General features: G+C 53.2%; 50 protein-coding genes, 1 other RNA gene and 2 pseudogenes (1 of these 53 running past the window's edge). 42 read left to right on the plus strand and 11 right to left on the minus strand.

Features of this window, described 5'->3' with window-relative positions; all coding sequences use genetic code 11:
- The first annotated feature begins 335 nt into the window (after positions 1 to 335).
- Positions 336 to 1,319 (plus strand): transglutaminase domain-containing protein, encoded by a 984-nt coding sequence (locus FCS97_RS15680; protein WP_171035346.1) that lies wholly within the window; start codon positions 336 to 338, stop codon positions 1,317 to 1,319.
- A gap of 1 nt (position 1,320) precedes the next feature.
- On the opposite strand, the gene FCS97_RS15685 is transcribed toward FCS97_RS15680, so the two are convergent.
- A complete protein-coding gene (locus FCS97_RS15685) occupies positions 1,321 to 2,502 on the minus strand; it encodes a M20 aminoacylase family protein (RefSeq protein WP_138519387.1) in 1,182 nt (393 codons plus the stop codon).
- A gap of 105 nt (positions 2,503 to 2,607) precedes the next feature.
- Between FCS97_RS15685 and FCS97_RS15690 the strand changes: the two genes are divergently transcribed.
- Entirely contained in the window at positions 2,608 to 3,699 is a 1,092-nt protein-coding gene (locus FCS97_RS15690; protein WP_138519388.1) for an aminopeptidase, read from the plus strand.
- Here FCS97_RS15690 and FCS97_RS15695 read toward each other — a convergent pair.
- On the minus strand, positions 3,694 to 4,497 hold the full coding sequence (locus FCS97_RS15695) for a class II glutamine amidotransferase (RefSeq protein WP_138519389.1): 804 nt from the start codon (positions 4,495 to 4,497) through the stop codon (positions 3,694 to 3,696). The two genes, FCS97_RS15690 and FCS97_RS15695, sit on opposite strands and share 6 nt — an antisense overlap.
- A gap of 52 nt (positions 4,498 to 4,549) precedes the next feature.
- Between FCS97_RS15695 and FCS97_RS15700 the strand changes: the two genes are divergently transcribed.
- The 21 genes and pseudogenes from FCS97_RS15700 (at position 4,550) to lpxC (ending at position 27,192) form a co-directional block, all read left to right on the plus strand.
- Complete coding sequence (locus FCS97_RS15700; RefSeq protein ID WP_138519390.1) at positions 4,550 to 5,896, plus strand: glycerate kinase type-2 family protein; 1,347 nt, start codon at positions 4,550 to 4,552, stop codon at positions 5,894 to 5,896.
- Between the two features lie 62 nt (positions 5,897 to 5,958).
- On the plus strand, positions 5,959 to 7,080 hold the full coding sequence (gene pyrC / locus FCS97_RS15705; protein ID WP_138519391.1) for a dihydroorotase: 1,122 nt from the start codon (positions 5,959 to 5,961) through the stop codon (positions 7,078 to 7,080).
- Positions 7,081 to 7,229: 149 nt separating this feature from the next.
- A pseudogene (locus FCS97_RS16845) lies at positions 7,230 to 7,826 on the plus strand (DUF3025 domain-containing protein); the annotation flags it as partial.
- A gap of 83 nt (positions 7,827 to 7,909) precedes the next feature.
- Positions 7,910 to 8,312, plus strand: an RNA gene (gene rnpB / locus FCS97_RS15715) — RNase P RNA component class A.
- 228 nt (positions 8,313 to 8,540) lie between these two features.
- Entirely contained in the window at positions 8,541 to 8,969 is a 429-nt protein-coding gene (gene mraZ / locus FCS97_RS15720) for a division/cell wall cluster transcriptional repressor MraZ (RefSeq protein WP_138519392.1), read from the plus strand.
- Positions 8,970 to 8,971: 2 nt separating this feature from the next.
- The gene (rsmH, locus tag FCS97_RS15725) at positions 8,972 to 9,943 is read left to right on the plus strand and encodes a 16S rRNA (cytosine(1402)-N(4))-methyltransferase RsmH (RefSeq protein ID WP_138519393.1); all 972 of its coding nucleotides are present in this window, start codon (positions 8,972 to 8,974) and stop codon (positions 9,941 to 9,943) included.
- Positions 9,931 to 10,212, plus strand: a complete 282-nt coding sequence (gene ftsL, locus FCS97_RS15730; protein ID WP_138519394.1) for a cell division protein FtsL — start codon at positions 9,931 to 9,933, stop codon at positions 10,210 to 10,212. The genes rsmH and ftsL overlap by 13 nt, the downstream gene beginning before the upstream one ends.
- 34 nt (positions 10,213 to 10,246) lie before the next feature.
- Positions 10,247 to 11,965 carry a peptidoglycan D,D-transpeptidase FtsI family protein gene (locus FCS97_RS15735; protein WP_246066407.1) on the plus strand — a complete coding sequence of 573 codons (1,719 nt, stop codon included), beginning with the start codon at positions 10,247 to 10,249 and terminating at the stop codon, positions 11,963 to 11,965.
- Complete coding sequence (locus FCS97_RS15740; protein ID WP_138519396.1) at positions 11,962 to 13,458, plus strand: UDP-N-acetylmuramoyl-L-alanyl-D-glutamate--2,6-diaminopimelate ligase; 1,497 nt, start codon at positions 11,962 to 11,964, stop codon at positions 13,456 to 13,458. Before FCS97_RS15735 ends, FCS97_RS15740 begins: the two co-directional genes overlap by 4 nt.
- Positions 13,451 to 14,845, plus strand: a complete 1,395-nt coding sequence (locus tag FCS97_RS15745; RefSeq protein WP_138519397.1) for a UDP-N-acetylmuramoyl-tripeptide--D-alanyl-D-alanine ligase — start codon at positions 13,451 to 13,453, stop codon at positions 14,843 to 14,845. Before FCS97_RS15740 ends, FCS97_RS15745 begins: the two co-directional genes overlap by 8 nt.
- The gene (gene mraY, locus FCS97_RS15750) at positions 14,835 to 15,989 is read left to right on the plus strand and encodes a phospho-N-acetylmuramoyl-pentapeptide-transferase (RefSeq protein WP_008250398.1); all 1,155 of its coding nucleotides are present in this window, start codon (positions 14,835 to 14,837) and stop codon (positions 15,987 to 15,989) included. Before FCS97_RS15745 ends, mraY begins: the two co-directional genes overlap by 11 nt.
- Before the next feature lie 16 nt (positions 15,990 to 16,005).
- Entirely contained in the window at positions 16,006 to 17,481 is a 1,476-nt protein-coding gene (gene murD / locus FCS97_RS15755) for a UDP-N-acetylmuramoyl-L-alanine--D-glutamate ligase (protein ID WP_138519398.1), read from the plus strand.
- Positions 17,482 to 17,510: 29 nt separating this feature from the next.
- Positions 17,511 to 18,731 (plus strand): putative lipid II flippase FtsW, encoded by a 1,221-nt coding sequence (gene ftsW, locus FCS97_RS15760; protein ID WP_425460753.1) that lies wholly within the window; start codon positions 17,511 to 17,513, stop codon positions 18,729 to 18,731.
- Complete coding sequence (gene murG, locus FCS97_RS15765; protein WP_138519400.1) at positions 18,728 to 19,801, plus strand: undecaprenyldiphospho-muramoylpentapeptide beta-N-acetylglucosaminyltransferase; 1,074 nt, start codon at positions 18,728 to 18,730, stop codon at positions 19,799 to 19,801. Before ftsW ends, murG begins: the two co-directional genes overlap by 4 nt.
- The gene (gene murC / locus FCS97_RS15770; protein WP_138519401.1) at positions 19,798 to 21,198 is read left to right on the plus strand and encodes a UDP-N-acetylmuramate--L-alanine ligase; all 1,401 of its coding nucleotides are present in this window, start codon (positions 19,798 to 19,800) and stop codon (positions 21,196 to 21,198) included. Before murG ends, murC begins: the two co-directional genes overlap by 4 nt.
- Entirely contained in the window at positions 21,195 to 22,166 is a 972-nt protein-coding gene (locus FCS97_RS15775) for a D-alanine--D-alanine ligase (RefSeq protein WP_138519402.1), read from the plus strand. Before murC ends, FCS97_RS15775 begins: the two co-directional genes overlap by 4 nt.
- On the plus strand, positions 22,167 to 22,946 hold the full coding sequence (locus tag FCS97_RS15780) for a cell division protein FtsQ/DivIB (RefSeq protein ID WP_138519403.1): 780 nt from the start codon (positions 22,167 to 22,169) through the stop codon (positions 22,944 to 22,946).
- A 25-nt stretch (positions 22,947 to 22,971) separates the two neighbouring features.
- Complete coding sequence (gene ftsA / locus FCS97_RS15785; protein WP_138519404.1) at positions 22,972 to 24,204, plus strand: cell division protein FtsA; 1,233 nt, start codon at positions 22,972 to 22,974, stop codon at positions 24,202 to 24,204.
- A 64-nt stretch (positions 24,205 to 24,268) separates the two neighbouring features.
- Complete coding sequence (ftsZ, locus tag FCS97_RS15790) at positions 24,269 to 25,438, plus strand: cell division protein FtsZ (protein WP_138519405.1); 1,170 nt, start codon at positions 24,269 to 24,271, stop codon at positions 25,436 to 25,438.
- A gap of 183 nt (positions 25,439 to 25,621) precedes the next feature.
- Positions 25,622 to 26,125: a peroxiredoxin gene (locus FCS97_RS15795; protein WP_138519406.1), complete on the plus strand. Its 504-nt coding sequence runs from the start codon at positions 25,622 to 25,624 to the stop codon at positions 26,123 to 26,125.
- Between the two features lie 146 nt (positions 26,126 to 26,271).
- Positions 26,272 to 27,192, plus strand: coding sequence for a UDP-3-O-acyl-N-acetylglucosamine deacetylase (lpxC, locus tag FCS97_RS15800; protein ID WP_138519407.1), 921 nt, complete (start codon positions 26,272 to 26,274; stop codon positions 27,190 to 27,192).
- A 65-nt stretch (positions 27,193 to 27,257) separates the two neighbouring features.
- On the opposite strand, the gene FCS97_RS15805 is transcribed toward lpxC, so the two are convergent.
- Positions 27,258 to 27,707, minus strand: a complete 450-nt coding sequence (locus FCS97_RS15805) for a hypothetical protein (protein ID WP_138519408.1) — start codon at positions 27,705 to 27,707, stop codon at positions 27,258 to 27,260.
- A 70-nt stretch (positions 27,708 to 27,777) separates the two neighbouring features.
- Here FCS97_RS15805 and FCS97_RS15810 point away from each other — a divergent pair, with 70 nt between their 5' ends.
- The 5 genes from FCS97_RS15810 (at position 27,778) to FCS97_RS15830 (ending at position 34,740) form a co-directional block, all read left to right on the plus strand.
- Entirely contained in the window at positions 27,778 to 28,755 is a 978-nt protein-coding gene (locus FCS97_RS15810) for a M23 family metallopeptidase (RefSeq protein WP_138519409.1), read from the plus strand.
- Between the two features lie 100 nt (positions 28,756 to 28,855).
- On the plus strand, positions 28,856 to 31,615 hold the full coding sequence (gene secA, locus FCS97_RS15815) for a preprotein translocase subunit SecA (protein ID WP_138519410.1): 2,760 nt from the start codon (positions 28,856 to 28,858) through the stop codon (positions 31,613 to 31,615).
- 48 nt (positions 31,616 to 31,663) lie between these two features.
- Positions 31,664 to 32,893: a bifunctional glutamate N-acetyltransferase/amino-acid acetyltransferase ArgJ gene (gene argJ, locus FCS97_RS15820; protein WP_138519463.1), complete on the plus strand. Its 1,230-nt coding sequence runs from the start codon at positions 31,664 to 31,666 to the stop codon at positions 32,891 to 32,893.
- A gap of 12 nt (positions 32,894 to 32,905) precedes the next feature.
- A complete protein-coding gene (locus FCS97_RS15825) occupies positions 32,906 to 33,772 on the plus strand; it encodes an ATP-binding protein (RefSeq protein ID WP_138519411.1) in 867 nt (288 codons plus the stop codon).
- Positions 33,773 to 33,777: 5 nt separating this feature from the next.
- Positions 33,778 to 34,740: a Nudix family hydrolase gene (locus FCS97_RS15830; RefSeq protein WP_171035347.1), complete on the plus strand. Its 963-nt coding sequence runs from the start codon at positions 33,778 to 33,780 to the stop codon at positions 34,738 to 34,740.
- A 10-nt stretch (positions 34,741 to 34,750) separates the two neighbouring features.
- Here the strand turns inward: FCS97_RS15830 and zapD are convergent, their stop codons facing one another.
- The 6 genes from zapD to FCS97_RS15860 all read right to left on the minus strand — a co-directional run bounded on the left by zapD (position 34,751) and on the right by FCS97_RS15860 (position 41,159).
- Complete coding sequence (gene zapD / locus FCS97_RS15835) at positions 34,751 to 35,512, minus strand: cell division protein ZapD (protein WP_425460754.1); 762 nt, start codon at positions 35,510 to 35,512, stop codon at positions 34,751 to 34,753.
- 120 nt (positions 35,513 to 35,632) lie between these two features.
- Entirely contained in the window at positions 35,633 to 36,259 is a 627-nt protein-coding gene (gene coaE, locus FCS97_RS15840) for a dephospho-CoA kinase (RefSeq protein WP_138519414.1), read from the minus strand.
- A 7-nt stretch (positions 36,260 to 36,266) separates the two neighbouring features.
- Complete coding sequence (locus FCS97_RS15845) at positions 36,267 to 37,106, minus strand: prepilin peptidase (RefSeq protein WP_138519415.1); 840 nt, start codon at positions 37,104 to 37,106, stop codon at positions 36,267 to 36,269.
- Positions 37,103 to 38,341: a type II secretion system F family protein gene (locus FCS97_RS15850; protein WP_138519416.1), complete on the minus strand. Its 1,239-nt coding sequence runs from the start codon at positions 38,339 to 38,341 to the stop codon at positions 37,103 to 37,105. Before FCS97_RS15850 ends, FCS97_RS15845 begins: the two co-directional genes overlap by 4 nt.
- A 20-nt stretch (positions 38,342 to 38,361) precedes the next feature.
- Entirely contained in the window at positions 38,362 to 40,059 is a 1,698-nt protein-coding gene (pilB, locus tag FCS97_RS15855; protein WP_138519417.1) for a type IV-A pilus assembly ATPase PilB, read from the minus strand.
- A gap of 107 nt (positions 40,060 to 40,166) precedes the next feature.
- A complete protein-coding gene (locus FCS97_RS15860; protein WP_138519418.1) occupies positions 40,167 to 41,159 on the minus strand; it encodes a polyprenyl synthetase family protein in 993 nt (330 codons plus the stop codon).
- A 214-nt stretch (positions 41,160 to 41,373) separates the two neighbouring features.
- Here FCS97_RS15860 and rplU point away from each other — a divergent pair, with 214 nt between their 5' ends.
- The 7 genes from rplU to FCS97_RS15895 all read left to right on the plus strand — a co-directional run bounded on the left by rplU (position 41,374) and on the right by FCS97_RS15895 (position 46,487).
- Positions 41,374 to 41,685, plus strand: coding sequence for a 50S ribosomal protein L21 (gene rplU, locus FCS97_RS15865; protein ID WP_130558484.1), 312 nt, complete (start codon positions 41,374 to 41,376; stop codon positions 41,683 to 41,685).
- 16 nt (positions 41,686 to 41,701) lie between these two features.
- Positions 41,702 to 41,962 (plus strand): 50S ribosomal protein L27, encoded by a 261-nt coding sequence (rpmA, locus tag FCS97_RS15870; protein ID WP_105027263.1) that lies wholly within the window; start codon positions 41,702 to 41,704, stop codon positions 41,960 to 41,962.
- A 120-nt stretch (positions 41,963 to 42,082) separates the two neighbouring features.
- Positions 42,083 to 43,198 (plus strand): Obg family GTPase CgtA, encoded by a 1,116-nt coding sequence (cgtA, locus tag FCS97_RS15875; protein WP_138519419.1) that lies wholly within the window; start codon positions 42,083 to 42,085, stop codon positions 43,196 to 43,198.
- A 5-nt stretch (positions 43,199 to 43,203) separates the two neighbouring features.
- Entirely contained in the window at positions 43,204 to 44,325 is a 1,122-nt protein-coding gene (gene proB / locus FCS97_RS15880; protein WP_138519420.1) for a glutamate 5-kinase, read from the plus strand.
- Positions 44,326 to 44,356: 31 nt separating this feature from the next.
- Complete coding sequence (locus FCS97_RS15885) at positions 44,357 to 45,214, plus strand: alpha/beta fold hydrolase (RefSeq protein ID WP_138519421.1); 858 nt, start codon at positions 44,357 to 44,359, stop codon at positions 45,212 to 45,214.
- Positions 45,215 to 45,297: 83 nt separating this feature from the next.
- Complete coding sequence (locus FCS97_RS15890) at positions 45,298 to 45,858, plus strand: pesticin C-terminus-like muramidase (protein WP_138519422.1); 561 nt, start codon at positions 45,298 to 45,300, stop codon at positions 45,856 to 45,858.
- A complete protein-coding gene (locus FCS97_RS15895; protein ID WP_138519423.1) occupies positions 45,855 to 46,487 on the plus strand; it encodes a hypothetical protein in 633 nt (210 codons plus the stop codon). Before FCS97_RS15890 ends, FCS97_RS15895 begins: the two co-directional genes overlap by 4 nt.
- 31 nt (positions 46,488 to 46,518) lie before the next feature.
- Here FCS97_RS15895 and FCS97_RS15900 read toward each other — a convergent pair whose 3' ends face one another.
- Positions 46,519 to 47,079 (minus strand): RNA pyrophosphohydrolase, encoded by a 561-nt coding sequence (locus FCS97_RS15900; RefSeq protein WP_138519424.1) that lies wholly within the window; start codon positions 47,077 to 47,079, stop codon positions 46,519 to 46,521.
- A gap of 140 nt (positions 47,080 to 47,219) precedes the next feature.
- Here FCS97_RS15900 and FCS97_RS15905 point away from each other — a divergent pair, with 140 nt between their 5' ends.
- Together FCS97_RS15905 and FCS97_RS15910 are read left to right on the plus strand one after the other, a co-directional pair.
- Positions 47,220 to 48,980 carry a proline--tRNA ligase gene (locus tag FCS97_RS15905; protein ID WP_138519425.1) on the plus strand — a complete coding sequence of 587 codons (1,761 nt, stop codon included), beginning with the start codon at positions 47,220 to 47,222 and terminating at the stop codon, positions 48,978 to 48,980.
- Between the two features lie 43 nt (positions 48,981 to 49,023).
- Complete coding sequence (locus FCS97_RS15910) at positions 49,024 to 49,635, plus strand: transglycosylase SLT domain-containing protein (RefSeq protein ID WP_246066403.1); 612 nt, start codon at positions 49,024 to 49,026, stop codon at positions 49,633 to 49,635.
- Between the two features lie 532 nt (positions 49,636 to 50,167).
- On the opposite strand, the gene ffh is transcribed toward FCS97_RS15910, so the two are convergent.
- Complete coding sequence (gene ffh / locus FCS97_RS15915; protein ID WP_138519426.1) at positions 50,168 to 51,565, minus strand: signal recognition particle protein; 1,398 nt, start codon at positions 51,563 to 51,565, stop codon at positions 50,168 to 50,170.
- A gap of 47 nt (positions 51,566 to 51,612) precedes the next feature.
- On the opposite strand from ffh, the gene FCS97_RS15920 reads away from it, so the two are divergent.
- The 5 genes and pseudogenes from FCS97_RS15920 to FCS97_RS15940 form a co-directional block, all read left to right on the plus strand.
- Positions 51,613 to 52,452, plus strand: a complete 840-nt coding sequence (locus FCS97_RS15920) for a cytochrome C assembly family protein (RefSeq protein ID WP_138519427.1) — start codon at positions 51,613 to 51,615, stop codon at positions 52,450 to 52,452.
- Entirely contained in the window at positions 52,452 to 52,709 is a 258-nt protein-coding gene (locus FCS97_RS15925; RefSeq protein ID WP_138519428.1) for a PP0621 family protein, read from the plus strand. The genes FCS97_RS15920 and FCS97_RS15925 overlap by 1 nt, the downstream gene beginning before the upstream one ends.
- A gap of 17 nt (positions 52,710 to 52,726) precedes the next feature.
- Positions 52,727 to 53,290: a 1,6-anhydro-N-acetylmuramyl-L-alanine amidase AmpD gene (ampD, locus tag FCS97_RS15930; protein ID WP_138519429.1), complete on the plus strand. Its 564-nt coding sequence runs from the start codon at positions 52,727 to 52,729 to the stop codon at positions 53,288 to 53,290.
- Positions 53,291 to 53,609: 319 nt separating this feature from the next.
- Positions 53,610 to 56,441: pseudogene (locus tag FCS97_RS15935) on the plus strand (ribonucleoside-diphosphate reductase subunit alpha); the annotation flags it as partial.
- Between the two features lie 114 nt (positions 56,442 to 56,555).
- A protein-coding gene (locus FCS97_RS15940; protein ID WP_138519431.1) for a ribonucleotide-diphosphate reductase subunit beta crosses the window boundary here: on the plus strand, positions 56,556 to 57,671 show its 5' portion. It continues 90 nt past the right edge of the window; the window shows 1,116 of its 1,206 coding nt (coding positions 1–1,116); its start codon is at positions 56,556 to 56,558; its stop codon lies beyond the right edge, outside the window.

Below are 57,671 nucleotides of genomic sequence, written 5' to 3' on the forward strand. Positions count from 1 at the left end.
CCCATCCCGAACAGGACCGTGAAACGCCTTAGCGCCGATGATAGTGTGCATTCGCATGTGAAAGTAGGACATCGTCAGGCTCTCCAATTCCAAAAAACCCCGCTCCCAAAAGGACGCGGGGTTTTTTTATTGCCTGAAAGCATTCATTCAAGTCACCGCAGTCCATGAAGCTTTAAGCCAGCTTTAATCCAGTTTCCCCAGAACGAACCTGCATGTCAGTAAGGTATTGCGGTGTTGTGTCCGTTTGTATTTATTCCTATATCTTTCCAACTTTCCGTGTATTTCATTTGGAATTGAAGTTGAAGTGTCTTTTAGTTTGTTGGTCTAGGTGTGTTGTGGGTGTTCTGCTTGGCTGCTTCTCTATTGCGGTACACGCACTTGAGGAAAGTTCTTCTCACAAGCGGTTGAGTGTTCATTTTCATCAGACACTGGCCAAGCCCATACCGCAACTGGAATCTAAATTGGAAGCGTTGCTTTCGATTGCGTCCAATGATGAGGAGAAGGCTTGGCTGATCTACAGGTGGGTGACGCATCATTTTAAGCACGATGCCCGCTTGGCCCGTCAAGTGGGTGATCCTGAGCGACATTCCCTTGAAGCTCTCCATCGATTGGGGGGTGGTAGCTGTGCGGTTTACGCCAACGTCACGCATCGCTTGATGGAAATGGCTGGCCTGCAGGTCAAAACCATATACGGTCTGGTAAAGGGTGGGCCTGCAACCGCGGTACGCCATGGGAAAGCTGTTAATCATGTCTGGAATGCGGTCAATATCAACGGAGTCTGGAAGGTGGTTGATTCCACTTGGGGGGCCGGTTTCGTAGGTCAACAGGGGTTTAAGTCAGAGCACAGCGATCTGTTCTTTCTTCTTTCTCCTGAGAGAGCCGTACTTAGTCATTATGACCAAGCTGATGAACTGGGTTATCAGCGGGCATTGGCTGTCAATCAAACCCTGTTTTCAAAGTTACCTGAGAATGCCTTGTATGCGGCCGCTGTCGGGCTGGATCCCAAGTCGATACTTGATGCGGCTCGCAGGAGTTCTAATTTCAGTTTGGTCTTGACCTTTGATTTACCCCCCAACGCCTTGCGAGTGGTGTCGGCACCCGCGAATGGTGTGCTTGAACGCAGAGTGCAGCGTTTTGTTATTGACTCGTCGCTATTTGAAGAATTGATGGTTGTTCAGGGAAAATCATGGGTGCCTTTAAAAAAAGAAGGCAAAGTCCATTCGGTATCTTTGGTTCCGAAGCTGGGCGAGTTGCTTGTGATGGGCCGTCGCCCCAAGCAACTCGAGTTTGAGGCTTTGTTGGGTTATGACGTGAAGTGAGTCAATTGCCCTCAAGATAAGCCTCTGTAATAGCCAGCCAGGCCTTAACGCCGAGCGGAAGTATTTTGTCATTGAAATCGTAGCTGGGATTGTGCAGCGTACAAGGCCCGATGCCATGTCCATGTGTACGGTGACCGCCATCGCCATTGCCAATCCACAGGTAAGCCCCTGGTTTGTGTTGGAGCATGAATGCAAAGTCTTCGGCGCCCATTGTCGGCTGCAAGTTGCTGTGAACTGCTGTGACCTCAGGTATTTTTTGAAGCGCGGTTTTGGCCAGCTCAGCCATCTCGGCTGAATTAATTGTAGGTGGATACTTCCGTTCAAAGTGCATTTCCGCGGTAGCGCCAAAAGCTGCGCAAAGCTCGGTGCTAAGTTTTCGCATGTGCTGTTCAATCAGATCCAGCGTTTCTATGCTGAAGGTACGAACAGTGCCTTGCAATGTCGCATGGTCGGGGATCACATTGATTGCCTCGCCTGCCTGAATTTGAGTGACCGACAATACTGCGGGTTCAACAGGTTTGCAGCTTCGGCTGACAATGGTTTGAAATGCGAGAATCAATTGTGCGGCGATGACCACGGGATCGATGCCGAGATCGGGCATGGCAGCGTGTGCACCCTTGGCCTGAATTTTGACTAAAAACTCATTGCTGGAAGCCATGACTGCACCAATGTGCGCTGCGAATTCGCCTTCTTGCAGGCCGGGCCAATTGTGCATGGCAAATACTGCATCGACTGGGTAGCGGTCAAACAGACCGTCATCAATCATGCGTTGGGCACCTGCCCCGCCTTCTTCTGCAGGCTGAAAAATAAGGGCTACACTGCCTTTGAAATTTGGGTTTTCTGCAATTTCCTGTGCAGCGCCCAGCAGCATGGCCACGTGGCCATCGTGGCCGCATGCATGCATTTTCCCGGGGTGGCGGGATGCATGGGGAAATTGGTTGCGTTCCTGGATCGGCAGGGCATCCATGTCGGCTCGCAGGCCGATCATTTTTCCGGGTCCTTGTTTTCCGCGAAAAAGGCCAACCACACCGGTGTGTCCTATTCCGGTTTCAACTTCGTATCCAAGTTCAGCCAGACGCTTGGCGACAATGTCTGCCGTGCGGTTTTCTTCGTAACGCAGTTCAGGGTGGGCGTGGATGTCTCGGCGGGTATTAACCCAGGACTCAATTTTGCTCGGATTCACAACAAACTTCGCTGGTTGGTACAAGCAATAAGAATCGCAGGTTTTGCCCACCGTGGCAATCACCGTGCTTTACTATGAATACTCTTCACATGAGGTAGGGCAGTAATGATTCAGCGAAGTGTATTGTTGGGCTTGTTGTTGGTGTCTACTTTTCTATTGAATGCTTGCAGCACGGGAGCCTATTTTTGGCAAGCCACCACGGGTCATTTGGGCGTTCTGGCTGCGGCTGAACATATTGATGAGGTGCTGTCGCGTCCCGATATTTCAGAGAAATTGCGCACTCAGTTGCGGTATGTGAAGGAAATTCGAGAGTTTTCTGTCGCTCAACTGGACCTTCCCGACAATCGCAGTTACAGAACGTATGCTGACCTGAATCGCGCCTATGCGGTGTGGAATGTGGTTGCTTCCCAGCCCGATAGTTTGACGCTGGAAACCTGGTGTTTCCCATTGCTTGGTTGCATCTCTTACAAGGGGTTTTATTCGGAGTCCAATGCGCAAGCCCTTGCAAGTGACCTGCGCAAGCAGGGGTTGGATGTTGCGGTTCTGGGCGTACCGGCATATTCAACTTTGGGTTTTACCCCTGACCCTGTTCTGAACACTTTTGTGAATTATCCAGCCGGTGAGTTGGCCCGGCTGGTTTTTCATGAGCTTGCACACCAGGTGGTGTATATCGCGGACGACTCAATGTTCAATGAGAGCTTTGCCACGGCGGTCGAGGAGTTGGGTGTGGTTGCCTGGCTTGCTCAGCCAGGTCGTGAAGCCCTGAAGACGCAATATGAGATATTCGATTCGCGCAGAAATGCTTTCAGACAGATGCTGGCTCATGCGCGTGACGATCTGGAGCAGATCTACGAGAACGTCAATCAAGTCGACAAACAGAAACTTTTGGAATTGAAACAGCAGCGCTTTGAGCAGTTGTTGGCTGAATACGCACAACTCAAGGCCTCTTGGGGCGGATGGAGTGGCTATGACCGGTTTATGGCCGAGGATTTAAACAATGCGAAGTTGGGGGTGTCGGGTTTGTACACCCAATATGTGCCGGCGTTCAAGGCTTTGCATGGGCTGTGCGATCAAAGCTTTCAGCGGTTTTATGCTGCGACAGAGGCTTTGGGTAAGCATTCGCGCGAACAGCGAGAAAAATTATTGGCTGAATTGCAGCGCGGAGAGCCTTTGTCGTTTGGCTTCAAGTGCTCATGAAAGCTGGCAATCACCGTTTTTCAACACGGGGCGGCCATCCTCAAACACAAGAAAGGATTGAGGCTCGAAGGGTGTCCATACTTCGTCGTCAGTGAGCGCTGCGGTTGCAATGACTGCTACCCGATCATTCTGTGTGGTGACTGCACCAAAGTCGACTTGAATGTCGCAGTCGACCAAATGCGCTGCCTTGAATGGATGGGCGCGGACGATGTATTCAAGCTTGGTGGAGCAATGCGTGTACATGGCTTGCCCGTTGGAGAGCAGCATATTGAATGTGCCGTGTTCAGCAATTTTTGAACACACTGGGCGAAGCACTGCATCGACCTCGGCGACACTGGGGCGATTGTTGGCAGTGCGGTAGCCAAATTCGTTTTTCAGGGTTTGCAGCAATAGGCAGAATGCGAGTTCGCTGTCAGTTTCTCCAATGGGTAAAAAGTCGCCTTGAAGGTCTGGGTTGAAGTCTTTTAAATCTCCGTTGTGTGCAAACACCCAGGCTTGCCCCCACAGCTCTCGAATAAATGGGTGACAGTTTTGAAGCTTCACTTGTCCCACCGTTGCTTTTCGAATGTGGGATATGACGTTGTAGGAGCGTATGGGGTAGTTTCGGATCAATTCCGCCACGGGTGAATCGGAGGCTGGACGATGGTCAATAAAACATCGCGCCGCAGAGCCTTCGAAAAATGCAATGCCCCAGCCGTCCGCATGCTCGTCGGTTAGGCCACCTCGTTTGGCGAAGCCTTCAAACGAAAATTGGATGTCGGTTGGCGTGTTGCAGTTCATGCCGAGCAATTGACACATGGTTTAATTGGTAAATTGTTGATTAATTGATTTTTATTTTAAGAGACTTTTCATGTCTGAGAAGGATGATTTTTACAAAGACCTGTTAACCGAGGTTTTTGATGTGGGTGTTTTGGCAGCACAGCCTGAGCAAGCCTTGCAGGAAGCATGGCGGGAACAGATCATGCCATGGCTGAACCAATTGGCGCCCGAGCGTGAACGGGTGTGGGTATTTGGTGCAGGAAAGGCCGCAGCTTCGATGGCCAAAGCCCTGGAGGGTGTGGCCGGGTCGTCGGAGAAGCTGCAGGGCTTTGTCGTAACCCGGCGTGGACATGAAGTAAAAACCTCGACCATTGAAGTGGTGCAAGCAGCGCACCCAGTGCCCGATGAAGATGGTCAACGCGCAGCGCGCAGATTGCACAAAGTGGTTTCAGAGGTGCCTTCCAGCGATGCTGTCATTGCGCTGGTGTCGGGAGGTGGGTCAAGTTTGTTGAGCGTACCCGTGCGCGACATTCCTTTTGTTGATTTGCAGCAGTTGAACCGTGCTTTGTTGTCTTGCGGGGCGCCGATCGACGAAATGAATATTGTGCGCAAGCATGTGACGCAAACGCTGGGGGGGCAGTTGGCCCAAGTGTGCCGTGCACCTGTGTTTCAGTTGTTGATATCGGATGTGCCCGGGGATGACCCATCCTCGATTGCATCGGGCCCCTTTAGTCCAGATGAGAGTACTTTTCATGACGCCATGGAAGTAATCAAGCGTTGGGCGGTACAAGTGCCACATTCAATTGCCAGGTATCTTGAGAAAGGTGTGAGAGGCGCTGTACCCGACACGCCGAAGCGAAGTTCACTGGTTTTTCGCAAAGTAAAAACCCATTTGCTGGCCAGTAATTTAAAGTCGCTGAATGCAGTCACCCATCACCTGGAGGGCAAGGGCTACAAGGTGTTGAACCTTGGTGATACTTTGGAGGGTGAGGCACGAGACGTGGCACAGGTGCATGCCGCAATCGCCAGGCAGGCGGCCATGGGCCAAGGGGGTTGGCCAGCAGCACCGCTGGCTGTTATTAGCGGTGGTGAATGTACGGTAACCCTGAATGACACTCAATTGAGGCAAGCAAGGGGCGGGCGGAATTCCGAGTTTTTGCTGGCATTGGCTTTTTATCTCAGAGACTTGAATGCGCCGGTTGAGGTTGCTGCAATTGCTGCAGACACTGACGGGATTGATGGTATCGGCGGACATGCCGGTGCATTGATGTTGCCAGGTGACAGGCAGCGCAGCAAAGCGGCCAAGCTGGCTCCCCAGCTGCACTTGGACCAACACACCAGTTACGATTATTTCAAAAGCCTGGATCGTTTGTTGATGACGGGGCCGACCATGACGAATGTGAATGACTTGAGGATTATCCTGATCGGCAAGCCTTGAGAATTTTCGGGTTATCTGCGTGAGGTAAAATGTGGGGGTATTTACAACTTTCACTGGCCCTCATGATTCAGACCATTCAAATTGCCCCGCCGGATGACTGGCATTTGCACCTTCGTGACGGCGAGGCGCTTGAACACGTTGTTGCAGCCACGGCGCTGAATTTCCGACGCGCGATTGTCATGCCCAATTTGAAGCCGCCAGTAACCACAGTTGACCAAGCTGTGGCTTATCGCCAGCGAATTCTGGATGCTGTGAACAAGGCTTGCCAAACTGGCGACTATTCCAGTGAGGAGCAGGCAGTCATGCGTCTCTTCGAGCCGCTCATGGTGCTTTATTTAACAGGTGCGACCAGCCCTCAGGAAATTGAAAAGGCTGCCAGCAGTGGCATAGTGCGCGCAGTGAAGTTGTATCCAGCAGGTGCCACTACGAATTCAGAGGCAGGTGTTTCGGATTTGTTGGGCCAGTGTGGTGCTGTGTTGCAGGCCATGGAGTTTCACGGTTTGCCCTTGTTGGTGCATGGTGAGGTCACCGACACTAGTGTGGATGTGTTTGATCGCGAAGCTGCATTTGTTGAAACGGTCATGAAGCCCTTGCGTCGGCAGTTTCCGAATTTGCGCGTGGTGTTCGAGCACATTACTACCGAACAGGCAGCCACCTTTGTGACTGAGAATTCTGGCCGTGATGCGCAGGGAAGATTGCTGCTTGCCGCGACCATCACGCCACAGCACTTGCTGTACAACCGCAACGCCTTGTTTAAGGGTGGGCTTCAGCCCCATTGGTACTGTTTGCCTGTACTTAAACGTGAAGTGCATCGGCAGGCGCTTTTGAAGGCAGCCACCAGTGGCTTGCCTCAGTTTTTTCTGGGTACAGACAGCGCACCACATGCCCGGCATTTGAAAGAAATGTCCTGTGGTTGCGCCGGTTGTTATTCCGCTCCTTATGCAATGGCCATGTATGCCGAGGCATTTGAGCAGATGGGTGCGCTTGAGAATGCTGAGTTGTTTGAGCAGTTTTGTAGCGTAAATGGCCCTGCCTTTTACGGCTTGCCTGTGAATGAAGGCGTGTTTGAGCTACAGCGAAAATCTTTTGAGGTGCCGCAACGGTTGCCGTTTGTAACTGACAGCGGCATAGTGCCGTTGCGAGCAGGAGAAGTGCTGGATTGGACAGTCACCCGGCTTCGGTGAGTGTGGGGGAGACTTCGATTGCCAGCCCTTGGCTATGGCCGTACGGAGGGGACCTGGCCCGTTTTGATCCTCGGATAGATCATGAGGGCGCGGTTGCATGCCGATTGAATGATCAGCACAGCAAGTCGGTCGATGTTGAACCTTCTTTTGTGCATTCAACCGAGAATCTGGGCGCACTTGAATACGAGCGTCGCGTTCAAACAGGCCTTGTTCCGACCCGCGACGTTTCGCATGATTGGTACAACGGGCAGGTGTGGCTGGCGTTTCCCAAAGTAAAGCAATTGATCAATGTACGCCACATTGAAGACGCCCATGGTTTTCAGGAAACTTCGCGCGGCCCGTCTGCGAATGGTCGAAGCCGTTTGCGGGATGCCCTGACTTTGTTTGATGAAAGCGGTGCACTTTTTTTGACCACGAAGTGGTCGATGTGCAAAGCCTTGCTGGCGCACGATTGGCGCACTTTGCTGTGTGAGCAGCGAGAGCGCTGGCCCGACCGGGCCAAAGTACTTCTGGTGGGGCACGGCTTGCTTGATTCCATGGACATGCCCCACAAAGGTTTGTGTGCAAAGGTGGTGCCTGTGCAAGTTCCCTCGCTTGATATGAGGCCGTCCGAATTGCAGCGCTTGATGTTGTTGGTGGTTGAGCAACTGCGTGGCCCGGGCAATTTGAGCCCTTTGCCGGTGATGGGTATTCCCGGGTGGTTTTCGGAGTCCGAGGCGCCGGGCTTTTATCAGGATTCTGCTGTTTATCGCGCGAAGCCAACACGTCGGGTTTCTTCATCTCATGAAAGATTGGCTTTTGTTTGGGATGGGTCTACACTTGCTCTCGGAAAGTGCGCCGGACAGTCGCTGCCTGAATTTCAGGGGGAGGAAAGTCCGGACTCCAGTGAGCACGGTGCTGGTTAACGACCAGGCGCGATAGGTTTTGGCAACAAGGCTGAAAGCGACGGAAAGTGCAACAGAAAACACACCGCCGATGGAAAGGCAACTTTCACAGGCAAGGGCGAACCGGAGGTGTAAGAGACCCCCGCAGACTTGGCGACAAGGCTGGCTAGGTAAACCCCACTTGGAGCAACACCAAATAGGCGCGCAGGCGCTTTGTGCGCCAACGGCGCTCCCCGAGCGCGCGGGTAGGTGGCTTGAGCTGAGCAGCAATGTTCAGCCTAGAGGAATGATTGTCACTTTGGCCGCAAGGCCATTGAACAGAATCCGGCTTACAGGCGCGCTTTCTACTTCCCTTCATCAAGATTTCATCTCTGCTTTTTTCTTAAGACATTACTTTCAGTGTTGTCTTTATGCCCTTATTTTTTCAGCCATTTTTTCCTGAATAAATTCTTCAAAGTGCTTCTAAGTCCTTGGTTGTAAAGCGTTTTCTCGAGAGAACTGCTTGACCACCCATTTCATAATGCGTAAAGTGGTGATTCGTGGGGATTTGTGTGATTTTGTGGGAAATTAATTCGCGTGTATCAGGGCAGTTCTTCCTTATCTATGGATGCAAAAGGGCGCATGAATGTGCCGCAGAAGCATCGTGACGCGCTGCAAACGCAGTGCGAGGGAGCCTTGACGCTTACAAAACACCCCAACGGCTGCTTGCTGATGTTTCCGCGCCCGGTTTGGGAGCAGCATCGTGAAAAAATCGCAGCCTGGCCCATGTCTGCACGCCCCTGGCAACGTATTTTCCTTGGCTTTGCAACCGATGTTGAAATTGATTCAGCAGGTCGCATTCTGGTGTCGCCAGAATTGCGCGAAGCAGCTTCATTGAGCAAGGAAGTGATGTTGCTGGGCATGGGCAGTCATTTTGAGATCTGGGATTCCACGTTGTTGAGGGTGGAAGAGGAAAAGGCAATTGCTGCGGGCATGCCTGAATCACTGAACGAATTTAGTTTCTGAAGGTGAGTACTGATGAACACATCCCCGTGCTTCTTCAACCCACGGTTGATGCCCTGTTGCACAAGCCCGATGGGATTTACCTCGATTGCACCTTTGGCAGGGGTGGGCACAGCCGTGCTTTGCTCGAAAAACTTTCGGCGCAAGGGCGACTTGTCGCCCTCGATCGCGACCCTCAGGCGGTGCACGCCATGGGCGACATCAAAGACGCCCGTTTTCAGGGCGTTCGCAGCGCATTCGCAGAGCTTGAGTCGGCGCTTGATTCGCTGGGTGTTGATCAGGTGGACGGGGTGTTGATGGATATCGGCGTCTCTTCACCCCAAATTGATCAGGCCGAGCGGGGATTCAGTTTCCGCCGGGATGGTCCATTGGACATGCGCATGGATCCGCAGGCTGGAGAGTCTGCGGCCGATTTTCTTGCTCGGGCGGATGTCCGGGAAATCAAAGAGGTGATAAAGAATTATGGGGAAGAACGGTTTGCTGTTCAGATTGCAACAGCGATTGTTGCTCGCCGCGCGGAGCGGCCGATCGCTACAACACTCGACCTTGCCCAGATCGTGGCAGGGGCAGTTCGCACGCGGGAGCCGGGCCAGGACCCTGCAACGCGCACCTTTCAGGCTTTACGGATTCACGTCAACCAGGAGCTTGCGCAGCTCGAACAAGGTTTAACCGCTGCCTTTAAAAGGTTGAAGGTGGGGGGCAGGCTGGCCGTGATCAGTTTTCACTCACTTGAAGACCGAATTGCCAAGCAATTTATCGAGAGGCTGGCGAACCCGAAATCGCAACAGGATGCACGCTTGCGCAAGCTGCCTTTGCCTGAGCCTACACCGTTGATGAAAAAGCTGGATCGCATTAAGCCCACCAAGGAAGAGTGTGAGTTGAATCCGCGTTCGCGTTCATCCGTGTTGCGTGTGGCGGAAAAGCTGGCCGAGTGGCCCGCTGGCACCCAGGCGGGAGGAAACGCATGGGGCGCTTGAATATTCTGTTGCTGGCTTTGGTTATTTTCTGCGCCATGTTGGTAGTTGAGCAGCAGCATGCCGCCCGAACCTTGTTTGTGGCATTGGGCCAAGAGCAGCAAGCAGAGCGCCAGATTGAAGTGGCTTTTACCCGTTTGCAATTGCAGCAAGTGGCGTTGGCCAAAGGCGAACGTGTTGATGAAGTTGCGCGAACGAGTCTGAACATGAATCCGCCAGCCCCAGGTTCGGTGGTGTTTATGCAGCTGGAGGGGGGCTTTCAACGTGAGTAAAGCTGTTCGGTTCGGCGGATCAGAATTGTTGGAAATGCGATTGCCAGCCTGGCGATCGCGTTTTGTTTTGGTGTGCATCTTTCTGGCCTTTGGTGGACTGATTGCACGTGCTGCGCATCTGCAAATTATTTCCAATGACTTTTTGCAAGAGCAGGGAGCCAAACGCCTGGAACGCACCTTGCCGCTTCAGGCGAGCCGGGGAAGTTTGCTGGATCGCAATATGGTGGTGTTGGCGCAAAGCGTTCCAGCTCAGGCTGTGTGGTATGACGGCCGCCGAATTGTTGATGCCAAAGACGAGGATTTGCGAAAACTGGCTGCGGTGCTGGGCTTGAAGTCTGATCGGATGATTGCCCAGATGCGCAAAGACAGCAAACGCGCCTTTGTGTACCTGGATCGCCAAGTGGATTCCGATGTTGCAGCAAAGGCGAAAGCACTGAAAATTCCCGGTTTGGGGTTTGTGACCGAGAGCAAGCGCTACTACCCACAAGGCGAGACCATGGCGCATTTGGTGGGTTTCACCAGCATTGAGGACAAAGGCCAGGAAGGTGTTGAGCTTGCATTCAATGAACGACTGACTGGTGAGGATGGTGAGCGGAATGTGTTGCGCGACCGCTTGGGCAATGTGATTGAGGACATTCGGGAACTGCGCCCCCCGGTCAATGGACAGGATTTGGTGCTGTCTGTGGATGCAGATGTGCAGTACATCGTTTTGTCTGAACTGAAAAAAGCGGTTGAGCAGCACAAGGCCAAGGCTGCTGCTGCGGTGGTGCTGGATGCGAAAACCGGTGAATTGCTGGCCATGGCCAATATCCCCACCTACGACCCCAACAACAGGGGGCAGTTGCATGGTGAAAAGTTGCGCAACCGTGTGTTCACTGACATGTTCGAGCCCGGTTCAACCTTGAAGCCTTTTGGTGTGGCTCTGGCCATGAATCAAGGCAAGGTCAAAGCCAGCACGAAAATTGATACGGGCAATGGGCGCATGTCCATCGGTCCAGCCACAATCACTGACACCAAACCGCACGGTGTCATGACCGTGGAGGAAATCATCCAGAAGTCCAGCAACGTGGGTACATCCAAAATTGTGCTGGAACTGGAAAGAAAAGATCTTTGGGATTTTTTCAATTTGATCGGTTTTGGGCAGACACCGTCGATTGCATTCCCGGGGTCAGTGGCGGGTCGTGTGCGTCCATGGAACAAATGGCGTCCAATTGAGCAGGCGACTATGTCGTATGGGCATGGTATTTCTGTGTCCCTGATTCAGTTGGCGCAGTCGTACACCATCTTTGCAAACAAGGGGTACTTCGTTCCGGCATCCTTGATCAAACGTGGTCCGCAAGATCCAGTGGTGTCGCACCGCGTGATCAGCGAGAAGGTGGCCGACAGCATGTTGCACATGCTGGAGTTGGCATCGGGACCTGAAGGGACCGCCATCAAGGCGCAGGTTCAGGGTTACCGTGTGGCAGGCAAAACCGGTACGGCACACAAGCAAGAAGGCGGACGTTACGTCAACAAGTATGTGTCCTCTTATGTTGGTCTGGCCCCCGTTTCTGACCCACGGGTGATTGTGGCCATTATGGTGGATGAACCCAAGGCTGGCGTGTACTACGGCGGCTTGGTTGCCGCGCCTGTTTTCTCGACCATTACAAAAAGTGTGTTGACTCGTTTGAACGTGCAGCCAGACGCCATTGAGTCCACAGAACAATTGCGCAAGTTTGTCGCAGCACCTTCGAGTAACGGGAGGTCGATGTGATTAGTGCCTACCTGCATTCCGTATCAGAGGTATTGGCTGAGCTTCATGAACGTGGTTTCTATGCGGATTGTTCAGGCTTGGTGACCGACCACCGTCGCTTGACTGGTCCTCGCGATGTGTTTCTTGCGGTACCCGGTGAAAAATTTGACCCGCGCAATTTGGCGGACGATTTGTTGATTGAGCAGCGCTGCGGTCTGGTGCTGGTGGATTACGACGATCAGCGTGCTTATCAAAGTGCCAGCGTATTGCCTGTGTTGCATTTGAAAACCATGTTGGCCGACCTGGCTTTCGGTTACTACGAAACCCCCAGTGATGCCATGACAATTATTGCGGTCACCGGTACCAATGGCAAAACCACGGTTACCCGCTGGTTGGCGCAAGCACTACAGCAACTGGGTAAAAAAGCCGCCGTAATTGGTACGCTGGGTTATGGTGAGCCCGATCAATTGAAGGCTCACACTGGCTTGACTACGCCTGATGTGGTTGGTGTTCATCACCTGTTACATGAGTTACGGCAGACTGGTTTTGACACGGTTTGTATTGAAGCCTCGTCGATTGGACTTGAGCAGCGTCGACTGGCCTGTGTCAGCATCGACGTGGCGCTGTTTACCAATTTGTCCCAGGATCACCTGGATTACCACGGAGACATGGCTTCCTATGGCCGCTCCAAAATGATATTGGCCAGTTGGCCCACTTTGCGGTTGGCTGTGGTCAATTCGGATGACTCATTTGGCTTGGAATTTCTGGCGCATGTTCAACGCCGAAATATTGAGTGTTCCGCCGTGGGGCGTGCAGACACCTCCGAGTGTCAAATCTTGAGCGTGGTCCATCAAGAGCAAGGACAGCGTATTGAGCTGAAAATCAATGGTGCAATCACCCGAATTGATACACCCATCATCGGCGAATTCAATGCCGACAACATGGCTTTGGTGTTTGCCACTTTGGTACGGCTTGGCTACGACGCAAGCCAGGTGAAAGATGCCTTGAGCGCGGTAACACCTGCGCCTGGACGCATGCAACACCTTGAAGGCGAGCCTGCGGTGGTGGTCGATTACGCACACACCCCGGATGCGCTGGAAAAAACATTGCTGGCACTTCGCCCCTTTGCCAACAAGCGGCAAGGCAAGCTGTGGGTTGTATTTGGTTGCGGTGGAGATCGCGATAGAAGCAAGCGCCCGTTGATGGGTGCAGTGGCAGCCGTCCAAGCCGATTTTGTGGTGGTGACCTCAGACAACCCACGCAGTGAACAACCCGAAGCTATTTTGCAGGAAATTTGTGCAGGCATTGACAAAGCGGATCTGGGCAAAGTTCACATCGAGGTTGACCGCGTGGTTGCCATTGAATATGCAGTTCGCAAAGCCAGTGCTCAAGATGTTGTGTTGCTGGCCGGCAAAGGGCACGAGAGTACTCAAACGATTGGTACACAGGTCATTGCGCACTCCGATGCGCAGTGTGCTTTGACCGCGCAGCGCAAGCGAGGCGCCCATGCTTGAGTTGAACTGGGCTTTTGAACACATTGCGAGTGCTTTGAGCCAGCAACTAAAACAAGTTGCGCCAGAGTTGCCCGGTGCTGTCCGTCTGATTCAAACAGACAGTCGCCTGGTTGAAAAGGGTGATTTGTTTGTATGCCTGATTGGCGAGCGCTTTGATGCGCACGATTTTGCAGAACAGGTTATGAAGTCGGGTGCGGCAGCATTGGTGACCAACCGGGTACTCGATTTGCCGATCGCCCAGTTTGTTGTGAATGACACTCGCCTTGCACTCGGGGCCTTGGCGACCGCCTGGCGACAGCAGTTTAATTTGAAAGTGCTGGCCGTGGTGGGTAGTAACGGCAAAACAACCAGCAAGGAAATGTTGGGTGACATTTGCAAGGCGCATTGTGGGCAAGCGCAGGTGTTGGTGACCGCTGGCAACTTAAACAACGACATTGGCGTGCCGCAAACATTGTTTAAACTGCGACCCCAGCATCGGATGGCTGTGATTGAAATGGGCATGAATCACCCCGGCGAGATTGATTATCTTGCCGGCTTGGTGAAACCCGATGTGGTGCTGTTGACCAATGCGCAGCGAGAGCACCAGGAATTCATGAAAACCGTGTTGGCGGTGGCCAATGAAAACGGCAGTGCTTTTACTCACTTGCCACCCAATGGCTGTGCGGTGTTTCCGGTCAGCGAGGAATTCGATGCGTGTTGGCAAGCGTTGTCAACCGGCAGAAGTACCCTGCGTTTTGGATGCGGTGGAGATTTCGAGATTTCGACTGTTCAAGGCGATTCCGGGCAATCAGCTGTGGTGCTGAGTGCTTTGGGCGAACAGATTGAATTGAAGCCAAACTTTATTGGCGAACACAATTACGCCAATGCCGCGGGAGCGGCAGCCGCAGCACATGCAGCGGGTTGTACGAATGAATCGATTCAAAAGGGTTTGAATGCATTTCAACCGGTGAATGGGCGCTTGCAAGTGGCCTTGAACACACCATCAATTTTGCTGATCAATGACAGCTACAACGCAAACCCTGATTCCGTGAATGCTGCAAGCAAGGTGCTTAGCCAGCAGGCAGGAAGTACCTTGCTGGTGCTCGGGGACATGGGTGAAGTGGGCAATCAGTCAGATGAATACCATGCTGAAGTGGGAAGCTTTGCGAAACAAGTGGGTGTCAGGCACCTGTATGCCTTGGGCGAGGCGACAACACACACCGTGTCAGCCTTCGGTGAGGGGGCCATACATTTCAAGAACATCGAAAATTTAATAGAAAACACCATGAATACAACAAAGCAAGGCCGATGGTCTGTGCTGGTCAAAGGTTCCCGTTTCATGAAAATGGAGCGAGTTGTTCAAGCGCTGGTTCAACATCATTCAGGGGAGGCTAACCATGCTTCTTGAGCTTACCCAATGGCTTGCGCAAGACATTCGCGCGTTTGGTGTTTTCAATTACTTGACCTTGCGTGCCGTGTTGGCCTGCGCCACCGCCTTGTTGGTGGGGCTGGTCGCTGGCCCCATGGTAATTCGCAAATTGACCCAGTACAAAATTGGTCAGTCTGTGCGTGACGATGGTCCTCAAACGCACCTCGCCAAAGCCGGCACTCCTACCATGGGTGGCGCGCTGGTCTTGATTGGTATTGGCATTTCAACTTTGTTGTGGGCTGACCTTTCCAATCGTTTTGTGTGGGTAGTCATGCTGGTGACATTTGGCTTCGGCTGGATTGGCTGGGTGGACGATTACCGCAAGGTGGTTTACCGCAACCCCAAGGGTTTGCCTGCGAAGTGGAAATACTTTTGGCAAAGCGTGGTGGGCCTGATCTGCGCATTCTATTTGGCCTTTGCAGTGTCTGCCCAAAGTGGACAAGAGGTTCTGGATATTTTTGTGGCCTGGGTTGAAAGTGGTTTTTCAATGCACCTGCCCAACAATGCCGATCTGATTGTTCCTTTCTTCAAGTCCATCAGCTACCCCTTGGGTGTATGGGGGTTCATTGCCCTGACGTACTTTGTGATTGTGGGTACCAGCAATGCAGTGAATTTGACCGACGGTCTGGATGGTTTGGCGATTATGCCCACAGTGATGGTGGCCTCCGCCCTGGCGATTTTTGCCTACGTGGCTGGCAATGCCGTGTATTCAAAATACCTGTTGCTGCCCTACATTCCCGGTGCGGGTGAGCTTGCTGTATTTCTGGCTGCGATTGCCGGGGCTGGTTTGGCTTTTCTGTGGTTTAACGCCTACCCGGCACAGGTGTTCATGGGCGATGTGGGCGCACTCGCTTTGGGTGGTGCGCTGGGAACGGTTGCAGTGATTGTTCGCCAGGAAGTGGTGTTGTTCATCATGGGTGGCGTGTTTGTGGCTGAAACCCTCTCGGTCATGATCCAGGTGCTTTACTTCAAATACAGCGGCGGGAAACGGGTATTCAGAATGGCGCCGCTGCATCACCACTATGAACTCAGTGGCTGGAAGGAAACCCAGGTTGTTGTTCGGTTCTGGATCATCACGATGATTCTGGTGTTGATTGGTTTGTCGACTTTGAAACTACGTTGAAATTGAGTTGAAACGAATGAATTTGCTTCTTGATCAATCGGTTTTGCAAGTTGGGCTCGGCGAGTCTGGCTTGGCTTGCGCGCGCTGGGCGCTTGCGCAGGGTGCCCGATTGACCGTGATTGACACGCGTGAAACGCCACCTGGCTTGCAAGAGCTGCAATCCATTCAAGCTGACGTGCGTGTATTCAACTCAGTGAGCGATCTGGATTGGGATTTCAACCGCGTGGTGGTGTCGCCAGGCTTGCCACCTTCACATCCATTGATGGTGGCCGTGCTGGCGCAGGCACAGCTGCATGGCACGGATGTGGATTCTGAACTTGATCTGTTTGCTGATGCACTGGACGCCTTGCAGCAAGAGAGAAGTTACAAACCGCAAGTGGTGGGTGTGACTGGAACAAATGGCAAAACAACCACCACTCGAATGGTTGAATGCCTGGCGCAATTTGCCGGGAAAAAAGCAGTCGCAGCGGGCAATATCAGCCCGGCTGCCCTGGATGCTTTGCGCGAGCAACTGGAATCAGATGATTTGCCCGATGTTTGGGTACTGGAGCTGTCGAGTTTCCAGTTGCATTGGACCAAGCGCTTGAAGTTTGACGCATCGACTGTGCTCAACATCACGCAAGACCATCTTGATTGGCACCCTGACATGCAGGAATACGCTCAGGATAAATTCAGAATTTTTTCGCCGGAAGGCGTGTGTGTGTTGAACCGGGATGATGAACTGGTGGCCAAAGCCAGTTTGCCTGCAGGCGCACAGACGATCACCTTTGGTACCAGTGCACCAGCACATGCCAACGATTTTGGTTTGATTCGGGAAGGTGGCATGTTGTGGCTGGCCCAGTTGGTGGGCGATCAGGAAACACCAATTTCTACGCGTCGCAGAAAGCAGGAAGAAGTAGAGCCAACTCAAAAGCTGCTGATGCCGACTGAGGCTTTGCAAGTGGTGGGTTTGCACAATGCCAGCAATGCACTGGCTGCCTTGGCTTTGTGTCAGGGTTTGGGCATGCCAATGGCCAAGTTGTTGCATGGTTTGCGCAGCTACCAAGGCGAGCCACACCGGGTTCAACACGTGGTTCAAATCGATGGTGTCGATTATTTCGATGACAGCAAAGGCACCAATGTGGGAGCCACTGTGGCCGCGTTGAATGGACTGGCCAAACCCACCGTGTTGATCGCGGGTGGTGAAGGCAAGGGACAGGACTTTTCGCCCTTGGTACAACCTGTGTCCAACTATTGCAAGCATGTGGTGTTGATCGGCAAAGACGCTGACACCATGATGAATGCCCTTGCCACTGCGCAAGTGCCGTGTGAAAAAGCAATTACCTTGGAACAGGCGGTTCAAGTGGCTGCCAGCAAAGCGCGGGCAGGCGACTGTGTTTTGCTGAGCCCTGCATGCGCCAGCCTCGACATGTTCAAGAATTATGTGCACCGCGCCGAGGTGTTTGTGGATGCCGTTCGAGCCATTGCGGCGGACAGGGGGCAGCCATGCTAGGCAAGTGGGGCAAGAAAGACCAGAACAGCATGCAGTTCAAAAGCCTTATTCCAGCCACAGCGGCAGGTGGTGGTTTGTCATCCTCCATGTACCGGGTCAATCGTGGGCCCGCCGTGTCTCAGGCCATTGACCAAGGGCTTATTTGGGCTGTGCTTGCGCTGTTGTTTCTGGGCTTGGTGATGGTGTATTCAGCCACCGTGGCTTTGCCCGATTCCAACAAGTACGCCAACTATCAAACCACTCACTTTTTGGTTCGTCATGCGGTGTCGATAGCGGTGGCGTTTGTGGCGGCTTTCTGTGTGTTTCAGATACCAATGAAAACATGGCAAGAATTGGCGCCATTGGTATTTTTGTGTTGCATCGCCTTGCTGGTTTTGGTGTTGATCCCAGGAATCGGAAAAGAGGTGAATGGTGCACGTCGATGGCTCTCGCTGTATGTGCTGAACATTCAGCCGTCTGAATTGATGAAGGTGTGCGCAATCATCTACGCAGCGGATTACACCGTGCGCAAGCAGGCCTACATGCAGCGTTTCGGAAAAGTATTGTTCCCGATGTTCATGGCCATGTTCCTTGTGGGCATGCTGCTTTTGCTTGAGCCCGACATGGGTGCATTCATTGTGATTGTGACAGTGGTGTTCGGGATTCTGTTTTTGGGTGGCATCAACGCCCGGGTGTTTTTTGGTGTGTTGTTTGCACTCAGTGCCGCGTTTGCGATGTTGATCGCATTCAGTGATTATCGTCGAGCCCGTTTGCTGGCCTACCTTGATCCATGGGAAGGTGACAATGCCTTGAACAAGGCCTATCAACTCTCGCATTCCCTGATCGCATTTGGTCGGGGCGAAGTGTTTGGTGTGGGCCTGGGTGGCAGTGTTGAAAAGTTGCATTACCTGCCCGAAGCACACACTGACTTTTTGCTAGCAGTGATCGGCGAAGAGCTGGGTTTTGTTGGCGTCACCGTGGTTATTCTGATTTTCGCTTTCATCGTTAAACGATGTTTTGCGATTGGCGCTCAGGCCATTGCGCTGGAGCGCACATTCTCCGGTTTGGTGGCCAAGGGCGTTGGTATTTGGATTGCCGTTCAGTGCTTCATCAACATGGGTGTGAATTTGGGTGTACTTCCCACCAAGGGTTTGACTTTGCCCTTGATGAGTTATGGCGGCTCTGCAATTTTGGTGACCTGCGCGGCCCTTGCGCTTGTGCTTCGCATTGATCATGAGAACCGAACCATGATGCGGGGAGGTGCGGCATGAGTAGGGCACAGCGATTGGCTTTGATTGTTGCGGGCGGGACCGGTGGCCATATTTTCCCCGGCTTGAGCGTGGCCTCTGAATTGAAGGCGCGTGGCTGGCAGGTTCAGTGGGCGGGTAACCCGCAGGCCATGGAAGGCCGGTTGGTGCCGGCGCATGGCGTTGAAATGAATACATTGGTGTTCTCGGGTTTTCGGGGCAAAGGCTTGCTGCAGCAAGTATTCATGCCGCTCAAGCTGCTGCGTGCATTCTGGACTTCTGTTCAAATTCTTCGCCGTACCAAGCCAGCAGTGGTCTTGGGGATGGGCGGGTATGTGGCCTTTCCACTGGGTATGATGGCCAGCTTGTTGAACATTCCTTTGGTGGTGCACGAGCAAAACTCGATTGCTGGTTTGACCAATAAAGTGTTGGCCAAACTGGCTGACCGTAACCTGGTTGCATTTCCGTATGCCCTGCCGAATTCCAATTGGGTGGGCAACCCCGTGCGTGAAATGATCTACAGCCAGCCCGAGCCAAGCGCACGTTTCAAAGGGCGTGTTGGTCCCTTGAAATTGCTGGTGTTGGGCGGAAGTTTGGGTGCACAGGCATTGAACGATGTGGTGCCCAAGGCCTTGGCCTTGCTGCCTACAGACTGCAGGCCCGAGGTGGTTCACCAGGCGGGCGAGAAAAACTTGCCTGCATTGCGCGACAACTATGAAAAAGCGGGTGTGACTGCGCAGCAAGTTGCTTTTATCGAAGATGTTGCAGGCGCCATGGCACACGCGGATTTGGTCATTTGCAGGGCGGGTGCCATGACCGTTGCGGAAGTCGCCGCCATTGGTGTTGCTGCATTGTTTGTGCCATTTCCGCATGCCGTTGACGATCATCAAACCTACAACGCGGGTTTTCTGGTCAAGGAAAATGCCGCATGGCTGCGCCAACAACATGAACTGGATGCCGCTTGGCTTGCCAACTGGTTACAACAAACCGGCCGGGACGCATGCCTTGCACAGGCGGAACGTGCGAGGGCCATGGCCAAACCACAAGCCACTCAGGAAGTGGCGAATTACATTGAACAGGTTGCGAAGGTATGAAACACAAAGTCAAACATGTGCACTTTGTAGGGATTGGTGGTTCTGGCATGAGCGGAATCGCTGAAGTATTAATTAACCTTGGTTACAAGGTAAGCGGATCAGACTTGTCTGATTCTGCCGTGACACAGCGACTGGCCAAGCTGGGCGCAAAGGTGTTCACTGGTCACGAACGCACCAATATTGCGGGTGCAGATGCGGTGGTTACTTCAACCGCAGTGGGTGGCAGCAACCCCGAAGTATTGGCAGCCCGCGCAGCGCGTGTGCCAGTGGTGCCACGCGCTGTCATGTTGGCCGAATTGATGCGTTTGAAGCAGGGCATTGCTGTGGCGGGCACGCACGGCAAAACCACCACCACCAGCTTGGTGGCCAGCATTCTGGCGGAAGGCAAACTGGATCCCACATTCGTAATTGGTGGTCGTTTGAATTCCGCGGGTGCGAATGCGAAATTGGGTACAGGCGAATTCATGGTGGTCGAGGCCGACGAATCGGACGCATCGTTTTTGAACCTGATGCCAGTCATTGCAGTAATCACCAACATTGATGCCGACCACATGGAAACCTACGGGCATGACTTCGCACGTTTGAAGCAAGCCTTTGTAGAATTCACGCAGCGCTTGCCCTTTTATGGCGTTGCTGCGGTGTGCGTAGACGATCCCTGTGTACGCGAAATCATGCCGTTTGTTTCAAAAACGATTGTGACTTACGGATTGTCTGAACAAGCTCAAATTCGTGCGGTGAATGTGCAGGCCTGCCAGGGGCAAATGAAGTTCACGGTGTTGCGCGAAGACGAGGCGCCGCTCGACATCACATTGAATTTGCCAGGTGACCACAACGTGCGCAACTCACTGGCTGCAATTGCCGTGGCCACAGAAATTGGTGTGTCCGATGAAGCGATTGTCACAGCGCTTGAAAAGTTCAATGGTGTTGGTCGTCGCTTCCAGCACTACGGTGAAGTGGCCGCCAAAGAGGGAGGCCACTTTCTGGTGGTCGATGATTATGGACATCACCCCGTGGAAATGGCTGCTACACTCGCGGCCGCGCGCGGAGCCTATCCGGACAAGCGGCTTGTACTTGCTTTTCAGCCTCACCGGTACACGCGCACGCGCGACTGTTTCGAAGACTTCGTGAAGGTACTTGGCACACCAGACCTGGTGATCTTGTCGGAAGTGTATGCCGCCGGTGAAGCACCGATTGTTGCAGCAGATGGTCGCTCACTGGCGCGCGCTGTGCGTGTGGCCGGGCGCACTGAACCCGTATTTGTAGAAGACATGAGTGAGATGGAAAGTACGATTTTGAACATTGCCCGAGACGGCGATTTGGTCATCACCATGGGAGCAGGCTCTATCGGCGCCCTGCCTGGTCGTTTGGTGGCCAGCGCTCAGGGAGGAAAGCCATGAACGCACGTATTGATGCGAAAAGCCTGGGCAAAGTGGTGGTGCTGTTCGGTGGACGTTCTGCTGAACGTGAAGTATCGCTGAAGTCGGGCAGCATGGTGCTGGCCGCCCTGAAACGCAATGGTGTGGATGCACATGGCTTCGACCCGGCTGAACGCAGCATGGTTGAGTTGGCGCAAGGTGGTTTTGATCGGGCAGTCATTTCCCTGCACGGCCGCTTCGGTGAGGACGGAACCATTCAGGGTGTGCTGGAGTGGTTGAACATCCCTTACACCGGTAGTGGTGTCACCGCCTCGGCCTTGGCCATGGACAAAATTTTGACCAAGGCTGCATGGATCAGCCAAGGTTTGGCCACGCCTGATTACGTTCGTCTTGAGCCTGGCTTCAATGTGAATGAAGTAGTGCAACGCTTGGGCTTGCCTTTGATTGTGAAACCTGCGCAGGAAGGTTCAACCCTTGGTTTGACCAAGGTAAAAACTGCCGACCAATTGCAGGCCGCCTTTGAGCTGGCTTACAAGTACGACCCCAATGTGCTGGCTGAAAAATTTGTGAGTGGGCAAGAGCTGACAGTGCCTGTGATGGGTGAAGGCGCAGGTGCGCATGCATTGCCGGTGATCCGTATTCAAGCACCCGATGGCAACTACGACTACCACAACAAATACATTGGCAATGAAACCAAGTACTTCTGCCCAAGCGGGCTGGATGCCGCTTTTGAATTGGAAGTACAAGCCCTTTGTGTAAAGGCTTACCAAGTGCTGGGCTGTGCAGGCTGGGGCCGTGCTGACGTACTCGTGGACGAGGCAGGTAAACCCTGGTTGCTGGAAATGAATACATCGCCCGGCATGACAGACCATTCCCTGGTGCCCATGAGTGCGCGCGCCAGTGGTGTGGAGTACGACGACCTGGTGATGCAGATCGCAGCAAGCGCGCGCCTGAAGGCATCCGGTTTGAATGTGGGGGGTACACGCTAAATGTTGGGTGCCATCTGGAACGACGACAAACTCATGAGCATTATTGCCGGGCTGTTTTCCGCCCTGGCCCTCGTGCTGTTGGGTTATGCGTGTATTCAGTGGTTGATTCAGCGCCCAGTGTTTGAGCTGAAGCGGGTGGAATTGGTAGGCGATGTCGAGCGTGTGAATTTGATTGGTTTTAAAGCCAATGTACTGCCAAAAATTGAGGGCACTTTTTTCTCGGCCAATTTGCAAAACGTTCGTGAACAGGTTGAGTCACAGCCCTGGGTTCGCAAGGCTGTTGTACAACGCACTTGGCCAAGTGGCTTGCGTATTCAGATTCAGGGCCACACACCTTTGGCATTGTGGGGCGAAACACGATTGGTCAACACCTATGGCGAAGTGTTCTCCGCCAACCTGGCCGAGGTGGCAGAGGACCAGCAGTTGGCTGTTTTGAATGGACCTGCAGGAAGCGAACTGCTCGTTTCAAAAATGTATGTGTCCAGTATCGAGAAACTGAAAACACTGGGCATGTGGCCCTCGCGTGTGGAGTTGTCCGATCGGTATGCCTGGTCCATTGAAACGGACACCGGCATCACGATTGAACTGGGGCGTGCTCAAGAGAATTTCAGCATTGAACAGAAAATGGATCGACTGCTGGCGGTTTATCCAAAAATTACAAGCCAGGTGATGGCTGCAGTGGAAAGAATTGACCTGCGCTATCCAAGGGGTGTTGCAGTAAAGGGCGAGCGTTTGGCGGTGTCAAAACCCGCAGGCGCTTCAAGCGTGAAATTGAACTGAAACTGAAAAATTGAAACTGGGCACCATGAATAAAGAGCCAAAAGATTTGATAGTTGGGCTGGACATTGGCACTGCGAAAGTTGTCGCCATGGTTGCGGAGCTGTTGCCAGATGGCCGCTTCGAAGTCATTGGCGTGGCGCAACATGAATCGCGGGGATTGAAAAAAGGCGTAGTGGTCAACATTGAGTCCACAGTGCATTCCATTCAACAGGCTTTGGAAGAAGCCGAGTTGATGGCCGACTGCAAAATTAAAACCGTGCTCACAGGCATTGCAGGCAGCCACATTCGCAGCTTCAATTCCTCAGGCATGGTTGCGATTAAAGAACGCGAAGTAACCCAAGCCGATGTGGCGCGCGTCATTGAAACAGCCAAGGCCGTGAACATTCCGACTGATCAGCAAATTCTGCATGTGCTGCCGCAAGAATTTATTGTGGACGGTCAGGAAGATGTACGCGAGCCACTGGGCATGAGTGGTGTGCGTTTGGAAACCCGCGTACACATTGTGACGGGGGCAGTGTCTGCTGCACAAAACATCGTGAAGTGTGTTCGCCGCTGTGGTCTTGAAGTGCAAGACCTGATGCTGCAGCCGCTGGCCTCCAGCATGGCTGTGTTGACCGAAGATGAAAAAGAATTGGGTGTGGTGCTGATTGATATTGGCGGCGGCACCACCGACATCGCGGTGTTCACTGGCGGCGCAATTCGCCACACGGCGGTCATTCCAATTGCGGGTGATCAAATCACCAATGACATTGCAATGGCTTTGCGTACCCCAACACCCGACGCGGAAGAAATCAAAATTCGTCACGGTGTGGCCAAACAGGTATTGGCCGACCCTCACGCCAAAATCGACGTGCCCGGAATAGGCGAGCGCGATCCACGCACTTTGTCAAAACAAGCGCTGGCTGCTGTCATCGAACCACGTCTTGAAGAGTTGTTCTTGATGGTGCAACAAGTATTGCGCGAATCGGGTTACGAAGAATTGTTGTCCTCAGGTGTTGTGTTGACCGGCGGCACCAGCTTGATGCCGGGCATTGCAGAACTGGGCGAAGACATTTTCATGAAACCAGTGCGAATTGGTGTTCCCGATTACGCAGGTGGTTTGGCTGACATGGTTCGTACCCCCCGTTTTGCAACAGCCATGGGTTTGCTACATGAAGCACGCGCGCAGCATTTGCGTGGTCGCCGTGTGGCTTCGCAGGGTGGCGGCCTGAAGCAAACGGTACAGAAAATGAAAGAGTGGTTTTTGGGTAATTTTTAATCGTAGTTTTTAACTTTAATTTTTTCGGCGATGTTCAATTTTTGCTAGATAGGAGGCAAACACCATGTCATTTGAAATTCTCGAGACAGAAACCCAAGGGACTGTCATTAAAGTTGTAGGTGTAGGCGGCGCGGGCGGTAACGCGGTGGCCCACATGATTGCGCAAGGCGTTCAAAACGTCGAATTCATTTGCGCCAACACAGATGCACAAGCCTTGGCCAAAACCAAAGCCAATGTGCTCATTCAGTTGGGTAAAACCGGCTTGGGTGCAGGTGCAAAACCTGAGGCTGGCCGCCAGGCCGCAGAGGAAGACCGTGACCGCATCCGCGATGCACTGCGCGGTGCGCACATGGTGTTTATTACTGCCGGTATGGGTGGCGGTACAGGCACGGGCGCAGCGCCTGTGGTGGCTGAAGTGGCGCAAGAGTTGGGCATTCTGACCGTGGCCGTGGTGACCAAGCCTTTTGAGTTTGAAGGCACCAAGCGTTGCAAGGCTGCAGAAGAAGGCTTGGAAAAACTGTCCAGCAAAGTGAATTCACTAATCATCGTGTTGAACGAGAAGTTGCTGGAAGTGGTTGGCGACGATGCCACACAGGAAGACTGCTTCATTGCAGCTGACGATGTGCTGCACAACGCATGTGCAGGCATTGCAGAAATCATCAATGTCGAAGGCAACGTGAACGTCGACTTCGAAGACGTGAAAACCATCATGTCAGAAGTGGGCAAGGCCATGATGGGCACCGCAACTGCCAACGGTCCAGACCGTGCACGTGAAGCCGCCGAGCAAGCCATCGCCTCTCCGTTGCTGGAAGGTGTCGATTTGTCGGGAGCACGTGGCGTGTTGGTCAACATCACTTCAAGCAAGAGCCTGAAGCTGAAAGAAACCAAGGAAGTCATGAACATCATTCGCGCCTATGCGGCTGAAGATGCCACAGTGATTTTTGGTACTGCCTACGATGAAACCATGGGCGACGACCTTCGTGTAACCGTGGTTGCCACTGGTTTGGGCCGCAAGGCAGCCAAGCCAACTTTGGTACAGGCCGAGCAATATCAGCCCATGGCACGTACAGGCACATCAGACGCGTTTGGTGGTCAGCAAGGTGAAACGGATTACGCCATTCCGGCCGTATTCCGTAACCCGCGCGACAATGCCGCTTCACGCGTACAGGCTTTGCAGGACAGTGGCATGGACCGGTTTGACATCCCTGCGTTCTTGCGTCGTCAGGCCGACTGAACGTAGCGAGTCAGCCAACGCAAGCGATCCGCTTTTCGAGAACATTTTCGAGAAGTGAATGTCCTATCAACACCCTCGGTGGTTCGCGGGTGAAGTTTGCAGTTTTGCCGAAGACTGCAAATCCGCGATCTACCCAGGGTCGCTTGTGTGGTGTATTTTTAAGGTTTTTGGAGAAGTATAAAAATGACAATCAAGATCGGTGACAAACTGCCCAACGCAACCGTGTTCGAGTTTTTTCACGAAGAAACCGAGGGCTGTTCATTGGGTCCCAACAAATTCGAGGTGGAAAAAGAGCTGGCCGGTAAAACAGTGGCGATCCTTGCCTTGCCCGGGGCTTACACCCCAACCTGTTCAGCCAAGCATGTGCCCGGGTTTATCGAGCATTTTGATGCCTTCAAAGCCAAGGGCGTTGATGAAATCTGGTGCATTTCTGTGAACGATGCTTTCGTCATGGGCATGTGGGGCAAGTCCATGGGTGCTGAAGGCAAAATTCGCATGTTGGCCGACGGCTCTGCTGAATTCACCAAAAAAATTGGCATGGAACTGGACCTGACCGCGCGTGGCATGGGTGTTCGTTCCAATCGCTATTCCATGTTGGTGAAAGACGGCGTGGTGACCCAGTTCAATCTGGAAGCGCCCGGCGTTTTTGAGAACAGTACCGCAGAAAAACTGCTGTCCCAGATCTGAGAAATAACCGAGAAAACAGGGTAATTCGTGCAATTTTGCGACACTTTTACCCCGTTTTAACCCTAATTGGAGTTTGACCTCCATAAAAAATCTTGGGTTGAACTGAGCTGCTGGTTACACTTCGGTGACAATTCAAGGAAAGTTGTGTGAAACAGAGAACCCTAAAACAAGTGTTGAGTGCCACGGGCATTGGCTTGCATTCCGGCAAGCGAGTGACCATGACGCTGCGACCTGCGCCCCCTGACACGGGAATCGTGTTCCGGAGGGTCGACCTGCCCGAGCCGGTCGACTTCCCCGTGAATGCGCTCGCGATCGGTGACACGCGTATGGCGTCTACCCTTGAGAAAGACGGTGCCAAGGTTTCCACAATTGAACACCTGATGTCTGCCTTGTGTGGTTTGGGCGTTGACAATGCCTACATCGACCTGACCGCGGTGGAAGTGCCCATCATGGATGGCAGCGCCATTTCATTCGTGTTTCTAATTCAACAGGCGGGTTTGGTTGAACAATCTGCCTTGAAGAAGTTTATCCGTGTCAAAAAAGCAATTGAAGTTCGGGAGGGCGAGGGTGCAAACCTGAAGTACGCCAGTTTGAAGCCCTACGACGGCTTCCGCCTGAAGTTTGAAATTGATTTCGGCCACCCGGCGATTGATAAAACCGGGCAGATGGTTGAAATTGACTTCTCAAGAACTTCTTTCACCCGAGACATCGCCCGGGCACGCACCTTTGGTTTCACGCAGGATGTGGAAACCTTGCGCAATCTGGGCCTCGCACTGGGCGGTAATCTGGACAATGCGATTGTGATGGATGAGTACCGAATCCTGAATTCGGACGGTTTGCGCTACGACGACGAGTTTGTCAAACACAAAGTACTGGATGCCATCGGCGACTTGTACGTGATCGGTCATCCAATTATTGGCGAATACCAGGCCTATCGTTCCGGACACGGTTTGAACAACCAACTGATCCGGGCCCTGATTCAGGACGCCTCTGCCTTTGAGGTGGTGACCTTTGAAAGCGTCAGGGAAACACCTACTGTATTTAGAGCAGATTGGGCAGTTGCCTAGGCGCCCAATTGTAAAATAATATTAAACATAACAAAATCTTGTAGTTTTCGGATACATTCTAGAAACTACTTGAATTTGTGATGTTTGTTGAGGGCTTGGGTGGCCTCCTTCAGTGGCGAATCTCCCAGCCGGTTTTCAAGGTCCAGCCATGCTTTTTTGGCTGCATCCGAGAAAACAGCCCTTTTTGGGCGACGTTCCAACTGCTTCGATGTCAAGGGGTTGGTTTGTATTTGTAGCTGAATTTCGTTTATATTCATGCCCGAACCCTGCAGATGTTGAATCAGGCTGGGTAAGGATTGCCTCAGGCGCGTCAGCGCCGCCGGGGTCGACACGAAAATTTTTAGTTTGTCTTTTTTGATGGGTCCAACACTGAAGGTTACGCCGCGAAGCGACGGCCAGCTGTGAATGATCTTCTCAAGTCGACGCGACTGCGCCGCTTGAGTAATTAGCGAGCTTGTTTGCGGTTCCTGCATCAGGCTGGCCAAGGGAGATAATGCGGAATGCTTGGGTTTCACCAGGTGTTCTCACTAAAACCCGTTCAAAACGGGTGAATTCGGTTCGCTACGCGGATTGAGGAGGTTATACATGCAGTTAATTCTTATGCGGGGTCCTTTTTCTCGCACCAGTGTAATCAGTATCAAGACCAGCCACATCGCTTTGTTGTTTGTTTTGCTGGTTCTTTTGGCGGGTTCTTTCACGGCTGCCGGCCTGTATTTGGCTGCGCGCTATGGCGAAGAAATTCCCGTGGTACAAGACATTGTATATGCGCGGCAGCTGGCCAAACACCACGATGTGGCTGAAACCGGCAGCCCCCTGGACGCCATGGCCATTCGTCTGGCCGAGATGCGTGCGCAACTCGCCCGTCTGGATGCCGTCAGTGTGCGATTGTTGAAATCCAACGGGCTAGACACCAAAGTTACCTTGACCGAACAGCTGGGCCAAGGTGGTTTGCAACAGAAAGATGAAAAGTCTTTGAATTTCCGGGAAGTCAAAACGGCCATCTCGGCGGTGGCCAGCCAAATTGAACGGCAGGCCGATGTGTTCAGCATCATCGATACCGACCTTCAAAGCGCCCGCGTCAAGTTTCTCAGTGTTCCCAACGAATCCCCCCTGACAGACACCATCGCAGTCAGCAATTTTGGCAACCGGATTGATCCCTTCACCGGGCGTCGTTCAGTTCACGAAGGCATCGATTTCATTGCGCCAACTGGTACCCCCATTCTGGCTGCCGCCGCTGGTGTGGTGGTAGAGGCCAAGTGGCACCCAGGCTACGGCAATATGGTTGAAATTGAGCACAACAACAAAACCACCACGCGCTATGCCCACGCATCCAAGCTGCTGGTCAAACCCGGTGACATTGTGCGCCTGGGTCAAAAAATTGCCTTGGTGGGCAGCACAGGCCGCTCCACTGGCCCACACCTGCACTTCGAGGTGCGTGTAGATGGTGTCCCACAAAACCCCAACAAGTTTTTGGAAAAGAACGGTCTTCCCCGTCCTGGTCCGTCAACTGTAGCCGCCTTGAACGGCTTATTCTCGGAAAGCGCTGCGGTCCCGCTGGACTAAGCTTCGCGTGCTAAACTTCTAGGCTGTTTTTGGAATCGACCGGACCCAAAACCCGGTCGATTGACTTTCAGGCCCCACATGGGTCGAACCAGCCGACATTATGATCACAGACACTCTGAAAAAGCTTTTTGGCAGCCGCAATGAACGGTTGCTGAAAACCTACCGTAAAACCGTCAACCAAATCAACGCGCTAGAGCCTACCGTTCAGGCCCTGAGCGACGATGCCCTGCGCGCGAAAACCATCGAATTCAAAGAGCGCCTGGCCAAGGGCGACACGCTGGACAGTTTGCTGCCCGAGGCGTTTGCCGTTGTGCGCGAAGCCAGCGTGCGGGTGTTCGGCATGCGGCACTTCGATGTGCAGCTGATCGGCGGCATGGCCCTGCATCAAGGCAAAATTTCAGAAATGCGCACCGGTGAGGGTAAAACACTGGTGGCCACCTTGCCTGCGTACCTCAATGCGCTGGAAGGCAAGGGCGTTCACGTGATTACCGTGAACGATTACCTGGCTTCCCGCGATGCTGCGTGGATGGGCAAGCTTTACAGCTTTCTGGGTTTGACGGTGGGTTGCAACCTGTCCCGCATGCCGCACGACCAGAAGCAGGCTGCTTACGCCTCCGACATTACATACGGCACCAACAACGAATTTGGTTTTGATTATCTGCGCGACAACATGGTGTACAGCGTGGGTGAGCGCGTACAGCGCGGCCTGAATTACGCGATTGTTGACGAAGTTGATTCGATTTTGATCGACGAGGCGCGCACGCCTTTGATCATCTCGGGTCAGGCGGACGACCACACCGAGATGTACCGCAAGCTCGACAGCTTGCCCAAGCAACTGGTGCGTATGCAAAGCGAGCAAAAGCCCGGCGAGGAAGAGGTTCCAGGCGACTTTTTCGTAGACGAGAAAGGCCACCAAATCCAGATGAGTGAAGCTGGCCATGAGAAGGCCGAGCAAATTTTGACCCAAATGGGTTTGTTGCCAGAAGGTGCCAGCCTGTACGACGCTGCGAATATTTCGCTGATGCACCACGTGATGGCCGCCCTGCGCGCCCACAACCTGTTTCACAAAGACCAGCATTATGTGGTTCAAAACGGTGAAGTCATCATCGTGGATGAATTCACAGGTCGCCTGATGCCGGGTCGCCGCTGGTCTGATGGCTTGCACCAGGCTGTGGAAGCCAAGGAAGGTGTCCGCATTCAAGCCGAGAACCAAACGCTTGCGTCCATCACATTCCAGAATTACTTCCGCATGTACAAGAAGCTGTCTGGTATGACCGGTACAGCCGACACCGAAGCGTTTGAATTCCAGTCCATTTATGGTCTAGAAACCGTGATTATTCCAACGCATCGCGCCATCCAGCGTAAAGATGCGCAGGACAAGATTTACAAAAGCGCGCGTGAGAAATACAACGCCATCCTTGAAGACATCAAGGACTGCTACGAACGCGGCCAGCCTGTGCTGGTGGGTACTACATCCATCGAGAATTCCGAGCTGATCGCGAGTTTCCTTGAGCAAGAGAAACTGCCCCACAATGTGCTGAATGCCAAGCAGCATGAGCGCGAGGCCGAAATTGTGGCGCAGGCAGGGCGCCCGAAAGCCATCACCATTGCGACCAATATGGCTGGTCGTGGTACCGACATTGTGTTGGGTGGCAACCTGGAACGTGAGCTTGCCGGCATTGAAAACAATGCGGAAATTGACGAGGCCGCCAAACCGGCACTGATCGAAAAAGCTCGCGCTGAATGGAAACTGCGCAACGAGGCCGTATTAGCTTCGGGTGGTTTGCACATCATTGGTTGTGAACGCCATGAAAGCCGCCGAATTGACAATCAGCTGCGCGGCCGTGCTGGTCGCCAGGGCGATGCGGGTTCATCGCGTTTTTACCTGTCGATGGAAGACCAGTTGCTGCGCATTTTTGCGGGCGACCGGGTGCGCGCGATCATGGAGCGCCTCAAGCTGCCAGAAGGCGAGGCCATTGAAGCAGGCATTGTCTCTCGCTCAATCGAGTCTGCCCAACGCAAAGTGGAAGGCCGCAACTTCGACATTCGCAAGCAATTGCTGGAATACGATGATGTGTCCAATGAGCAGCGCAAAATCATTTATGCGCAGCGCAATGAAATTCTGGAATCGGCTGAAATCCGCGAAACCATCGGCAACTTGCGTCATGGCGCACTGGAATCTGTGTTCCGTGAGTACATTCCCGAAGAATCCGTTGAAGAACAATGGGATCTGGAAGGTTTGGAAACCGTGTTGCACAACGAGTATCAGCTAGAAGCCACCTTGCGCAAATGGCTCGAAGACGATGCGAAAAGCTCGGACGAAGACTTCCTGAAGCGAATTCTTCAAATGGCGGATGAAATTTACGAGGCCAAGGTTCAACTGGTCGGTGTGGATTCATTTGCCAAGTTTGAGAAAACGCTGCTGTTGCAAAGCATTGACACCCACTGGCGTGAGCACCTGGCCGCACTGGATTACCTGCGCCAGGGCATTCATCTGCGTGGTTACGCCCAGAAAAACCCCAAACAGGAATACAAGCGCGAAGCGTTCGAATTGTTTGGAGCCCTGCTGAACCGTGTGCGTGACGAAGTGGCCAAGGTGTTGCTCACCGTGCGGGTTCAATCTGCAGAGCAGGTGCAACAGGCGGAGCAGCAACTGGAACAGGAAGCGGCCGCGCACCTGGGCAATATGCAATACCAGCATCCAGATGCCAGCGGTGAAGAAGAAAAGGCTGAGGAAGAATCGCGCGCTGCTGCACCCGCCAATGTTCCGCGCAGGGTCAGTGAGAAGGTGGGCCGTAATGACCCATGCCCTTGTGGCTCTGGCAAGAAATACAAGCAGTGCCACGGGAAAATTTCCTGAAACTATTGAAATATGTGCGCAAACGCGCGTGCCAAGGAGTTGATCGCCATGCCCGTGAATTTGAATGTACCCGCCGCTGATTCACTGTTTCCAGTTGCCGGTTTGGACATGGGTTATGCCATGGCCCAAATTCGCAAGCCCAACCGAAAAGATGTGTTGGTGGTGCGTGTGGCCGAGGGCAGCAGTGTGGCAGGCGTATTCACGAAAAACCGCTTTTGTGCGGCACCGGTTCAGGTTTGTCAGGCCCATTTGAAGGCGGGCAAGGGCATTCGCGCTTTGGTGGTGAATACCGGTTGCGCCAACGCTGGTACAGGCGAACGTGGTTTGGCCGATGCACGCGCAACCACGGCCAAGGTGGCTGAACTTCTAGGCGTCGAGCCCGAGCAAGTACTTGTGTTTTCAACCGGCGTTATCCTCGAAAACCTGCCAATGGATCGCTTGTTATTGGGCATTGATCAAGCTGTTGCTGGTTTGGGCAAGGCCGACTGGCTGGATGCAGCCACTTCAATCATGACCACCGACACCCTGCCCAAAGCCAGCAGTCGCAAACTGAAAGTGGGCGCTGGGGAAATCGCAATTACTGGTGTGTCCAAAGGTGCGGGCATGATTCGCCCCAATATGGCGACCATGCTGGGGTATTTGGCCACCGATGCCGCCATTGCACAGCCTGTGCTGGACAAGTGGACCACTGCCATGGCCGATGCGTCGTTCAACCGCATCACGATTGACGGCGATACCTCAACGAATGACAGCTTTGTCGTGATTGCCACCGGCAAAAGCAAGGCCGTGAATATTCAAACTGGCAATGAGCCTGAAGCCGCAGCCGTGTTCGACGCATTGAAGGCCGAGTCGATCAAGTTGGCCCAGGCGATTGTGCGCGATGGCGAGGGTGCAACCAAATTCATTACGGTGAAGGTAGAACAGGCTGGCAGTGAAGAAGAAGCGTTGAAAGTGGCTTATGCAATTGGTCATTCGCCTTTGGTGAAAACCGCTTTCTTCGCATCTGATCCCAACCTTGGCCGTATTTTGGCGGCGGTGGGCTATGCCGGTATTGATGACCTGGATCAAACCAAAATTCAACTGTACCTGGGCGATGTGTATGTGGCCCAAAACGGTGGCCGTCACCCCGATTATCGGGAAGAGCAAGGACAAGCCGTGATGAACGATGCGGAAATTACGGTGCGTGTGCAACTTGGGCGTGGCAATGCCAGTACCACCGTGTGGACTACCGACTTTTCGCATGAGTATGTCACCATCAACGCGGACTACCGCAGTTAAAACGGCTGCGCCATGAGTACCCAGCACAACGACACCAAGGCCATTCTCGAGCAACTTAGCCGAATAGCCCAAGCCTTGGAGCAGGGGGTGATGAAAGCCCCGAATAACTGGAATGCCTCCACGGCATTTCGTTTGCACCACCGCGCAGGGCAATTGCGCCTTGAGCCAGTTAAAACAGTTGAGTCACTGGATGCGGCAGTGCTCAAGAACATTGGCCCCCAACTAGAGAAAGTGGACCAGAACACCCACCAGTTCGTAAAGGGCTTGCCCGCCAATAACGTGTTGCTGACTGGTGCCCGTGGCACTGGTAAATCCAGCTTGGTGCGAGCCATGCTGAGCCGCTATGCGCCACAGGGTCTACGCTTGATCGAGGTTGATAAAACAGACTTGCTGTTTTTGCAGGATGTGGTTGACCTGGTCAATGGCAGGCCCGAACGTTTTATTGTGTTTTGTGATGACCTGTCTTTCGAAGAGGGTGAGGCGGGTTATAAGGCCCTGAAAAGCGTGCTTGATGGCTCGATCGCGGGTACGTCTGACAATGTGCTCATCTATGCCACCTCAAACCGCCGCCATTTGTTGCCCCAAATGATGAAGGACAACCTTCAAACCCAGCACATGGACAATGGCGAAATTCGTCCCGCCGAGGGCATTGAGGAAAAAGTATCACTGTCAGACCGGTTCGGTGTGTGGGTATCTTTTCATGCGTTCAATCAGGATGAATACCTGGCCGCCGTTCAGGTGTGGCTGGAGCATTTCAACATGCCCTACACCGACGAGGCTCGCCACATCGCGCTTCGCTGGACCATTGAGCGTGGCAGCCGCAGTGGTCGCCTGGCTTACCAGTTTGCCAAGCATTGGGCTGGCTCCAAAGGTTTGTAAGCCGAGTGACGAGTACCCCTTTAAAACCCAGAATCGATGTTGCGGTGGCCGTGGTATTCAATGCCCACGGCCAGGTGCTGTGGGGGTGTCGGCCAGAGGGGAAGCCTTATGCCGGTTATTGGGAATTTCCTGGCGGCAAAGTAGAGCCTGATGAAACCGTGTGGCAGGCCCTTGTCCGTGAATTAAAGGAAGAGCTCGATATCACCGCCCTTGAAGGTGGTCCGTGGTTTCGTATTGAACACGATTACGAGCATGCCAACGTACGTTTGCACTTGTACCGGGTGTGGCGTTTTGAAGGTATACCCAAATCACTTGAGCAACAGCCCTTTACCTGGGCCAGCCTTGACAGCGCTGATCTCTCCCCGATTTTGCCCGCGACCGAACCCTTGCTGCCCAAATTGGCCCAGCCTACGGTGATGGCATTGAGCAATTATGAGGCTGGGTTCGAGGCCTGTTCCAAGCGATTGGAGAAGGGTTTGAATGGCTCGAAAATGCCCGTGTATGTTCAGTTTCGGGAAAAAACCCTGCGCGGCGATGCATTAATTCGTGCATTCGAACATTGTTATGGCCTGTGTCAAAAAACAGGGCAGGCCATGCTGTTGAACTCGGACACCTGGATAAACCTTCGTGATCATCTGGACGCATTGCCATGCCCGCTGCATTTGACGCAGGCGCATTTGCTGTCGGGTCAGTTTCAGGATTTTCAGTGTGCGGGTGCTTCAGTGCACGATGCAGCCAGCCTGACAGCGGCTTTTGACCGTGGCTTGGGCTACGCCGTGCTAGGGGCTGTGAAACAGACCATTTCACATCCCGGGCAGTCGGGTTTGGGCTGGGGGAATTTTCTTGAAATTGCGCAGGGTGCGCGTTTGCCGGTGTTTGCAATTGGTGGTTTGGCTTGGGAAGACGTTCGCGATGCCCGCCTGCATGGGGCCCACGGCATTGCAATGCTCAGTCAGTTCACGGCTTGAGCCTGCCAAACTACAAATTACACAGTCTGATCTTGAATTCGATGGGTTCAAGATAGGGGTTGTTTTTGCTGACCCCGTTGGCATTCGGAATGTTGAAGCGAATCCAAAGCATGTATTTGTTGGCGCTGAATTCAGGCACTACTTCCAGATCGCTTGGTAAATCAACCCGCAAAAGCTGAAAGGTTTTGCCGCTCATTTGCTGGGTGTAATTGCCTTGTTCCGCCGTCACCATGCTCATTTCTCCGCTGTGGCGCAAAATTTTCAGAACAAGTTCAATTGCTTTGGCCAAAGGGCGCATGGGCTCAAACCAAGCCTCAATATCAACACGGCGCGCCTGGGCTGATCGGGACTGCCAGCGGTGGTAACCAGGCAAATCAAACTCACAAACGCCGCCCGGAATCGTGCAACGACTGCGAATAATCATCAGGAATTCATTGTCGCGCAAATGGTAGCCAAGCCTGCCATTGCACTGGTTGAGATGGGTCGCTGTTGAATCAATGCTCGCGAGGGTTTCTTCAAGCATGTTGCGGTCAACGCCCGGGTGGCCGCGAAACTGCACCAGCGACGCCCTTTGGCGGTCAAGTTCTTGAAGCAAGTCGCTTTTCAAGTCGGCTCTGGAGCCCACTTCGATGATTTCAAAGAGGGTAAGCAGGGCTGTGTGATGGTCCAGTCGGTGGTCTTGCGACATGAAGAAGCCAAATTTGGCGAACAAATCCTCAAGGCGCAAGAGCGTGCGAATTCTCTCGTTGAGTGGAAACTCGTAAGTGGTGATTTGAGTGACCGGATTGGTGGTCTGTTGTTCGTCTGTAACTTGAGTCACCGAGCCATCGCAATTAAAAGGAACATCAGGTGTGATTGTGGCGCACCTGTGGTTTTCATGCAAATAGCAAGATCACTTTTGGGCTTTTTTTATTAATTTTTCGTGCATAAAGTCGATTTTTTCAATCAGTTCGACTAGCTCGCCATTGTTTTCAATCACCAGGGTGGCCCCGGCCAGTCGAGTCTCTCGGGTGGCCTGGTTTTGCATCACAGCGCGCACCTGCGTTTCTGGCCAACCATTGCGTTGAATCACCCTGTGGACCTGTTGTTCCACAGGGCAATCCACCACAATAATTTCGTCCATCAATTCACCCCAACCCCCTTTTTCGAACAGCAGGGGCACCACCAGTACAAAATACAGAGGGGCTCCAGCATCAAGTTGTTGTTGAACAAGCTGACGAATTTTGGGGTGAAGAATTTTTTCAAGCGTCAGGCGCTTTTCTGGCTCCTTGAACACCAACGCCCGCATGTGGTCGCGATTCATGCTGCCATCGGGCAGCACCGCCTCGGGGCCAAAAGCTTTTTGTATGTCGGGCATGGCCAGTCCCCCGGCCTTTGTCAGGCTGTGGGCAATTTCATCGGTGTCAATCACGGTGGCACCCAGTGCTTGAAGCCGGTTTGAAACCGCAGTTTTCCCGGAACCGATTCCACCGGTTAGTCCAACAACCAGTTGCTGAGGTTTTTCTAGTGCAATGTGCATGGCGTGTTCAAATCCATTTGGTCAGGTCAAAGCCCGCCATCCATGCCAGCGCACCCATGACAAGGCAGGGGCCGAAGGGAAAAGCATCGGTTTTTTTCTTGCCGCGAATGGTTTGAATGACCAAGCCAAACACAATGCCCGAGACGGAGGCAAACAACACCACGCTGAATAGCGATGTGACACCGAGCCAGGCACCAATTGCAGCCAGCAATTTGAAATCGCCGTAACCCATGCCTTCTTTGCCGGTTGCCAGTTTGAACAGCTGATAAATCAGCCACAACACCAGGTAGCCCAGGGCTGCACCGGATACGGCGCTGGCCAGTGGTACAAAATCGAAGAACAGGTTGAACAGCAAACCGGCCCACAGCAAGGGCAGGGTAATGCTGTCTGGCAACAGATAGGTGTCAAGGTCGATCAGTGCCAAGACCAAGAGGCTGGCCGCAAATGCCATTAAGGCCAAGGCCACAACGCCAGGCGGATTGAGCGAGGCAATCGCCAGAAACACACCGCCGCAAAGAAGCTCAACCACCGGGTAACGCATCGAAATTTGGCTTGAACAATGCCCGCATTTGCCACGCAGCAACAAGTACGACAGCACGGGAATGTTGTGCCAGGCTTTTAGTGGGGTTTTGCAGGCGGGGCAATGGGATGCGGGAAGAAACAGGTTGAACCGCGGGAGTTCCTCGGGCTCGCGACCTTGAGCTTCGGCTAGGTCGGCGTCCCAGGCGCGTTGCATCATGATGGGCAATCGGTGGGCCACCACATTCAGCAGTGAGCCGATACACAATCCCAGCAACGCGCTGAGCAAAAGCCATTGGGCGGGCTCCAAACCATTCAGTGCGGTCAAACAATGTCTCCCATGTTGAAGATTGGCATGTACATGCCCACAATAAGCACGCCCACCAGTATGCCAATAATGCACATGATCATGGGCTCCATGACGGTGGACAGTGTATCCACTTTGTCATCCAGATTGGTTTCGTACTGGTTGGCCAGTCGTTCAAGCATGGAGTCCATCCTTCCGGATTCTTCGCCAATGCGAATCATCTGAATCGATTCAGGCGGAAATAATCGACTGGTCTCCATGCTGTCTGAAACCCGGCCACCCGAGGCCACGGCTTGTCGTATTTCAAGTGTGGCCTCCTGAAAGCTTCGAATGTCAGACACGCTGGCCACAGATTCCAGCGCGGAAGTAATGGGTACGCCCGAAGCGCTCAAGGTGGCAAAGGTGCGTGTCCAGCGGGCGTGGACCGCTGTTTTTATCAGGTCTCCGATCAGTGGCACGCGCAACAGCACAACGTCCATTGAGCTTTTGAGTTTCTGATTGCGTCGATACATTTGAAGAAGGCTGTATATGCCGAGCCCCAAAGCAGCCAGCAGCATCAGGCCGTATTGCTGAAGAAAGTCGGATGCTTTTAGCAGCAATGTGGTGAGCAAAGGCAGTTCGGCGTTGAACTGCGAGTAAATGGACTTGAACGATGGCAGCACAAACAGCAACATGCCCACGGTAACCCCAATGGCCACCAGCACCACTATGCTTGGGTAAATCATGGCCTTGCGCACCTTTTGCCGAATGCGCAGGGTTTTTTCGATGTGGGTGGCCAGGCGGCCCAATGCCGTGTCCAGTTCGCCTGCATTTTCACCCGCTGCCAGCGTGTTGCAAAACAGGTTGTCAAAGCAGCGCGGGTGTTTGCGCATGGCTTCGCTAAGCTTCAGGCCGCTTTCCACGTCTGCGCGAATGGCTCTGACCACAGTTTGAATACCGCGTTTGTGTTTGCTGGTCATGCCGCCGGCAATCAAGCCAAGACTTTGCCCCAGGGGTACACCCGACTGGATCATGACTGCAAGTTGCCTTACAAACGAGGCCACCATGGCCAGTTGAATTTTGCTGCCAGTGTAAGGTTTGGCCTTTCGAAGTGAGCTGGCTTTGACACCCTGTCGACTAAGCTGGTAGCGAGCATGGTCAATTGACCTTGCCCTGATTTCACCTGTTCGGGCTTTGCGTGCCCTGCCTTTGGGCTTTTCAGTCCACAAGAAAAGAAGATCGCTGGACTGGGTTTTGTCTTTCAGGTGTGCATTCATTGCGCGCGCTCGCAAGCTGATTAATCGGCTTTTGTCGCGCTCAGAATTTCCTCAATGCTGGTAATGCCCAATCGAACTTTGGCAAGGCCTGATTCACTCATGCTGGCAATGCCCTCTTGGCGTGCCTGGCGCTCCATGTCAAGGGCGGAAGCGCTTGAAATAATGAGTTCCTGCATGGTCTCGGACACGGGCAACACCTCATAAATCCCGGTGCGACCTGAGTATCCTGTGCCATTGCAGGCATCACAGCCAACCGCGCAGAAGGGTGTCCAATCCTCTTGGGGGACTTCCTTCAACAAACCGGAATTGGTCAAGGCTTGAAGCCCAAGTGGGTGTGGGGATTTGCAATTGCACAGTTTACGCACCAGTCGCTGCGCGATGATCAGGCTGACTGAGGAGGCAATGTTGAATGTTTCAACGCCCATGTTTTTCAGGCGAATAATGGACGACACGGCATCGTTTGTGTGCAAGGTAGACAATACCTTGTGCCCTGTTTGTGAGGCCTTGATTGAAATATCTGCTGTTTCAAGATCACGTATTTCGCCCACCATGATTACATCGGGATCCTGACGAAGCAAGGCACGCAGGGCCTTTGCAAAGGTCAGGCCAATTCGTTCGTTGATGTTGACCTGGTTGATTCCTGGCAGGTTGATTTCTGCAGGATCTTCCACGGTACTGATGTTGATGGAATCATCGTTTAGCATTTGCAGAAAGGTGTACAGCGACACGGTTTTGCCGCTGCCAGTGGGGCCTGTAACCAAAATCATGCCATGTGGTTTCGCCAAGGCTTTCTCCACAGCCGCGCGCTGGGTGTTGTCAAATCCCAGTTGCTCCAGTTTTAACAGTGATTTGCTGGAGTCGAGCAAACGCATCACAATTTTTTCACCAAACAAGGTGGGCAGGGTGCTGACCCGGAAGTCGATTTTTCGCTCGTCTGCCCCCAAGGTAAGGCGAATGCGGCCGTCTTGAGGTATCCGTGTTTCCGTCGTGTTCAAGCGGCTCATGATCTTGATTCGAGCTGCAATCTTTGATTTGGCCGCCAGGGGTGGCTGAGAAGTTTCCTGAAGCACACCGTCAATACGAAATCGAACCCGATAGCTTTTCTCGTAGGGTTCAAAGTGAATGTCGGATGCACCTTTCTTCAGGGCATCGTTGAGCACCCGTTGAACGAAGCGCACAATTGGCGCATCGTCCACGTCTGGCGAAACTTCTTCGTTGTTTGAGTTGCCCGCATCAGATTCAACCTCGGTCAGCAAGCCCTCGTCCATGCCCTGGGACGGGTCGTTTTTCTCAATCCTGTTCAGTAGTTTGTCGTATTCAACCACCACGGGTTCTACCTGCAGTTGGGTGCGAAATTTCAGTTGTTGAATGGTGCTCAGGTCGGTGGGGTCGGCCATGGCCACGCTTAGCGAGCCATGTCGGCGATTCAGTACAAAGGCTTCCAGTCCTTTTTCAGCTTGAACCAAATCTGTTTCAAGCCCCTCGCGGGAATCATCAAACTGGCTCAGGTCGAGCAAAGGGTAACCAAAATGTTGGGAAACGGTACTGGCCAGTAGCTCGGCGCTCACCAATCGGTTGTTCACAATCCACTCAGCCACTGAGCGGCCTTGTGCTTCCTCGGCGGTCAGCTGCTCCACTTGGGCGTTGTCCAGAATTCCTTTGGCGGTCAGTGCCCGTATAAGCCCGGAGCTTTTGACAATTGCACTACTGATGCTCATAGATCAAGGTCCTTGAAGGTGAACGGTTTGGATCAACAGCGGTATTGCCCAACTATGCGTATTCAGTATGTACTTATCAATCACCTAGGCGGATGTTTTTGTGCCAGTCAGGTGTTGCGATTCACCGCAACGTCGCACAACAGGGTCAGCGCTTCGGTGTACGGGTTCGGTGCCAAGGTGCCCAATCGGATTTTGGCTGATTCGGCCAGCGCAAGTGCTTTGTCCCGGGTGTACTTCAGCGAACCGGTTTGTTCAATGCTTGTCATGATGGCGCTGACATCCTGGGTGCCGCCGTTGGCGATGGCATCCCGAATTTGAGCCTGGACCAGTGGCGCGGCATGTTGCATGGCGTGAATCAGGGGCAGGGTGGGTTTGCCTTCGCGAAGATCGTCTCCCACATTTTTACCCAAAGCTGCACTTTCACCAGCGTAATCCAGTACATCATCGATCAACTGAAAAGCACTGCCCACCTCGGCGCCAAAGCGCCCTAGGTTGGCGATGGATTCCCTGCTTTGGCCAGTCACAATACCCGCTAGCCGGCAAGAAGCTTCAAACAGCTTGGCGGTTTTGAAGTCGATAACCTGCATGTACCGGGTTTCGGTCACATCCGGGTCTTTGCAGTTCAGCAACTGGAGTACCTCACCCTCAGCAATGGTGTTGGTGGCCTCCGAGAGCACGTCCATCACGTCCATCAAGCCAATTTTGACCATCATTTGAAACGAGCGGGAGTACAGGAAATCGCCCACCAGCACGGCTGCCGAGTTCCCGTATTCCGCATTCGCGGTCAGGCGGCCACGGCGCATGTCGGATTCGTCAACCACATCATCATGCAGCAAGGTGGCAGTGTGAATGAATTCAACAATTGCTGCCAATTCAATGGCTTGTGACATTTGCTGGGGGTTGGCACCCAGGGCGCGGGCTGTCAGAATAACCAATGCAGGACGCAACCGCTTTCCGCCGGCGTTGATGATGTAGTCGCTGATTTGATTGATCAGGCTGACCTCGGAATGCAGGCTGGTGCGAATGACTTGATCAAGTTGTTGCATGTCGGCTGCAATCGGCAGCAACACGCTTTTCACACTGGGCGCAGGGCTAGGCATGGGTTTTGAGGCATATGTGGGTTAATTGCGTTGCGCATATTGTACTTGAGGGTGTTTGCGAAAAGCCCCACAGGGTTTGCAGAATGTACTAACTTTGCGCACAAGGCTTTGACATCATTGAATTTTCCGAGCATAATTGCGGGCTATCCGAATTTTTTCGGATTCATATCAATGAAAGTTTGATTAAAGACTTTGGTAAATTTAAGGGTCAACTATGTACGCGGTCATAAAAACCGGTGGTAAACAATACAAAGTTATCGCTGGTGAAAAACTTAAAGTAGAACAGATACCTGCTGACATTGGCCAAGAAATCTCTCTGGACGAAGTGCTTGCCGTTGGTAGCGGTGACACCGTAAAAGTGGGTACTCCACTGGTTCAAGGGGCTTCGGTCAAGGCAGTTGTTTTGGCACACGGTCGTCACGACAAAGTGAAGATCTTCAAGATGCGTCGTCGCAAGCACTATCAAAAGCGTCAAGGCCATCGCCAGAACTACACTCAAATCCAGATCCAAGCCATCAACGCTTGATAGAGGAGAATGACTCATGGCAAGTAAGAAAGGCGGCGGCTCTACGCGCAACGGACGTGACTCAGAAGCCAAGCGACTGGGTGTGAAGGTGTTTGGCGGCCAGGCAATTAATGCCGGCGGCATCATCATTCGCCAACGCGGCACACGTTTTCATGCTGGCGACAACGTCGGCATGGGCAAAGATCACACATTGTTCGCCCTGACTGACGGTCAGGTGCAGTTCTCAGTGAAGGGCGCCCTGCGCCGCAAAACTGTGAGCGTGGTCAGCGAAGGTTAATTCCTTCGGTTGCACCGCACACCGTGCTTGGTCCAATAGCCCTGCATTGCAGGGCTATTTTCGTTTGGGGCCAAGTACATTCATTTTCAAAGTAATCAGGTAATAAGAGTAAGGTCAGGCATGAAATTCATCGACGAAGCAACAATTGAGGTGTTTGCGGGCAAGGGCGGCAATGGCTCGGGCAGCTTTCGTCGTGAAAAATTCATTCCCAAGGGCGGCCCGGACGGTGGCGACGGCGGCAAGGGCGGCAGTGTATTTGCTGAGGCTGACCGCAACCTGAACACTTTGATTGATTACCGCTTTTCAAAGCAGCACCGTGCCAAGGGTGGCGAGAATGGCCGTGGGTCTGATTGCTATGGTGCAGCCGGCCCCGACATCGTGCTGAAAATGCCTGTGGGCACCACCATTGTGAATGCTGAAACCGGTCTGGTTGTGGCCGACCTTACTGAGCATGGGCAACAGGTCTTGATTGCCAAGGGCGGCGACGGCGGATTGGGCAATATTCACTTCAAAAGCAGTGTGAACCGCGCGCCGCGCCAGTTCACCAAGGGCAAGGACGGTGAGTCTGCCCGCTACAAGCTTGAATTGAAAGTGCTGGCCGATGTGGGCCTGCTGGGCATGCCCAACGCAGGCAAATCCACCTTGATTGCCGCAGTATCAAATGCTCGCCCGAAAATTGCAGATTACCCGTTTACCACCCTGCACCCTAACCTGGGTGTGGTGCGGATTGGTCATGCGCAAAGCTTTGTGATCGCCGATGTGCCAGGCTTGATTGAAGGTGCTGCGGAAGGCGCAGGCCTGGGGCACCAGTTTTTGAAACACCTGAGCCGCACCCGTGTGCTGTTGCACCTTGTGGATTTGGCGCCGTTTGATGAAAACGTTGACCCGGTGCACGAGGCTGCCGCCATTGTGGAAGAATTGCGCAAATACGACGAAGAGCTGTGGGCCAAGCCCCGCTGGTTGGTGTTGAACAAAATTGACATGATTGCGGAAGAAGACCGCAAAGCGAAGATCGACGATTTTGTAAAACGTTACACGAAGAAAACTGGTTGGCAAGGGCAGGTTCATCCCATTTCCAGCCTGACAGGCGAAAACACGGCCAACTTGATGCGGTCGGTTTACGAAAACCTGGTTCAGCAAATGCAGGTGGAGTTTCCGCCCGAGCCCGATGCCCGTTTTCGCGAAAGCACCGGCACACTCATTAATCCCGAACAAACTGGCGACGATCAGGAGTAACTTCCGTGGCAGGGAAATCTCTGGCAAATCAACGTGTAGTGGTGAAAGTAGGCAGCTCGCTTGTGACCAAGGGTGGCAAGGGCGTTGACATGGAGTCCATTCGTTCCTGGGCAGCGCAAATTGCTGAATTAACCCACCAGGGCTGCGAAGTGGTGCTGGTTTCCTCAGGCGCAATTGCTGAGGGCCTGAAACGTTTGAAGTGGGCCAAGCGCCCGCGCGAAATTCATGAGCTTCAAGCCGCTGCGGCGGTGGGGCAAATGGGTTTGGTGCACGCCTATGAAATTGGCTTCGCCGAACATGGCCTGGTGTGTGCGCAGGTGCTGTTGACCCATGCTGATTTGGCCGACCGCGAGCGTTACCTGAATGCGCGGTCCACCCTGTACTCCCTGTTGGGTCACAAAGTGGTACCCATCATCAATGAAAACGACACCGTGGTCACCGACGAAATTCGATTCGGCGACAACGACACCTTGGGTGCACTGGTCACCAACCTGGTGGAGGCGGACACATTGGTGATTTTGACCGACCAGGTGGGCCTATTCGATTCAGACCCTCGGAAACGTCCTGACGCAAAGTTCATTCATGAAGAAACTGCAGGCAATCCGGAACTTGAAAAAATGGCGGGCGGTGCTGGCAGCAGTGTAGGCACCGGCGGCATGATCACCAAAATTCTCGCGGCCAAGCGCGCTGCGCGCAGCGGCGCAGCCACGGTGATTGCCAGCGGCCATGAGCCCAATGTGCTGGTGCGTCTGATGAACGGCGAGCCTGTAGGCACCTACCTAAAAGCGCCCTTGGGTCGCTTGGCGGCGCGAAAGCAATGGATGGCCGACCATTTGAAATTGAAAGGTTCGCTGTTGCTGGATGCCGGTGCTGCCGAGGCCTTGCGCAAGAAAAAAGGCAGCTTGCTGCCCATTGGTGTAACCGGTTGCCAAGGCAATTTTCAGCGTGGCGATGTTGTGGCCTGCTTAAGCCCAGAAGGCGAGGAAGTGGCGCGCGGCCTCGTAAATTATGCCGCGGCTGAGGTCAAAAAAATTGCCAAGCAACCGACCAGCGCGATAGAGTCCATCCTTGGTTATCTGGACGAACCTGAGCTGATTCACCGCGACAACATGGTGGTATTGGCCTGACACACACAATTTGCCAAAGAGGAGTGGGCTGATGGAACTGACGATGTGGAGAAACAGCGGGCAGTTTTTTGACTGGAAAGGTCACTCCATCTTTGTGCAAGACACCGGCGTGGCCAACAAACCAGTGCTGCTGCTGATTCATGGCTTTCCAACTGCCAGCTACGACTTCCATTTGATGTGGCCAGAACTGGCTGAATCGCACCGCTTGATTGCCTTTGACATGCTGGGCTATGGCTATTCCGACAAGCCCCGTACCTGGCAGCATTCCATATTTAATCAAGCCGACATTGCAGAGGCCTTGCTCAAAAGCAAAGGCATTACAGCATGCACGATGATCACTCACGATGTAGGCGACACCGTGGGGCAGGAAATTCTGGCTCGTCATGCAGAAGGCAAGCTGGGGTTCAAGCTTGAGCGTGTGGTGATGTTCAATGGCGGGCTTTTCCCGGAAACCCACCGTGCCATTCTGGTACAGAAGTTGTTGCTAAGCCCGCTGGGTTTTGTGTTTACCCGGCTGATGAAAAAAGAAAAGTTGGCTGCCAGCTTGCGCAGTGTGTGCTCCGCCGGTTTGAGCGACGCAGACATTGACGCTGCCTGGACCCTAATGGCCCACAAAAAAGGCAATTTGTGCATGCACCTGTTGATTCAGTACATGCGCGAGCGGCGCGAGAATCGCGACCGATGGGTGCAGGCTTTGCAGAAGGCTGACATGCCTTTCACCTTGATCGATGGCGTTGAAGACCCCATTTCTGGCGAGCACATGGTGCAACGGTTTGAAGAGTTGGTGCCCGGCAAGCAAACCATTCGGCTTGCTGGTTTGGGACACTATCCACATCTTGAAGATGCGCCGGCGGTGTTGGCGGTTTTGAAGCCGTTGCTTGTGCACTAGCCTGGTTGTGATTAACTCAGAATAGTGGTTTTTGCTCTGTGTGATCCCTGTTGATACGCTTCGCTTTTTCTCGAGGGGTAGCCATGTCATATGAGGTGGATTACGCATTTCTTTCCAAATTAGAGGGCGGGTGCAGAACCGGTGGGTACATACCTGATTTGGAAAAAAGTAAAAGTGGGGTAACCGTTGCGACAGGCTTTGATTTGGGCGCACGTAACGAAGATGATCTGCGTCGTCTAGGTATTCAAGGGACTTTGTTCAAAAAGTTGTCACCTTATCTGGGTTTAACAAGGCATGATGCTGCAAAGAAACTTGAAAAAGTTCCTTTAAATATTTCGACAACCGAATGTTTATTTATTGATCAGGTGGTTAAAACCCATTATCTGGTGCAGCTTGCCAACAGGTACAACAACGCGATTTCAAGTAGCGCTGTGAAATTTGAAGACTTAAAGCCCGAGTTTCAAACGGTGATTACCTCAGTATCTTTTCAGTATGGTTTGGAATTGGCCCGGTCGGCTCCAAAGTTTTGGGCCTCTGTTGTTGGGCAGGATTGGAAAGCCGCTGTCAAAATACTTCGAAACTTTCAGGATCAATATCCAACGAGAAGGAATAAAGAGGCTGACTTGATGGAGGGGGCGCTTTGAGAACTCTTCTGCTGTCTTTTTTGCTCGCGCTTGTTGGGTGCTCAAATGGCATCCCCACCGCAAATGACTATTTATGGCTTGATCCTGAAGTGCGCGAGAAGGTACAAAACTCATCTGAAGAATTACTGATATCCCGGCCTCCAGTCGAATTTTCGGACGGGATTTCAGCAAGTAATTGTGAGGAGTATTTTCAGCGACAAGGTGAGGTTAGCGAGACTGCCGAGAACTACTCTGCACGCTCCCATTATTTAATTTGTGACGCGTTGAAGCTGGCCGCCACATGGCCACCAAAGCTCGAGGATAAGCCGATTGAAGAAGACCTGTCTTTGTGTTCGACTTTAAGTTTGAGTAGTTTCGTACATTCCCTTCGACCACGTATTGAAGCGGATGGCGCTACGCTGACCCAGTTGTTTGGCGAGGAGGCGATCGAGGGAGTGAATACCTGTAGTTTCCAAGGAGAGGGTCGAAACTTTGTACTGAATGCGGTTTTGCTTGTTCAGGAAAAGGAAAGACCAAAGCGGATGTGGGTGTGGGTGATCGATGAGATACTGGATGCGACATATCGTGCTTACACGCCAGTCTGGTTTATGTTCGATGAGTCCCGAAGTATGTGGATCGCCGATTATTAAAAAAAACGCGAACCAGGTGGTTCGCGTTTTTTTATGTCGACTCAGGTTTTTCTTGGGTTTCCTCGGCTTTCACGGCAGGTTCCCAGTGGTCGCCCCTTGGCAGTCGCCTTGGGTCATTTCTGGAAAACAGCAGCTTGGCCAACTCTCCCAATGCTTGTTTGTACACTTCCCTTTTGAAATCAATGACGTTTTCAAGTGGAACCCAATACTCGTTCCAACGCCAGGCATCAAATTCCGGGTGCTCAGTGGCCCGCAGGCTTACATCACAATCCCGTCCAACCAATTTCAGCAAAAACCAGATTTGTTTCTGGCCTTTGTAGCTTCCCCGCCATTCCCGTCGAATCCAGTGATCGGGCACGGTGTACCGCAGCCAATTCCTGGTTCTTCCTATAATTTCAACATGTTCTGGCAACAAGCCAACTTCTTCGTGGAGTTCCCGGTACATGGCTTGTTCAGGCGATTCACCATGTTTAATCCCGCCCTGCGGAAATTGCCAGGAATGTTCACGAATTCGCTTACCCCAAAAGACCTGCTTTCGGGAATTGGTCAAAATAATGCCGACGTTGGGACGGTAGCCTTCTTTATCAAGCATACGCGCCCCGCAGATTTCTTTACAATTCACAGTCATTATAAGCACCAGCCTGCGTTTGTACACCTAGGGTATCCGCGCTGCGGGCGGATAAAAGTACAATCGCAGTTCTAACCAATTCATTACTCACGAGTTTTTTGCAAATGCGCGCCACCCAGTTTTTTTTGAATACCCTGAAAGAGGCCCCTTCCGACGCAGAAGTCATCAGCCACCAATTGATGATGCGGGCAGGCATGATCAAGCGTTTGGCCGGTGGCATTTACACCTACATGCCTGTGGGCCTGCGTTCCATCCGCAAGGTTGAAAACATTGTTCGTGAGGAAATGAACCGTGCGGGTGCTCTGGAATTGTTAATGCCGGCTGTACAACCTGCCGAGCTTTGGCAAGAAAGCGGCCGATGGGAAAAGTACGGCCCCGAGCTGCTGCGCATGAAAGACCGCCACGACCGCGATTACGTGATCGGCCCCACGCACGAAGAGGTGATTACTGATGTGGTGCGCAAGGAAGTGAAAAGCTATCGCCAGCTGCCGTTGAACCTGTATCAAATCCAGACCAAGTTTCGCGATGAAATTCGCCCACGTTTTGGCGTGATGCGTGGTCGCGAATTCGTGATGAAAGACGCTTATTCATTCGACCGTACCCAAGAAGCCGCCCTGAAAACCTACGATGTAATGTACGACGCCTACCGCCGAATTTTCACCCGCCTGGGTTTGAACTTCCGGGCTGTCAATGCCGATACTGGCTCGATTGGTGGCAACCGCAGCCATGAGTTTCATGTGATTGCCGACACTGGCGAAGATGCGATTGCGTACTGCCCAAATTCGGATTACGCCGCCAACGTGGAGTTGGCCGAGGCCGTGTGTACGGCCCAACGCCCTGCAGCCGGCAAGGCCATGGAAAAAGTGCATACACCTGGCAATTCCACTTGCGAAGCGGTGGCTGCCCAGCTTGGCTTGCCTTTGGCGGCCACGGTGAAAAGCGTGGTGTTTGCCAATGAATACGATGAGAAAGATGAAACCAAAGTAATCAAGAAGGTACAAATTATATTGGCCCTGGTGCGTGGCGATCACGAAGTGAACGACATCAAGCTGGGTAAGCTGGCTGGTGTTCAAGAGCTGCGCTTGGCCACCGAAGCAGAAATCGAGGCTGCCTTTGGCACCAAACCTGGCTACCTTGGGCCAGTGGGCCTGAGCAACGAGGTGCGCGTGGTGGCTGACCGCAGCGTAGCCGCCATGGGTGATTTTGTGTGCGGCGCCAACGCAGCAGACTATCACTACGCAGGTGTGAACTGGGGCCGCGATTTGCCCGAGCCTGAAGTGGCTGACATTCGCAACGTGGTAGAGGGCGATGTGTCGCCTGATGGCAAAGGTGTGTTGGCCATGTGCCGTGGCATTGAAGTGGGCCATGTGTTTTACTTGGGCACCAAGTATTCCGAGGCTTTGCAAGCCAAGTTCCTGGAAGAAAACGGCAAACCCGCAGTGATTGAAATGGGTTGTTACGGTATTGGTGTTACCCGTATTTTGGGTGCTGCCATTGAGCAGAACTTTGATGATCGCGGCATTATCTGGCCATTGAGCATTGCTCCATTTGAAGTGGTGTTGTGCCCAATTGGTTACAAGAAAAGTGAAGAAGTAAAGGCCGAGGCCGACAAGCTTTACCAGCAATTGAAAAACGCAGGTGTCGATGTAATGCTGGACGATCGCGATGAACGCCCGGGCGTGATGTTTGCGGATTGGGAGTTGATTGGTGTGCCGCTGCGGGTTACTTTGGGTGACCGCGGCTTGAAAGAAGGCAAAGTGGAGTTTCAATCTCGCGATGGCAAGGTGGAAAAACGCGATGTCGAAGTTGGGGAAATTTTTGAGCAGTTGCGCGTTGAGCTTGCCAACAGGCAAGTCAGTTTGTAATTCCGCTGCCCGGTCGGCCATTCAGGCCTGCCGGGTGATGGCCATGGCGGCACTTGTCGCCGTACTGGCTGTGATTGGCATGCCTGTGTTCGCAAGCCAGCAATACGAACCCATGGCCGATCATGTTCGGCTGGCGCTTCGCACGGCTTTGAATGCGCCCGCTGCACCCCGTCCAATTTTTGAGTCGGTAGGCCACCGCATTGACTGGATGGCCGAGATGTCGCGCCGCCTGGCGCGTCGGGTGCCCGATTTTGCTGAGCGCACTGAACTTATCAAGATCATTCGCTATGAAGCGCAGCGCGTGGGCATTGACCCCCAAATTATTTTCGCCTTGATCGAAGTGGAAAGTAACTTCCGTGCCGATGCGGTTAGCCATGCTGGGGCGATCGGCTTGATGCAGGTGATGCCGTTTTGGACCGAGGTATTGTCGCGGGGAAGTTCTCGGGAATTGTTTGAACCCCGCGTGAATATTCGCTACGGCTGCCTTATTTTGCGACATTACCTGGACATTGAGAAAGGCAATCTGGACCGGGCGCTGGGGCGCTACAACGGCAGCCTTGGGAAAATGACCTATCCGAATTTGGTGTATGACCGGCTGGACCGCAATTGGGGCTACAGCTATGTTGAACCGTCGAAGCCGGTGCCGAAGGGCTGAATTTGAAGGGTCAACGCTGCAGTTTCTGTCAACTCGGCGTGGGTTGCTCGTGTCGCACTGAAAACCGCTTGATCCCTTTTTGAATTTATTCTTGCTCACCTCGCTCGGCAAAAAACATGGCCGAGTCTCGGTGTCGGCGTAACGCCGAACGCTTCTAATAAACTCAAACGGGGCGGTTTTCTTGAAGTGCGTCCCAAGCAATCCCACTGCCGAGTTGGCTTAAAACTTCCCGTGCGCTGCCACTTGCAAGTTCAGCTCAGCGTCACGACTGGTGCAACAGCCCAATCGGCGGCGGTGTTTCGATCGCCTCGCCTTCAAGAAAACCTGCCCGTTTGAATTCAACCGCCACGGTCGGCCATCGGCCGGCAGCGAGACTCGGCCCGCCCTTTTGCCGAGCGAGGTGAGTCAGGGTGAATCTCAAAAAGGGAGGATCAGGTTTTCAGGCGAGAGATCGGAACCCAAGCCGATTGGGCAGTTAACTAGCGGTTTAGCCAACAATAGCCCGAGCTGATTGAGCTTGAGCCCGCTTTGGCTACATGCCCGGAAATCCACCACCCGGCGGCATGCCGCCACCAGGAAAGCCACCTTTGCCGCCACCACCCATTTTTTTCATGAGCTTGGCCAGCCCGCCTTTCTGCATGCTTTTCATCATGTCGCGCATTTGCTCAAACTGCTTGAGCAAGCGGTTCACTTCCTGAACCTGCACGCCCGCTCCAGCGGCAATTCGACGTTTACGCGAGGCCTTCAAAATGTCGGGCTTGGTGCGTTCCTGAATGGTCATGGAAAAAATAATGGCTTCGGTGCGCTTCATCTGTTTTTCTGCGGCGGTGGCGTCTACATCACCGGCGCCTTTCATCAATTGGCTGGGCAACTTGTCCATCAAGCCTTGCAGGCCGCCCATGTTGCGCATTTGGCTGATTTGCGCCAAAAAGTCGTTCAGGTCGAACGCTTTTCCGCTTTTAAGCTTCTTGGCCAGCTTTTCCGCTTCTTGCTGGTCAATGCCTTTTTTTGCCTCTTCCACCAAGGACACAATGTCGCCCATGCCCAGAATTCGGCCCGCCACGCGGTCGGGGTGGAATTTCTCAAAGCCGGTGAGCTTTTCGCCCACACCCATGAATTTGATGGGTTTACCGGTGATTTGTCGAACCGACAATGCAGCACCACCGCGTGCGTCACCATCCATTTTCGTTAAAACCACACCGGTAAGCGGCAATGCCTCGTTAAAGGCTTTGGCGGTGTTGGCGGCGTCTTGACCCAACATGGCGTCAATCACGAAGAGGGTTTCAGTGGGGCTCACCGCAGCATGCAAGGCCTTGATTTCATTCATCATGGCTTCGTCAATGCCCAAGCGGCCTGCCGTGTCCAGAATAAGCACATCAAAGAACTGGCGTTTGGCGTGGTTTAGCGCAGCCAGTGCGATATCGACTGGCTTTTGAGTGATGTCGGAGGGGAAAAACTCGGCGCCTGCCTGCGCGCTGACCGTTTTCAGCTGCTCAATCGCGGCGGGGCGGTACACGTCGGCAGATACAGTGAGTACCTTCTTTTTCAGGTTGTCTTTCAGGTACTTGGCCAGTTTACCGGTGGTGGTGGTTTTACCCGCACCTTGCAAACCCGCCATCAAAATGACCACTGGTGGCTGGGCGGCCAGGTTGATTTCTTCGGTTTTTTCGCCAATCAGCTTGATCAACTGCTTGTGAACAATGCCCACCAAAGCCTGGCCGGGGGTCAGGCTGTTCAATACCTCTTCGCCAAGCGCCTGTTCTTTCACCTGGTTGATAAACTCTTTGACCACGGGCAGGGCCACGTCGGCTTCCAGCAGCGCAAGGCGAACCTCACGCAACATTTCCTGCGTATTGGCCTCGGTAATGCGGGCTTCGCCTTTGATATTTTTGACAACGCGCGTTAGGCGATCGGAGAGGTTTTCAAACATCGTGTGGTGCCCCTGACTCGTGCTATGAATCGAGTAAACTGATTGGTATGAACAACACAATATTGTACGCGCTCGCAGTGCCCCTGCTGTCTGCCTCCGGTGGATTGGCGGCGCTGAACGTTTTCGGCAAATGGTCCGCACCGGCCGGGTTAAACCGTGCGTTGGTGGCTTTGGCCTTGCTGGTGTCGGGCTATTTGTTGGGCTCCCTGTTGTTTCAAACCGATGGCATGCACTTCGGTTTTGTGCTGGGTTTGATGTGCGTGGCCTGGTTGGCCTCACTGGTGGCCTTTGTTGAAAGTTTTTTCAACCGGGTGCCTTTGCTTGAATTAATTGTGTTTCCGTTTTGCGCGCTTGTTTTCTTGCTGCCCTTGTGGATGGGTGAAGACGCTGCAATTCGCATGGCGGGCGACCATTTGTTTCAGCTGCACCTGCTCATCGCGCTTGCTGCCTACAGCTTGTTGGGCATTGCTGCGGCCCACGGTATTGTGATGGCCTTTCAGGAAAAGGCCTTGCACCAACCTGTGGCCACCACGCAAGAAAACCGCATGGTGCGTGAGCGCCTGCTGGATCAGTTGCCTTCCTTGCTCACCATGGAGTCGATTCTGTTTCGACAACTGTGGGCCGGCTTTGTGTTGCTCTCGCTGACTTTGGCCACTGGCTTTCTGTTCTCTGAAGAATGGAGCGGCAGCAGCTGGCGTTTTGATCACAAAACCCTGTTTGCCATTATTTCGTGGTGCTCATTTGCCGTGTTGCTGGGCGGGCGTGTGGTGTTTGGCTGGCGCGGCAAGGTTGCTTTGCGCTGGTGTTTGGGCAGTTATGCCGTGTTGGTACTTGCGTACTTCGGCACCCAGTTTGTGCTGGAATTTATTTTGAAAAGGGCAGTTTGATGGGTCGTATTCTGTTTTTCCTGGGCCTGGCATTGGTGGCCTGGATTCTTTTCAAAAGCTGGCAGCGCAAACAATTGGGTGAAAAACCCAGTGTGAACACTCAACAAAAAGGCAATCTTGGCCGTAAAAAGCAGGAAGAGATCATGCCTTGCCAACATTGTGGCGCTTACAGCCCCATGTCGGAAGGCGTGATGATGCAGGGTCGTTTTTATTGCGGCATGGAGCATGCCAAGGCGGCTGGCGAAAAAGTGCACTGACACAGAAGGGGCATGCCATGTGGCTGGACGAAGGCTGGATTGAAAAAGACTGGGTACACCGCCTGCAAAGCCCCAATCAGGATGCTCGCCCGATGGGCACAGTGGTTGATACTTTGGTGGTTCATTGCATCAGCCTGCCCGAGCGCGGGCGAGATCCCTCTTTAATTACCGACCTGTTTTTGAATCGGCTTGATTGTCACGCCCACCCCTCGTTTGCAGAATTAATCGGTTTGCATGTTTCCTCGCATTTTCTGATTGACCGGGACGGCGCTGTCACCCAATTCGTGTCGTGTGAAAAACGGGCCTGGCATGCCGGAATTTCCGCCGCCATGGACCGCAGCAATTTCAATCATTTTTCAATTGGCATTGAATTGCTGGGCGATATTTATACCCCTTTCGAGGGGGTGCAGTGCGCCAGCCTGAAACGCCTGGTTTTGGAGTTGCAAGCACGTTATCCACTGAGATATGCAATGGCGCACAGCGAGATAGCCCCCACCCGAAAAACCGATCCGGGACCCTTCTTCGACTGGAAAGGTCTACGCAAATCAAACACCTACGAACTTCAGATTGACGGCCTTTAAAAGGCCGTTTTTTTGTTGCACTGCGCTTATCCAGAGCTTGTCCACAAGTTGTTCACAGTGGATAACTCTGTGCACAAGTTGGGGATAAGAAAGTGTTTGCCAAATCGGGTTTCGACCACTACAATTAGTTTCAAGCCACATACAAAACACAAGATATAGTGGTTGCCGGTTTTGCCCCACTACAAAAACAAACCCTCAAGAAAAGCTCATTCCAGGAGAAAGATGCATGCTAACCAGCCAGGAATCCACTGATTTGGCGACAAACTTTCCGACGACTGCCTCCAAGCCTGCAAATGCAGCGCCTGTGGTCGACAGCGCGTACTCGAACTACAAAATTATTCGCCGAAATGGTGCCGTGGTTGGTTTCGAGCCCAGCAAAATTGCTGTGGCCATGACAAAAGCCTTTTTGGCTGTGAATGGTGGCCAAGGTGCTGCCTCCGCCCGCATTCGCGAGTTGGTTGAACAGATGACCAGCGGCGTGGTGAACGCGCTGGTGCGCCGCCAACCTTCCGGTGGCATTTTCCACATTGAAGACATTCAGGACCAGGTTGAACTGGCTTTGATGCGTTCCGGCGAAGCCGAAGTGGCCCGCGCCTACGTGTTGTACCGCGAGCGCCGCGCACAGGAACGTGCAGCCAAGCAAGTTGAGCAAGCTGAACAACACGCACTGAACGTGATTGATGGCGACATCAAGCGCCCACTCGATGTGGAAGCGCTGAAAGCGCTGATTGAAAGTGCAGCGGTTGGCCTGAACGAAATTGATGTTGCACACCTTCAGAAAGAAACCCTGAAGAACCTGTACGACGGCGTGAAAATCGACGAAGTGTTCAAGTCGGCCATTTTGGCTTCACGGGCCATGATCGAGAATGAGCCCAGTTACACACTGGTTACCTCGCGCTTGTTGCTGCACACTATTCGCCGCGAAATTATTGGCCGCGAAATTGCGCAAGATGAAATGGCGCAGGTGTACCCCGAGTACTTCCCGCAATTCATCAAGAAGGGCATTGCCGCCGGCTTGCTGGACAACCGCTTGGCCCAGTTCGACATGAAGAAGTTGGGTGCTGCCCTGAAGTACGAACGCGATTTGCAGTTCGATTACCTGGGCCTGCAAACATTGTACGACCGCTACTTCCTGCACGTGGAAGGCACCCGCATTGAAATGCCACAGGCGTTTTACATGCGTGTGGCCATGGGCCTGGCACTGAATGAAGTGGACCGTGAAGCCCGTGCTATTGAGTTCTATGAAGTGTTGTCGACATTCGACTTCATGAGCTCTACGCCCACGCTGTTCAACAGCGGCACCATCCGTTCGCAGCTGTCTTCCTGCTACCTCACCACCATTGGTGACGACTTGGATGACATCTATGAAGGCATCAAGGAAAACGCATTGCTGTCGAAGTTTGCCGGTGGTTTGGGCAACGACTGGACCCCCGTGCGCGCCTTGGGCAGCCACATCAAGGGCACCAATGGCAAATCGCAAGGTGTGGTGCCATTCCTGAAAGTGGTGAACGACACGGCAGTGGCCGTAAACCAGGGTGGCAAGCGCAAAGGCGCCGTGTGTGCCTACCTGGAAACCTGGCACCTGGACATTGAAGAATTTTTGGAGCTGCGCAAGAACACGGGCGATGACCGCCGCCGCACACACGACATGAACACCGCGAACTGGATTCCCGACTTGTTCATGAAGCGTGTGATGGAAGGTGGCAACTGGACCCTGTTCAGCCCATCCGACTGCCCCGATTTGCACGACCTGTACGGCAAGGCCTTCGAGAAAGCCTATGTGGGTTACGAAGAAAAAGCCGCACGTGGTGATTTGAAGTTGTTCAAAACCGTGGAAGCGGCCAAGCTGTGGAGAAAAATTCTCTCCATGCTGTTTGAAACCGGCCACCCATGGATTACGTTCAAAGACCCTTGCAACATTCGCAGCCCCCAGCAACACGTGGGTGTGGTGCACTCGTCGAACCTGTGTACAGAAATTACACTGAACACCAACGAGAACGAAATTGCGGTGTGTAACTTGGGTTCTGTGAACCTGACGCGCCACTTGAAGCCCGCCGACAACGGCGAGCTGGTGCTGGACCACGAAAAGCTGCAGAAAACCGTGGGCGTGGCCATGCGCATGCTGGACAACGTGATCGACATCAACTACTACGCTGTGGCCAAAGCGCGCAATTCCAACCTGCGTCACCGCCCCGTGGGCATGGGCATGATGGGTTTCCAGGATGCCTTGCACATGATGCGCAAGCCCTATGCGTCACGCGATGCAGTTGAGTTTGCCGATGAAAGCATGGAAGCCATTTGCTACTACGCTTACGAAGCATCTACAGAATTGGCTGCTGAGCGCGGTGCTTACAGCACCTTCAAGGGTTCGCTGTGGGACAAAGGCATCATGCCTTTGGATTCACTGAAGCTGCTGGAAGAAGAGCGCGGTGGTTATGTTGAGGTGGATACTTCCAGCCGCATGGATTGGGACGCACTGCGTGCACGCATCAAGAAGCACGGCATGCGTAACTCCAACTGCGTGGCGATTGCGCCCACTGCAACCATTTCAAACATTATTGGTGTGGCGGCTTCCATTGAGCCCACATTCCAGAACCTGTATGTAAAGTCGAACTTGAGCGGTGAATTCACCATCGTGAACGAACACCTGGTGCGCGATTTGAAGCGCCTGGGCATTTGGGACGAAGTGATGATTTCCGACCTGAAATACTTCGACGGTTCAGTGATGAAGATCGACCGCATTCCGGAAGACCTGAAGCGCCTGTACGCCACTGCGTTTGAAATGGACCCACGCTGGTTGGTTGAAGCAGCAGCCCGTCGCCAGAAATGGATTGACCAAGGCCAAAGCTTGAACATTTACATGGCCGGCGTTAGCGGCAAGCGTTTGGACGATACGTACAAGCTGGCTTGGTTGCGCGGTTTGAAAACCACGTATTACCTGCGCACGATTGGTGCCACGCACGCAGAGAAGTCAACTTTGTCCGGTGGTGAGTTGAATTCCGTGAATGCAGAAGGCGGTGCCTCGGCAGCGTTTACTTCGGCCCCGGCCACTGGCTTGGTGCCTAACCTGCCAGAGCAGGAGGTTGAAGGCAAAGTGTGCACCATGCGCCCAGGCGATGCAGGTTTTGACGAGTGCGAGGCGTGCCAATAAGGCACTGATGACTAATCAGCAGTTGGGCAGGTTACCAAGACTTGCCCAACACCATAAAAATGAACATAATGACACTGTGAGTTTATACAGTGTATTGTTAAGGAGTTAGAAAATATGCTGTCTTGGGACGATGAATTTGATGCAGCTATGGGCAAATCAGCAACTGCTGCCAAGCCCGCCATGCCCACTGCGCCAGCCATGGGTTCTGTGGCCTCTGGCTTTGCCGCGCCAGCCAGCCAAGGCTTGTACCAGCAAGCTGCGCGCCCAGTGGTGCAGCAACCCGCAGCTGAAGGTGGCAAAGCCGGCCGCGTGAATGCAGCCGACAAGCGCGTGATCAACGGCACAACCGACGTGAACCAGCTTGTGCCGTTCAAGTACAAGTGGGCTTGGGAAAAGTACCTCAGCCAGTGCGCCAACCATTGGATGCCGCAAGAAATCAACATGGATCGCGACATCGCGCTTTGGAAAGACCCCAACGGTTTGACAGAAGACGAGCGCCTTATTGTGAAGCGCAACCTGGGCTTTTTTGTAACAGCCGATTCACTGGCTGCCAACAACATTGTGCTGGGTACCTACCGTCACATTACAGCGCCCGAGTGCCGCCAGTTCTTGCTGCGCCAGGCGTTTGATGAAGCCATTCACACCCATGCTTATCAGTACATCGTGGAAAGCCTGGGTATTCCTGAAGCGGAAACCTTCAACGCTTACAACGAGATTTCCTGCATCAAGGCCAAAGACGATTTCTTGTTGCCTTTCATTGATGTGTTGACCGATCCTTCATTTAAAACCGGCACGCTGGAAGCAGACCAAACATTGCTGAAAAGCCTGATCGCTTTTGCCTGCATTATGGAAGGCATGTTCTTCTACGTGGGCTTTGTGCAAATTCTGGCGCTGGGTCGCCAGAACAAGATGATTGGTGCTGCTGAGCAGTTCCAGTACATTTTGCGCGACGAATCGGCACATTGCACATTCGGTATCGACTTGATCAACACCGTGAAGCTGGAAAACCCACACCTGTGGACCCCTGAATTCAAGGAAGAAATCAAGGCCATGTTCCGCAAGGCTGTTGAACTTGAACACGCGTATGCCGTAGACACCATGCCCCGTGGCGTGTTGGGTTTGAATTCAGCCCAGTTTATGGAATACATGAAGTTTATTTGCAACCGCCGTTCCAACCAGATTGGCTTGGGCACCTTGTACGAAGGCGCGACCAACCCATTCCCATGGATG

The organism is Limnobacter alexandrii, from assembly GCF_005871185.1.
Lineage (GTDB): Bacteria > Pseudomonadota > Gammaproteobacteria > Burkholderiales > Burkholderiaceae_B > Limnobacter > Limnobacter alexandrii.

Excerpts from the sequence above, each read along its gene's own strand:
- FCS97_RS15920 (WP_138519427.1), top strand. The coding sequence starts at position 51,613 with ATGAACAACACAATATTGTACGCGCTCGCAGTGCCCCTGCTGTCTGCC.
- coaE (WP_138519414.1), bottom strand. The coding sequence starts at position 36,259 with ATGCACATTGCACTAGAAAAACCTCAGCAACTGGTTGTTGGACTAACC.
- FCS97_RS15700 (WP_138519390.1), top strand. The coding sequence starts at position 4,550 with ATGTCTGAGAAGGATGATTTTTACAAAGACCTGTTAACCGAGGTTTTT.
- rpmA (WP_105027263.1), top strand. The coding sequence starts at position 41,702 with ATGGCAAGTAAGAAAGGCGGCGGCTCTACGCGCAACGGACGTGACTCA.
- FCS97_RS15825 (WP_138519411.1), top strand. The coding sequence starts at position 32,906 with ATGAGTACCCAGCACAACGACACCAAGGCCATTCTCGAGCAACTTAGC.
- murG (WP_138519400.1), top strand. The coding sequence starts at position 18,728 with ATGAGTAGGGCACAGCGATTGGCTTTGATTGTTGCGGGCGGGACCGGT.
- murC (WP_138519401.1), top strand. The coding sequence starts at position 19,798 with ATGAAACACAAAGTCAAACATGTGCACTTTGTAGGGATTGGTGGTTCT.
- FCS97_RS15775 (WP_138519402.1), top strand. The coding sequence starts at position 21,195 with ATGAACGCACGTATTGATGCGAAAAGCCTGGGCAAAGTGGTGGTGCTG.
- FCS97_RS15735 (WP_246066407.1), top strand. The coding sequence starts at position 10,247 with ATGCGATTGCCAGCCTGGCGATCGCGTTTTGTTTTGGTGTGCATCTTT.
- FCS97_RS15850 (WP_138519416.1), bottom strand. The coding sequence starts at position 38,341 with ATGAATGCACACCTGAAAGACAAAACCCAGTCCAGCGATCTTCTTTTC.
- FCS97_RS15695 (WP_138519389.1), bottom strand. The coding sequence starts at position 4,497 with ATGTGTCAATTGCTCGGCATGAACTGCAACACGCCAACCGACATCCAA.
- pyrC (WP_138519391.1), top strand. The coding sequence starts at position 5,959 with ATGATTCAGACCATTCAAATTGCCCCGCCGGATGACTGGCATTTGCAC.
- FCS97_RS15795 (WP_138519406.1), top strand. The coding sequence starts at position 25,622 with ATGACAATCAAGATCGGTGACAAACTGCCCAACGCAACCGTGTTCGAG.
- FCS97_RS15780 (WP_138519403.1), top strand. The coding sequence starts at position 22,167 with ATGTTGGGTGCCATCTGGAACGACGACAAACTCATGAGCATTATTGCC.
- ffh (WP_138519426.1), bottom strand. The coding sequence starts at position 51,565 with ATGTTTGAAAACCTCTCCGATCGCCTAACGCGCGTTGTCAAAAATATC.
- ftsL (WP_138519394.1), top strand. The coding sequence starts at position 9,931 with ATGGGGCGCTTGAATATTCTGTTGCTGGCTTTGGTTATTTTCTGCGCC.
- FCS97_RS15745 (WP_138519397.1), top strand. The coding sequence starts at position 13,451 with ATGCTTGAGTTGAACTGGGCTTTTGAACACATTGCGAGTGCTTTGAGC.
- FCS97_RS15910 (WP_246066403.1), top strand. The coding sequence starts at position 49,024 with ATGGCGGCACTTGTCGCCGTACTGGCTGTGATTGGCATGCCTGTGTTC.
- pilB (WP_138519417.1), bottom strand. The coding sequence starts at position 40,059 with ATGAGCATCAGTAGTGCAATTGTCAAAAGCTCCGGGCTTATACGGGCA.
- FCS97_RS15810 (WP_138519409.1), top strand. The coding sequence starts at position 27,778 with ATGCAGTTAATTCTTATGCGGGGTCCTTTTTCTCGCACCAGTGTAATC.
- FCS97_RS15885 (WP_138519421.1), top strand. The coding sequence starts at position 44,357 with ATGGAACTGACGATGTGGAGAAACAGCGGGCAGTTTTTTGACTGGAAA.
- FCS97_RS15690 (WP_138519388.1), top strand. The coding sequence starts at position 2,608 with ATGATTCAGCGAAGTGTATTGTTGGGCTTGTTGTTGGTGTCTACTTTT.
- ftsA (WP_138519404.1), top strand. The coding sequence starts at position 22,972 with ATGAATAAAGAGCCAAAAGATTTGATAGTTGGGCTGGACATTGGCACT.
- FCS97_RS15900 (WP_138519424.1), bottom strand. The coding sequence starts at position 47,079 with ATGCTTGATAAAGAAGGCTACCGTCCCAACGTCGGCATTATTTTGACC.
- rplU (WP_130558484.1), top strand. The coding sequence starts at position 41,374 with ATGTACGCGGTCATAAAAACCGGTGGTAAACAATACAAAGTTATCGCT.
- ftsZ (WP_138519405.1), top strand. The coding sequence starts at position 24,269 with ATGTCATTTGAAATTCTCGAGACAGAAACCCAAGGGACTGTCATTAAA.
- cgtA (WP_138519419.1), top strand. The coding sequence starts at position 42,083 with ATGAAATTCATCGACGAAGCAACAATTGAGGTGTTTGCGGGCAAGGGC.
- murD (WP_138519398.1), top strand. The coding sequence starts at position 16,006 with ATGAATTTGCTTCTTGATCAATCGGTTTTGCAAGTTGGGCTCGGCGAG.
- FCS97_RS15905 (WP_138519425.1), top strand. The coding sequence starts at position 47,220 with ATGCGCGCCACCCAGTTTTTTTTGAATACCCTGAAAGAGGCCCCTTCC.
- ftsW (WP_425460753.1), top strand. The coding sequence starts at position 17,511 with ATGCAGTTCAAAAGCCTTATTCCAGCCACAGCGGCAGGTGGTGGTTTG.
- argJ (WP_138519463.1), top strand. The coding sequence starts at position 31,664 with ATGCCCGTGAATTTGAATGTACCCGCCGCTGATTCACTGTTTCCAGTT.
- FCS97_RS15890 (WP_138519422.1), top strand. The coding sequence starts at position 45,298 with ATGTCATATGAGGTGGATTACGCATTTCTTTCCAAATTAGAGGGCGGG.
- secA (WP_138519410.1), top strand. The coding sequence starts at position 28,856 with ATGATCACAGACACTCTGAAAAAGCTTTTTGGCAGCCGCAATGAACGG.
- ampD (WP_138519429.1), top strand. The coding sequence starts at position 52,727 with ATGTGGCTGGACGAAGGCTGGATTGAAAAAGACTGGGTACACCGCCTG.
- mraY (WP_008250398.1), top strand. The coding sequence starts at position 14,835 with ATGCTTCTTGAGCTTACCCAATGGCTTGCGCAAGACATTCGCGCGTTT.
- FCS97_RS15860 (WP_138519418.1), bottom strand. The coding sequence starts at position 41,159 with ATGCCTAGCCCTGCGCCCAGTGTGAAAAGCGTGTTGCTGCCGATTGCA.
- FCS97_RS15925 (WP_138519428.1), top strand. The coding sequence starts at position 52,452 with ATGGGTCGTATTCTGTTTTTCCTGGGCCTGGCATTGGTGGCCTGGATT.